The sequence below is a fragment of the Microbacterium sp. CFH 31415 genome, assembly GCF_022538185.1.
Lineage (GTDB): Bacteria > Actinomycetota > Actinomycetes > Actinomycetales > Microbacteriaceae > Microbacterium.
On record NZ_JAKYXC010000010.1, the window covers coordinates 226,797 to 267,507 of the forward strand.

39 protein-coding genes and 1 riboswitch (1 of these 40 running past the window's edge) are annotated in these 40,711 nt (G+C 71.9%); of the genes, 16 read left to right on the forward strand and 23 right to left on the reverse strand.

What is annotated here, in order from left to right:
• Positions 1–4,554, forward strand: the 3' portion of a protein-coding gene (locus tag MK786_RS13010) for a hypothetical protein (RefSeq protein WP_241112669.1). Its footprint begins 2,169 nt before the window's first position; only the last 4,554 of its 6,723 coding nucleotides appear in the window; the start codon falls outside the window, past its left edge; its stop codon occupies positions 4,552–4,554.
• On the opposite strand, the gene rlmN is transcribed toward MK786_RS13010, so the two are convergent.
• Complete coding sequence (gene rlmN / locus MK786_RS13015; RefSeq protein ID WP_241112670.1) at positions 4,535–5,779, reverse strand: 23S rRNA (adenine(2503)-C(2))-methyltransferase RlmN; 1,245 nt, start codon at positions 5,777–5,779, stop codon at positions 4,535–4,537. The two genes, MK786_RS13010 and rlmN, sit on opposite strands and share 20 nt — an antisense overlap.
• A 58-nt stretch (positions 5,780–5,837) precedes the next feature.
• Here rlmN and MK786_RS13020 point away from each other — a divergent pair, with 58 nt between their 5' ends.
• Both MK786_RS13020 and MK786_RS13025 read left to right on the forward strand, forming a co-directional pair.
• On the forward strand, positions 5,838–6,743 hold the full coding sequence (locus MK786_RS13020; RefSeq protein ID WP_241112671.1) for a hypothetical protein: 906 nt from the start codon (positions 5,838–5,840) through the stop codon (positions 6,741–6,743).
• Between the two features lie 16 nt (positions 6,744–6,759).
• Entirely contained in the window at positions 6,760–7,398 is a 639-nt protein-coding gene (locus tag MK786_RS13025; RefSeq protein ID WP_241112672.1) for a LysE family translocator, read from the forward strand.
• Between the two features lie 40 nt (positions 7,399–7,438).
• On the opposite strand, the gene MK786_RS13030 is transcribed toward MK786_RS13025, so the two are convergent.
• From MK786_RS13030 to MK786_RS13045, 4 genes are read right to left on the reverse strand one after another with little or no spacing between them, the layout of a single operon-like run.
• Positions 7,439–7,822: a glyoxalase/bleomycin resistance/extradiol dioxygenase family protein gene (locus MK786_RS13030; protein WP_241112673.1), complete on the reverse strand. Its 384-nt coding sequence runs from the start codon at positions 7,820–7,822 to the stop codon at positions 7,439–7,441.
• 22 nt (positions 7,823–7,844) lie between these two features.
• The gene (locus tag MK786_RS13035) at positions 7,845–8,699 is read right to left on the reverse strand and encodes an NAD(P)-dependent oxidoreductase (protein WP_308220043.1); all 855 of its coding nucleotides are present in this window, start codon (positions 8,697–8,699) and stop codon (positions 7,845–7,847) included.
• Entirely contained in the window at positions 8,696–9,481 is a 786-nt protein-coding gene (locus MK786_RS13040) for an enoyl-CoA hydratase/isomerase family protein (protein ID WP_241112674.1), read from the reverse strand. Before MK786_RS13040 ends, MK786_RS13035 begins: the two co-directional genes overlap by 4 nt.
• Positions 9,482–9,494: 13 nt before the next feature.
• A complete protein-coding gene (locus MK786_RS13045) occupies positions 9,495–10,256 on the reverse strand; it encodes an SDR family NAD(P)-dependent oxidoreductase (protein ID WP_241112675.1) in 762 nt (253 codons plus the stop codon).
• A 109-nt stretch (positions 10,257–10,365) separates the two neighbouring features.
• Here MK786_RS13045 and MK786_RS13050 point away from each other — a divergent pair, with 109 nt between their 5' ends.
• Positions 10,366–10,716 carry a DUF488 domain-containing protein gene (locus MK786_RS13050; protein ID WP_241112676.1) on the forward strand — a complete coding sequence of 117 codons (351 nt, stop codon included), beginning with the start codon at positions 10,366–10,368 and terminating at the stop codon, positions 10,714–10,716.
• A 78-nt stretch (positions 10,717–10,794) separates the two neighbouring features.
• On the forward strand, positions 10,795–11,325 hold the full coding sequence (locus MK786_RS13055; RefSeq protein WP_241112677.1) for an SRPBCC domain-containing protein: 531 nt from the start codon (positions 10,795–10,797) through the stop codon (positions 11,323–11,325).
• A 9-nt stretch (positions 11,326–11,334) separates the two neighbouring features.
• Here MK786_RS13055 and MK786_RS13060 read toward each other — a convergent pair whose 3' ends face one another.
• The 3 genes from MK786_RS13060 to MK786_RS13070 form a co-directional block, all read right to left on the reverse strand.
• A complete protein-coding gene (locus MK786_RS13060) occupies positions 11,335–12,141 on the reverse strand; it encodes an energy-coupling factor transporter transmembrane protein EcfT (RefSeq protein WP_241112678.1) in 807 nt (268 codons plus the stop codon).
• Positions 12,138–13,604 (reverse strand): ABC transporter ATP-binding protein, encoded by a 1,467-nt coding sequence (locus MK786_RS13065; RefSeq protein WP_241112679.1) that lies wholly within the window; start codon positions 13,602–13,604, stop codon positions 12,138–12,140. Before MK786_RS13065 ends, MK786_RS13060 begins: the two co-directional genes overlap by 4 nt.
• Positions 13,605–13,606: 2 nt before the next feature.
• On the reverse strand, positions 13,607–14,251 hold the full coding sequence (locus MK786_RS13070) for an ECF transporter S component (protein WP_241112680.1): 645 nt from the start codon (positions 14,249–14,251) through the stop codon (positions 13,607–13,609).
• Positions 14,244–14,353, reverse strand: a riboswitch (TPP riboswitch). Its footprint overlaps the gene before it by 8 nt.
• Before the next feature lie 37 nt (positions 14,354–14,390).
• Here MK786_RS13070 and MK786_RS13075 point away from each other — a divergent pair.
• Positions 14,391–16,004, forward strand: coding sequence for a D-alanyl-D-alanine carboxypeptidase family protein (locus MK786_RS13075; protein WP_241112681.1), 1,614 nt, complete (start codon positions 14,391–14,393; stop codon positions 16,002–16,004).
• A 31-nt stretch (positions 16,005–16,035) separates the two neighbouring features.
• Here the strand turns inward: MK786_RS13075 and MK786_RS13080 are convergent, their stop codons facing one another.
• The 4 genes from MK786_RS13080 to MK786_RS13095 form a co-directional block, all read right to left on the reverse strand.
• Entirely contained in the window at positions 16,036–16,962 is a 927-nt protein-coding gene (locus MK786_RS13080; RefSeq protein WP_241112682.1) for a DnaJ domain-containing protein, read from the reverse strand.
• A gap of 77 nt (positions 16,963–17,039) precedes the next feature.
• Positions 17,040–17,579, reverse strand: a complete 540-nt coding sequence (locus MK786_RS13085; RefSeq protein ID WP_241112683.1) for a hypothetical protein — start codon at positions 17,577–17,579, stop codon at positions 17,040–17,042.
• Complete coding sequence (locus MK786_RS13090) at positions 17,576–18,394, reverse strand: LssY C-terminal domain-containing protein (protein WP_241112684.1); 819 nt, start codon at positions 18,392–18,394, stop codon at positions 17,576–17,578. The genes MK786_RS13085 and MK786_RS13090 overlap by 4 nt, the downstream gene beginning before the upstream one ends.
• A 1-nt stretch (position 18,395) precedes the next feature.
• Complete coding sequence (locus MK786_RS13095; RefSeq protein WP_241112685.1) at positions 18,396–19,472, reverse strand: enoyl-CoA hydratase/isomerase family protein; 1,077 nt, start codon at positions 19,470–19,472, stop codon at positions 18,396–18,398.
• Between the two features lie 162 nt (positions 19,473–19,634).
• Between MK786_RS13095 and MK786_RS13100 the strand changes: the two genes are divergently transcribed.
• Both MK786_RS13100 and MK786_RS13105 read left to right on the forward strand, forming a co-directional pair.
• Positions 19,635–21,455 (forward strand): ABC transporter ATP-binding protein, encoded by a 1,821-nt coding sequence (locus MK786_RS13100; RefSeq protein ID WP_241112686.1) that lies wholly within the window; start codon positions 19,635–19,637, stop codon positions 21,453–21,455.
• On the forward strand, positions 21,452–22,270 hold the full coding sequence (locus MK786_RS13105) for an ABC transporter permease subunit (RefSeq protein ID WP_241112687.1): 819 nt from the start codon (positions 21,452–21,454) through the stop codon (positions 22,268–22,270). Before MK786_RS13100 ends, MK786_RS13105 begins: the two co-directional genes overlap by 4 nt.
• A 29-nt stretch (positions 22,271–22,299) precedes the next feature.
• On the opposite strand, the gene MK786_RS13110 is transcribed toward MK786_RS13105, so the two are convergent.
• Positions 22,300–22,761, reverse strand: coding sequence for a hypothetical protein (locus MK786_RS13110; protein WP_241112688.1), 462 nt, complete (start codon positions 22,759–22,761; stop codon positions 22,300–22,302).
• 103 nt (positions 22,762–22,864) lie between these two features.
• Here MK786_RS13110 and cofG point away from each other — a divergent pair, with 103 nt between their 5' ends.
• The 4 genes from cofG (at position 22,865) to cofC (ending at position 28,681) form a co-directional block, all read left to right on the forward strand.
• Complete coding sequence (gene cofG / locus MK786_RS13115) at positions 22,865–25,252, forward strand: 7,8-didemethyl-8-hydroxy-5-deazariboflavin synthase CofG (RefSeq protein WP_241112689.1); 2,388 nt, start codon at positions 22,865–22,867, stop codon at positions 25,250–25,252.
• Positions 25,249–26,778 (forward strand): NAD(P)/FAD-dependent oxidoreductase, encoded by a 1,530-nt coding sequence (locus tag MK786_RS13120; protein ID WP_241112690.1) that lies wholly within the window; start codon positions 25,249–25,251, stop codon positions 26,776–26,778. Before cofG ends, MK786_RS13120 begins: the two co-directional genes overlap by 4 nt.
• On the forward strand, positions 26,775–27,788 hold the full coding sequence (fgd, locus tag MK786_RS13125; protein ID WP_241112691.1) for a glucose-6-phosphate dehydrogenase (coenzyme-F420): 1,014 nt from the start codon (positions 26,775–26,777) through the stop codon (positions 27,786–27,788). The genes MK786_RS13120 and fgd overlap by 4 nt, the downstream gene beginning before the upstream one ends.
• Before the next feature lie 62 nt (positions 27,789–27,850).
• A complete protein-coding gene (gene cofC, locus MK786_RS13130; RefSeq protein WP_241112692.1) occupies positions 27,851–28,681 on the forward strand; it encodes a 2-phospho-L-lactate guanylyltransferase in 831 nt (276 codons plus the stop codon).
• Between the two features lie 19 nt (positions 28,682–28,700).
• On the opposite strand, the gene MK786_RS13135 is transcribed toward cofC, so the two are convergent.
• From MK786_RS13135 to MK786_RS13180, 10 genes are all read right to left on the reverse strand, one after another.
• Positions 28,701–29,186: a GNAT family N-acetyltransferase gene (locus MK786_RS13135; protein ID WP_241112693.1), complete on the reverse strand. Its 486-nt coding sequence runs from the start codon at positions 29,184–29,186 to the stop codon at positions 28,701–28,703.
• Between the two features lie 228 nt (positions 29,187–29,414).
• Complete coding sequence (locus MK786_RS13140) at positions 29,415–29,795, reverse strand: RidA family protein (protein WP_241112694.1); 381 nt, start codon at positions 29,793–29,795, stop codon at positions 29,415–29,417.
• A gap of 54 nt (positions 29,796–29,849) precedes the next feature.
• Positions 29,850–31,328, reverse strand: coding sequence for an HNH endonuclease signature motif containing protein (locus MK786_RS13145; protein WP_241112695.1), 1,479 nt, complete (start codon positions 31,326–31,328; stop codon positions 29,850–29,852).
• Positions 31,329–31,518: 190 nt separating this feature from the next.
• Positions 31,519–32,262 carry a sulfite exporter TauE/SafE family protein gene (locus tag MK786_RS13150; protein ID WP_241112696.1) on the reverse strand — a complete coding sequence of 248 codons (744 nt, stop codon included), beginning with the start codon at positions 32,260–32,262 and terminating at the stop codon, positions 31,519–31,521.
• Between the two features lie 2 nt (positions 32,263–32,264).
• Positions 32,265–33,248, reverse strand: coding sequence for a 2-phospho-L-lactate transferase (cofD, locus tag MK786_RS13155; RefSeq protein ID WP_241112697.1), 984 nt, complete (start codon positions 33,246–33,248; stop codon positions 32,265–32,267).
• A 7-nt stretch (positions 33,249–33,255) separates the two neighbouring features.
• On the reverse strand, positions 33,256–34,095 hold the full coding sequence (locus MK786_RS13160) for a uroporphyrinogen-III synthase (protein ID WP_241112698.1): 840 nt from the start codon (positions 34,093–34,095) through the stop codon (positions 33,256–33,258).
• Between the two features lie 174 nt (positions 34,096–34,269).
• The gene (locus MK786_RS13165) at positions 34,270–34,548 is read right to left on the reverse strand and encodes a hypothetical protein (RefSeq protein ID WP_241112699.1); all 279 of its coding nucleotides are present in this window, start codon (positions 34,546–34,548) and stop codon (positions 34,270–34,272) included.
• Positions 34,538–34,939 carry a phage holin family protein gene (locus tag MK786_RS13170; RefSeq protein WP_241112700.1) on the reverse strand — a complete coding sequence of 134 codons (402 nt, stop codon included), beginning with the start codon at positions 34,937–34,939 and terminating at the stop codon, positions 34,538–34,540. Before MK786_RS13170 ends, MK786_RS13165 begins: the two co-directional genes overlap by 11 nt.
• 1 nt (position 34,940) lies before the next feature.
• A complete protein-coding gene (locus MK786_RS13175) occupies positions 34,941–35,342 on the reverse strand; it encodes a hypothetical protein (RefSeq protein ID WP_241112701.1) in 402 nt (133 codons plus the stop codon).
• Between the two features lie 100 nt (positions 35,343–35,442).
• Positions 35,443–36,951: an NAD(P)/FAD-dependent oxidoreductase gene (locus MK786_RS13180; RefSeq protein ID WP_241112702.1), complete on the reverse strand. Its 1,509-nt coding sequence runs from the start codon at positions 36,949–36,951 to the stop codon at positions 35,443–35,445.
• A gap of 72 nt (positions 36,952–37,023) precedes the next feature.
• On the opposite strand from MK786_RS13180, the gene MK786_RS13185 reads away from it, so the two are divergent.
• The 4 genes from MK786_RS13185 to MK786_RS13200 all read left to right on the forward strand — a co-directional run bounded on the left by MK786_RS13185 (position 37,024) and on the right by MK786_RS13200 (position 40,307).
• Positions 37,024–37,605: an HhH-GPD-type base excision DNA repair protein gene (locus MK786_RS13185; protein ID WP_241112703.1), complete on the forward strand. Its 582-nt coding sequence runs from the start codon at positions 37,024–37,026 to the stop codon at positions 37,603–37,605.
• On the forward strand, positions 37,605–38,027 hold the full coding sequence (locus MK786_RS13190; protein ID WP_241112704.1) for a DUF1801 domain-containing protein: 423 nt from the start codon (positions 37,605–37,607) through the stop codon (positions 38,025–38,027). The genes MK786_RS13185 and MK786_RS13190 overlap by 1 nt, the downstream gene beginning before the upstream one ends.
• A gap of 280 nt (positions 38,028–38,307) precedes the next feature.
• Positions 38,308–38,778: an NfeD family protein gene (locus MK786_RS13195; protein ID WP_241112705.1), complete on the forward strand. Its 471-nt coding sequence runs from the start codon at positions 38,308–38,310 to the stop codon at positions 38,776–38,778.
• Positions 38,779–38,804: 26 nt separating this feature from the next.
• Positions 38,805–40,307 (forward strand): flotillin family protein, encoded by a 1,503-nt coding sequence (locus tag MK786_RS13200; protein WP_241112706.1) that lies wholly within the window; start codon positions 38,805–38,807, stop codon positions 40,305–40,307.
• Positions 40,308–40,711 lie beyond the last annotated feature (404 nt).

Consider the following 40,711-nt stretch of genomic DNA (forward strand, 5'->3'; position numbering starts at 1 on the left):
ACAGCCGCGCAGACGGTGCTGTTCGGCGGAAGCCGGTCGGGGACGCTCGCCGAAAACGCCGGCGCCCTGCGCCCCTCGGCGACGCTCGCCGACCTGGCGGCGGGTGCGCCCGACTCTGTCACCGTCGGCACGGCGCTGTTCTCGCTCATCGACCGTGCCGCCTATCCGTGGGAGCAGATCGACCCGACGGTCATCCCTGCCGGCGCGGCGGTCCAGCAGACCGCCGATCAGGACTGCGACGAAGGCGGCCGGTGCGGACGCGTCGCACAGTTCCAGTTCACGTTCGATCCCGGTCCGGGGGAGGCAACCCTCTTCCCCGCGCCCACCGCATCGGTCACGTTGCCGGCGTCGTCGCGCCTCTCGCTCGTGCGGGCGACCGGCTCGGGCCCCCGCTTCACGCCGGACGGCGACCAGGTCTACGACGGTCCGGTGCAGGCCGAGGGATCGCTGGTGCGGTTCCCGCTGCCCGACACGGCGGGCGGCACCGTGCGGTCGCTGTCGCTCGAGTACACGGCGAGCCGGCAGCCCGGTGCGTGGAGCTCCCGCGCCGAACTGACCAGCGCCGACCTGCGCGCGGACGACGAGATCCTCCTCACCGCCGCGCCGGAGTACTACGACGTCGCCGACCACAACCGCACGCCGGACGGCCAGTGGCAGGCCATCCCGCAGACGCTGGCCGAGGGGGTTCTCCGCTACGAGTGGATCTCGCCCGCGTCGATCGAGTCCGACGACGAGGGGCGACAGCTTACCGCCCCGGCCGACGACGAGGACTGGTTCTCCGTCGAGCCGCCGAAGCCGGGGCAGCGCCTCGTGGTGTCGTCGCACGCCGCAGACGGTGGGATCTCGCTCGCGCTCCTCAAGCCCGCGCAGACGCTGTCGCCGCTCGGCCTGCCCAGCCTGGGCGTCGCGCCCGGCACCGCCGTCACCGAGCAGGAGGAGAGGGATGCCGCGGCCCCCGCCGAGTCGGGAGCGGACACCGGTACGGCCGTACCCGGCCACGTGCTCCTCGACCAGGCGACGGTCGGCGGAGACGGCACGGTGACGGTTCAGGCATCCTCCGCCTTCACCGAGGGCGAGGCGGACTGGCTCGTGCGGGTGACGAGCGGGAACGGACTCGCCGGCTCGCAGCTCTACTCCCTCCGCGCGACCTACCTCCCGGAGCCGCCGGAGCAGCGCTGCGCGCCCTGGCTGGCGCCCCTCGACGTCGAGCCTCAGAACCCCGACGACCCGTGGCCGTTCGTCGTCAGCGACCCGGTCGGCGCGGCCACGAACACGCTCTACCTCATCGACACGACGCGCTTCCGGCTGACCCACGGCCTGCAGGCGACCGACGAGGTCATCGCGGCGATCCGGGCCCTCGACGGCACGGGCACGGTGGGCGACGCCACGATCTCCGGTGCGATCCTCTCGATCGACACCGATCCCGCCGTCGTGGCTGCCCGCGCGGCACTCGACCAGGAGCCGTGCTCGCTGAGCGCCCGGCGCTCCCTGACCGCCGCGATCACCGCGTTCGTCACCGCGGCGGTCGGCCCCGCCGCCGAGCAGATCGAGTCGATCGTCATCGTGGGCGGCGACGACATCGTGCCCTTCGCGCCCGTCCCCCAGCATGCCGCGCAGTTCACCGAGGCGAGCCACGCCGCCGAGCTCAGGCTCCCCGCGCAGCCGGACGGCACCCCCTGCCCTGCCGGGCTCCGGCCGGGCGAGGTCGACCCGTGCGCCACGCCGCTGTCCGCCGCGGCCGCGGCGGGCGTGATCCTCACCGACGACCCGTACGGCCTCGCCGATGCCTACCCGTCCTTCGGCGGCCATCTCTACGTGCCGACCGTCGCCGTCGGCCGTCTGGTCGACACTGCCGACCAGATCCGCGGCCAGCTCGACCGATTCCGCTATGCCGATGGGGTCCTCGCGGGCGACTCGGCTCTCACCGGCGCCTACGGCGCGTGGGCGGAGCTTCCGCAGCTGGTCAGCGAGAAGCTCGCCTGGCGGCTCGGCGGCGACGAGTCGCTGGAGCAGCCGTGGTCCAGGCAGGACGCCGAGTCCCGTCTCTTCCCCCGCGGCGCGGACGCGCCGCGGATCGTGTCGCTCAACGCGCATTCCGACGAGCGGCGCCTGGTGGCCGGCGTCGAGGACGCCGCGACCGGGGCGGTCGACGACTCCGCCGTCATCGACGCCGGCGATCACGCTCCTCCGGCCGTCCCGCGCGCGGAGGAGGTCTTCGATCCGCGCGCGCCGACGAGCCCGCTCGACGGCGCGGTCGTCTTCATGATCGGCGGACACGCGGGCAACAACCTCCCGGCCGCCTACTACGGCGACGTCACCGACTGGGCGGACGTGTTCTCGCCGGCGGGCGGCTTCGTCGGCAACACCGGATTCGGCCTCGCGAACGGCGCTGCGACCGCGTTCAGCGAGCGTCTGCTCGGCCTCTACGCCGACTGGATCGGCGTGCAGAGCGCCCGGGGGCCGGTCTCGTCCGGCGGTGCGCTCGCCTACGCCAAGCAGGCGTACGCCGGTGCGCTGGGCCTGTACTCCGGGTACGACGAGAAGGTCCTGATGCAGGCCGTGTACTACGGCATGCCGATGTACACCTTCGAGGATTCGACGAAGGAAGCACCCCTCCCCGCGGCGCCCGAGCTCCGGATCGCCGACGGGCGGTCCGGGCTCTCGTCGGCCCCGCTGACGCTGACGCCGTCCTTCGCCACCGTGACCAGGGAGGACCTCACCGGCGCACAGCTCACCTACGTCACCGTGGGCGACGAGCAGCCGATCGCCGTTCCCGGCCAGCCGCTGCTGCCGAGACTCGTCACGCAGATCCCGTCATCCGACGAGGCAGGCAGGATCCCGCGCGGCGCCCTGATCACGAGCCTCACCTCCTCGTGGACCGGCACGGTGCGCCCCGCGATCGGCGACCCCGGCATCGGGATCGAGCGGGCGCCGGTCGTGAAGGACGGTCTCGCCTTCCCCTCCTCCTTCACCTCGATCTCGCGGCAGGAGACGCCGAGCGGCCCCGTCAGCCTTCTGGTCACGGCACCCGCCAACGTCCAGTCGGCCACGGGCGGTCTCGGCCGGATCGAGACCTTCCCGTCGATGGGTCTCGAGATCCTCTACGGTCCCGACGACGGCGACGTCGTGCCGCCCATGATCCGCTGGACGCAGCACCGCGACGGCGAGGTCGCCATCGCCGCGCAGGACGCGGGCGGCGAAGTGGCCCGCGTGGTGCTCCTCGTGCAGGAGGCCGACGCCCCGGCGGACGACGCCACGCGCGACTGGGAGGCCGTCGAGCTCGAGCTCGACACCGACGGCATCTGGCGCGGCGACATCCCCGTCTCGGTCTCGGGCCCCTACCGCTGGATCGCGCAGGCCGTTGACGCCTCCGGCAACGTCGCGACCGACAGTGCGCGCGGGCGCATCCAGGTCGCCGGCGCCGCCGGGCCCGTGCTCGGCGCGCCCGGCGGTCCGCTGACCGTGAACGCCGGAGACCGCGTGGTGCGCAGCATCCCCATCACGGAGGCCGCACCCGGAGCCGTCGTCACCGGGTCGTATCTCCTCCTCGACGCCGGCGGACGGGAGCTCGCGGCGGGTCCCGTGACCGTCGCGACGGCTGCCGACGGCGCGATGCACGCCGTCGTCGACCTCATCGCCGACACCCCGGGCACGTTCCAGGTCTCGGTGACGGCCTGCAGCGGCGGCCAGGACTGCGGCGAGCCCGCCGGTTTCGCCCTGACGGTGCAGTCGCGCAACTCGGCTCCGACGGCATCGGTCTCCCTCGATCGCGAGGGCATCACACCAGGCAGCCTGCTGACGGCGGAGGCGGCCGGCGCCGATCCCGACGGCGGCGACGTCGTCACCCTGTCGTACCGCTGGCTGCGCAACGGTGTGCTGCTCGACGGCGCTGAGGTCGCGATGCTCTCGCTCGACGGAGTCACGCGCCCGGGCGACGTGATCCGCGTCGAAGTCGTCCCGAACGACGGCGAGACGGACGGACACGCCGCATCCGCCGAGATCGTCGTCGGAGACGAGCTCGCGCTTCCGACGATCGCCGCCTGGGCGACATCGGCGGGCGACATCTACGACGACGGATCGTGGGCATCGGACGACGTCGTCGTGTCGTTCACGTGCACGGGCACGGGCGTGTCGTGTCCGGTGCCGTTCACCGTCTCCGCCGACACCGACAGCACGCGGGTCGAGCGCACCATCAGCGATGTCCAGGGGCGCCAGGCGACCGCGGGCATCACGGTGCGGCGCGATGCGACGGCCCCGTCGCTCTCGCCGTCCGTCACTCCTGATCCCGTCGCCGTCGGCGGCACCGCGACGGCCGTGCCGGCAGCGATCGACACCGGTTCGGGCATCGCCGTGCAGTCGTGCGATCAGCCGGTCACGGCCACCGAGGGCGTGAAGAGACTGACCTGCCGTGCCACCGATGTCGCCGGCAACAGCGCGGTGACCACCGTCGCGTACACCGTGATCGGGCCGGCGGGATCGATCGGGGCACCGGCGCCGGGCGGCGGCGGCCGGCCGCCCGCCGTGGGCGTCGGTCCTAGTCCTCGAGCGGAGTGACGGCGGCGACCGCCTGGTCGTCCTCGGTCGCGACCAGCTGGCCGCACGCGCCGTCGATCTCCTTACCGCGGGTGTCGCGGAGCGTGGTGGGGATGCCGGCGTCGTTGAGGCGGCGCACGAACTCGTTCTGCACTGGGATCTCGGAGGCCGTCCAGATGGAGCCGGGCGTCGGGTTCAGCGGGATCGGGTTCACGTGCACCCAGCCCCGGCCGCGCGCGTTGAGCTTCTCGGCGAGGAGGTCGGCGCGCCAGGCGTGATCGTTCATGTCCTTGATGAGCGCGTACTCGATCGAGACGCGGCGCCCGGTCCTGTCGAAGTACGCCCGTGCGGCGTCGAGCGCCTCGTCGACCTTCCACCGCGAGTTCACCGGGATGAGCTCATCGCGCAGCTTGTCGTCCGGCGCGTGGAGCGACAGCGCGAACGTCACGGGGATGTCCTCGTTCGCGAGCTTCGTGATCGCCGGCACCAGGCCGACGGTCGAGACCGTCACGCCACGGGCACTCATCCCCAGCCCGTGGGCCTTGTCGGTCATCACGCGCACCGCCTGCATCACGCGGGCGTAGTTGGCCAGGGGCTCGCCCATGCCCATGAAGACGATGTTCGACACTCGCTCGGCGGAGTGGTCGTCGCGCTTCTTCCCGCCCAGCTGCCCGTCGGCGATCACGCGGTTCGCGCGAACGATCTGCTCGACGATCTCGGCAGCCGACATGTTGCGCGTGAGACCCGCCTGCCCGGTGGCGCAGAAGGGGCAGTTCATGCCGCAGCCTGCCTGGGATGAGACGCACAGCGTGATGCGGCCGGGATAGCGCATGAGCACCGACTCGACGAGGGCACCGTCGTGCAGCTTCCACAGGAACTTGATCGTGTCGCCGCGGTCGGTCTCGAGCCGGCGCACCTCGGTGAGCAGCGGCGGGAGCATGCCGTGCACGAACTCCTCGCGCCCCTCCGCCGGGAGGTCGGTCATGTCGGCGGGGTCGTGGGTGAAGTGCGTGAAGTAGTGCTTCTCGAGCTGCTTCGCGCGGAAGCCCGGCATCCCGAGCTCCTTCACCTTCTCGACGCGCTGCTCGGGGGTCAGGTCGGCGAGGTGGACGGGGGGCTTGCCGCGCTTCGGGCTCGCGAACTGCAGGAGCGGCCGCCCTTCGGCGTCCTTCTTCTGCGACCAGCCCTCCGTGGCAGGACGCACCTGACGGGGCTTCGTGGTGCGCACGGGAGGCTCAGTGGTCATGATCCGAGGGTAGGGGACGCACCTGAACGCACGCCCGAATCAGGGCTACCGTTGAAGAGTGGACGCCGCGACCCGCGTCGAGCTCGCCGGTCTGCGTCGCCGCGCCTACGGCCCCGAGGCCGACATCGACGGCGACGCGGAGGCCCTGCTGCGCCTCGTCGAACTCGAGGACCTCGTGCGGCGCGAACACCTCGCTCCGGCCGCTCCGGCCGCAGCGCCCGCAGCGGCGGCGGCGGCGAAGGCCGCCCGCACCGCTCCTTCCTCGCGCCGCTCGTCACCCGCGATGCCCACGGCAGCGCATCCCGCGACGACGGCCTCCACCGCGAGCGCTCCCGCGCCGCGCGCCGCACGCCGCACGGCATCGCGCCCTCCCGAGCCCCGCCTGCCACGCCGGCTCGGACTCACCCTCGCGCTGGTCGGCGGAGCGCTCGCGGTGGCGGTCGCCGCGGTGATCGGCATCCGGCTGCTGACCGCTCCGGACGAGACGCCCGACACCCGCTCGACGCTCTCGCCCGCGTTCCAGGCCTCGCGCGCGGCCTACTCGTTCGCGCGCGACACACACGCCGTGACGCTGCTCAACATCCCGCTGGACGGCTCATTCGGCGGGTTCATCGACCTTCCCTCGGACGGGCACGTGCCCGAGTTCCCGACCACCGGCGAGGTCGAGTGGGCGGTGCACCTGGGCGAGTACTTCGGGTGGGATGCCTGGATCGCCGGCGCCATGGTGGACACCGCGGGCTTCCGTCGCGACCACTGCGTGCTGGTCGAACGCGGCGACGTCACCCGCGGACGCTGCGTGCCGGCGTCGATCCGCTCGCAGAGCGCGCTGCTCGTGGACGTGCCGTACACGTTCATGCCCGCCGAGGATCGCCCGATCGGGATGCAGGAGGACCAGCGGCTCGGGTTCTGGTGGCGTCGCGACCAGGCGGTCACGGTGCTGCTCGGCGACGACCCGCTGCGGTGACGACTATCGTTTCCTCGTGGTCCCTCCCGAGAACCTCCTCGCCTTCACCCTCGCCGCGATCGTCCTCATCGTCATCCCCGGCCCGAGCGTGCTCTTCACGATCGGTCGGGCGCTGGCGCTCGGCCGGATGGGCGGCCTGCTCAGCGTGCTCGGCAACGCGCTCGGCCTGCTTCCCGTGGTCGGCCTCGTCGCCCTGGGCGTCGGCGGCATCGTGGCGCAGTCGGTCGTGCTCTTCACGATCGTCAAGGTCGTCGGCGCCGGGTACCTGATCTATCTCGGCATCCAGGCGATCCGGCACCGCTACCGCGCGGCCGACCAGGCGAACGGCGCGATCGCGCCCCGTTCGGCCTGGCGCCAGCTCGGCGAGGGGTTCCTCGTCGGCATCACCAACCCGAAGACCATCGCGTTCTTCGTCGCGGTGCTCCCGCAGTTCGTCGATCTGAGCGCCGGCGCCGTGCCCCTGCAGATGATCCAGCTCGGCCTGGTGTTCTTCGCCATCGCGCTCGTCTCGGACGGCATCTGGGCGCTCGTCGCCGCATCCGCGCGCTCGTGGTTCGGCAGGTCGCCGAAGCGCATCGCCCGGCTGTCGGCGACCGGCGGGGGGCTGATGATCGGCCTGGGCGGGCTCCTCCTCTTCACCGGCGGAGACCACTGACCCGCAGCATCCGCTGAGATGATCCGGCAGTTCGCGCGGATCAATCGGTCGAATCGGATGCCGCGAGCCCGAGGTTGACGAGATTTCCGTCGGGGTCGCGCACCTGCGCCACCCGCTCACCCCACGGCATGTCGGCGGGCTCCGCCACCGCGTCGCCGCCGGCGGACCGCCACCGCGCGAAGGCGTCGTCGACATCGTCGACGTAGAACCACAGGGCGATGCGGTCCCCGGTGCCGTGCCCGGGCGTCGCGGGATCGCGGCCTATGCCGAGCGACGCCTCACCGATCGTGAGCGACACGTAGTCGTCCTCGTCGGCGCTGCCGAAGCGGTAGCTCACCTGCCCGTGGAGCGCATGCTCGTAGAAGCTGACCAGCCGCGGCAGGTCACGCGTGAGCAGGATCGGGAACAGGCTCCGCACGCCCATGTCCCCACCTTACGCGTGGCGGTCAGTCCAGGAAGATGTCCGGGAAGAGCTGGTCGTCGGGGGTGCCCGGCACGGCGGCGTAGCCCGAGAAGTCGGTGACGCCCGCCTCACGCAGCACGTCCTCGACGATGAGCGTCTGCCCCGTGTACTCGGCCGCGGGCTTGAGGAACACCTCGTAGGCGGCGTCGGCGTACACCTCGGGGGTGCGGCTCACCTTCATCATCGCGTCGCCGCCGAGGGCGAACTGCACTGCAGCCGTCGCGATGGTCGTCGCCGGCCACAGGGTGTTCGCGGCGATGCCCGCCTTCGCGAACTCCGCCGCGAAGCCGAGGGTCGTCATCGTCATGCCGTACTTGGCGAGCGTGTAGCCGGTGTGCGCGCCGAGCCACTTCGGAGACAGGTTGAGAGGCGGCGACAGAGACAGGATGTGCGGGTTCTCGGCATCCTTCAGGATCGGCACGGCCGCGCGGCTGAGCATGAAGGTGCCTCGCACGTTGACGTCCTGCATGAGGTCGTACTTCTTCGCGGCGAGGTCGAGCGAACGGGAGAGGTCGATGACGCTGGCGTTGTTCACCACGATGTCGATCCCGCCGAACTCTCCCTGCGTCTTGAGCACGGCCTCGGTCACGTCGTCGTCGTCGCGGACGTCGCCGACGATCGGCAGCGCCTGGCCGCCGGCCTCGCGGATCTGCTCGGCCGCGGAGTGCACCGTGCCCTCGAGCTTCGGGTGCGGGGTGTCGGTCTTCGCGAGCAGCGCGATGTTCGCGCCATCACGGGCGGCGCGCAGCGCGATCGCGAGGCCGATGCCGCGGCTGCCGCCCGACATCAGGATGGTCTTGCCGGCGAGGGTCGGGGCCGAACCGGTCGAAGGGCTCACGCGTTCTCCTTGGTTGAAGCCTTGCGCGATGCGGCGGCGAAGGCGGCCACGCGCATCTGCGACTCGGGGGTGTCGAAGCGGGCGCCGATCGTGGCCGCTTCGTCGTCGAGGTTCTCGGCGAACGGCCGGTCGGCGCCCGTGCGCACGAGTCGCTTGGCGTGACCGAACGCCGCTGTCGCATTCGCGAGCCAGAAGCCCGCGATCTCCTCCACGCGACCCGCGACCGCTGCGGCGGGGACGACTTCCGCCACCAGCCCCCACTCCAGCGCCTCTTCGGCGTTCAGGGTGCGGTCCTGCAGCAGGAGCTGCAGCGCGCGTCGCTGACCGACCGCCGCCGGGAGCAGCGTCGAGACGCCGAGGTCGGGCGTCAGCCCGATGTTGGCGTACTTGCTGACGAACTTCGCCGATTCGGCCGCGACGATGTAGTCGGCGGTCAGCATCAGGCCGATGCCGCCGCCCGCGACGGCGCCCTGCACCGCGGCGACGATCGGCTTGTCCGACAGAGCGAGCGTGCGGATGCCCTCGTGGATGACGTGGGCCATCCGGGTCACGTCCGCACCTCCGGCGCCCCGCGCCATCGCCACCACGTCACCGCCCGCGCAGAAGGCCGGCCCGGCGGCATCCAGGATCACCGCGCCGACCGAGGGGTCGGAGGTCACCGCGTGGGCGACGTCGCGCCAGCGGCCGCCCATCTCGAAGTCCATCGCGTTCAGCGATGCCGGCCGGTTGAACGTCACGCGGGCGAGGCCGCCCTCGACGTGGAGGAGGATCGAATCGCTCATCAGAGTCCTGGTTCTACTTGGGTGCCATGCGGATGGCGCCGTCGAGGCGGATGGTCTCGCCGTTCAGGTAGCCGTTGTCGACGATCGACTCGACGAGTCGCGCGTACTCGTCGGGCCTGCCGAGGCGCTGGGGGTACGGCACCTGCTGGCCGAGGGAGTCCTGGGCGGCCTGCGGCAGGCCCATCAGCATCGGCGTCTCCATGATCCCGGGGGCGATCGTCATGACGCGGATGCCGTATCGCGCCAGCTCGCGGGCGATGGGCAGCGTCATCGCATGCACGCCGCCCTTGCTCGCGGCGTACGCGGGCTGACCGATCTGGCCGTCGAACGCCGCGACACTCGCGGTGTTGACGATGACGCCGCGGCCCCCATCGGAGTCGGGCTCGGTGCGGGCCATCGCCGCGGATGCCTGGGCCACGACGTTGTACGTCCCGATGAGGTTCACGCGGATGATGCGCTCGAAGCCGTCCAGGGGTGTCGGCGCGCCCTCACGATCGAGGATCTTCGCGGGCGGGGCGATTCCGGCGCAGTTCACGACCACGCGCAGCGGTCCGGCCGTGGACGCGGTCTCGACGGCGGCGGCGACCTGCTCGGGGTCAGTCACATCGGCCGGGGCGAACGAGCCGCCCAGTTCTGCGGCGATGTCGGCGCCGGCGGAGCGTGGCAGGTCGACGATCGTGACAGCGGCGCCGGCTGCGGCGAGCCGGCGTGCGGTGGCAAGCCCGAGTCCACTCGCACCGCCGGTGACGAGGGCGGAGGCACCCGTGAGATCCATGCGTTCTCCTTCGAACAGCCAAGACATTGCATCCCACCTTACGCGGGACTGAGTCTCAGATCAGACGGGATGCCATGTCCAGGCTACTGGGCGGAGCATGATGGGTGGCATGCCGGTGAAGCTGAAGCGGGTGTACGACGTCCCCTCGCCCGACGACGGGCATCGCGTGCTCGTCGACCGGCTGTGGCCGCGCGGTCTCACCAAGGATCGCGCCGCCGTGGACAGCTGGGCGAAGGACGCCGCGCCCTCCGCCGAGCTGCGTCGCGCGTTCCATCGGGGCGACCTCGCCTGGGAGGAGTTCGAGGCGGCCTACCGCCTCGAACTGACAGGCAACCCGGCGGTCGGCGCGCTGCGGACGGAGCTCGCCGCGCATCCCACGTCGACGCTCCTGTTCAGCGTGAACGACCTGGTGCGCAATCACGCCGTGATCCTGCTCGACGTGCTGGGGAGTGGCTCGTGACCCGAGCGACCCCCTGGGGAGGGCTGCCGACCGTGGTTCTGGCGCCCCCGGCCGGCGAGTGCCAGCATGGAACGCGAAATGACCGACAGCACTGAGAAGAACGACCGCGCCGCGATCACGGGCACCGTCACCGATATCGACGGTCACCCCAACCTCGTGCTCACGCGGGCCTTCCCGATGCCCGCGGCCGAGCTGTGGCGGGAGCTTACCGACTCGGCCCGCCTCGAGCGGTGGATCGGCCGATGGGAGGGCGACCCGAAGACCGGTCGCGTCGCGTTCTTCATGACCGCCGAGGGCGAGGATGTCCCGCCCGAGGAATACACGATCCTCGAGTGCGATCCGCCGCGCCGGTTCGCCGGCGACACCTCCGCCGCGACCGGCTCGTGGCACCTGTGGTTCGAGCTCGTCGCGAAGGGCGAGGCGACGCTCCTGGTGTTCGGCCAGCGGCTCAACCCCGGCGAGGACGTCGGCTCGATCGGCCCTGGCTGGGAGTACTACCTCGACCGGCTGGTGGCGGTGACGAAGGGGCGGGATGCCTCGACCATCGCGTGGGACGCCTACTTCCCCGCCATGCAGCCGGCGTATCAGACGCTCGTCGCCGCCGGCTGACCGAGGGCGTCAGGACCACACGAAGCGGAAGCTGCCGAACGCGACGGCTGCCGTGATGGCGAGTGCCATGATGACGATGCCGCCGAGCAGCGCGACCGCGTCACGCGCGTGCAGCCGTGACGGTCTCGACCAGGTGCGGGGGATGCCCGACCCGAATCCGCGCGCCTCCATGGCGGTCGCGAGCTTCTCGCCTCGGCGCACGGCGAACACGAGCAGCACGAACGCCATCGAGAAGAACCTGCGCACCGCGCCGGTGTCGCCGACCCCCCGGGAGCGGCGGGCGAGCTGCATGCTGCGCCAGTCGTCGAGGAACAGCCCGAGCGTGCGCGTGCCGGCGAGCACCCCGAGGACGAAGCGTGACGGCAGCTTCGCGACCTGGGCGAGGGCGTCGGCGAGTTCGGTGGGGTCGGTGCGGCCGAACAGCAGGATGGTCGGCAGACCCAGGGCGACGACTCGCACACTCACCGCGATCGCCAGGGCGATGGAGTCGTCGCTGATCGTGGCGTACCAGAACGTTCCGTACACCTGCCCGCCGGGCTCCGCGTAGAGGAGCATGCTCACTCCCGCGACGGGGGCGAACAGCGCGATCGGCAGCAGCCGCTTGGCGACCGTCGCGATCGGCAGGCCGGTGAGCGGCACGCAGGCGAACTGCAGCGCGATGGCGGCGAGCGCGCTCACGACGTCGATCGACGCGAACAGCGGCACCGAGAGCAGCAGTGCGAGCACCACCTTGGTCACGGGATTGACGCCGTCGAGCCAGGCCGCCTTCTCTTCGCGGGTGATCGCGGCGGTCGCACCGGTGTCGAGGGCCGTCATCGCAGCACCCCTGCCGGTGCGGCGAGCTCGATGCGGTGGCCACCGAGGTGATGCGCGACCTCAGCGTCGTGGGTGACCGCGACCACCGTCGTGCCCGCGGAGATCTCGGACTGCAGCAGCCGGACGAGTTCGATCCAGCCGCGGCGGTCCTGACCGAAGGTCGGCTCGTCGAGCACGATCACGGGCGGCGCATCGGCGAGCACCGTGGCGACGGAGAGACGCCTCTTCTGTCCGCCCGACAGGGTGAACGGGTTCGCCTCGGCGAGCGCTGCGAGGTGCAGTCTCTCGAGGAGTTCCTCGACGATGAGATCGACGTCGGCGCGTTCGACCCCGCGGGCACGCGGTCCGATCGCGAGCTCGTCACGGACGGTCGAGGCGAGGAACTGATGCTCGGGCTCCTGGAACACCGTGCCGATCCGGGTGAGCAGTTCGCGCGACTTCCACGCCGACGGGCGGCGGCCCGATCTCGCCGCGAGCTCGGGCGCGGCCCGCACGGTGCCGTCGAACTCGGGCAGAAGACCGGCCAGTGTGAGCGCGAGCGTCGACTTGCCGACCCCGTTCGGCCCGGTGACGATGGTCGCTCGTCGCTGGGGAACCCGCAGGTCCAGCCCCGCGCGCACGAGTGTGCGCCCGTCCCGGGAGATCGCGAGCCCGTCGGCTTCGAGCGCCGCCGGGCCATCCGCACGGCGGTCGAGGGCAGGAAGGTCGATCGGGTGACCCGGCACCCACACGCCCGCGGCGGCGAGCTCGTCGCCGAGCCGCGAGAACACGACGTCGGGCGAGCCGTCGGCGAGCAGGCCGCCGTCGGCTCCCACGACGATCACGCGTGTCATCAGATCCGCCCAGACCGCGGTGCGGTGCTCGATGACGACGAGCGTCGCACCGGTCTGCGCCACCGCGCGCTCGACACTGTCGCGCACCTCGCGCACCCCCTCGGGATCGAGGTTCGCGGTCGGCTCATCCAGCAGCAGCACCCCGGGGCGCATGGCGAGCGCACCGGCCAGGGCGAGCCGCTGCTTCTGCCCTCCCGAGAGCGCCTTGGTCGGACGGCCGAGCGGCACGTCGAGTCCGACGTCCGCCAGCGCCGCGGCGACGCGGCCGGGAATCTCAGCGGCGGGGATGCCCAGGTTCTCGCAGCCGAACGCCACGTCGTCGCCGACCTTCGACAGCACGATGCCCGCGTCCGGATCCTGCTGCACCAGGCCGACGCGACCGCGATGGGCCTCGGGCTGCGCGCCGTCGATCAGCAGCCGTCCCGAGACGTGACCCTCATCGGCGCCGCCGAGCAGACCGGCGATGCCTGCGAGCAGCGTCGACTTCCCGGCGCCCGACGCTCCGAGCAGCAGCACGCGCTCGCCGGGCTCGATCGTGAACGACACGTCGCGCACCGCCGGCGCGCGCCTGCCCGCATAGCGCCAGCCCCAGCCGGCCGCGGTGATTCGACCAGGACGGACCGGAGGCACGATCAGACCTCGCGCCGGCGTTCCCTGCCCGCCGCGAAACGGTTCAGGGCGCCGGTGGCGGCCAGCGCGCGAACTGCCAGCCAGCCGAGCAGACCGGCCAGCACGGCACCGGAGACGACGAGCGCGATCAGATAGATCGTGTTGAACTCCGCCGTCTTGAGGATGTTCGGCGAGCTGCCGTAGAACAGCTCGAAGACCCACGCACCCACGGCAGCGCCCACGCCGGAGAGCATCGCCACGGGGAGGGTGAACCGAGCGTAGAGGAACAGCGCGAAGACCAGCTCGGCGCCGAGCCCCTGCACCACGCCCGACAGAAGCGTCGACACGCCCCACACATTGCCGATCAGCATCGACACGACGGCCGCGATCACCTCGACGAGCAGCGCCGCGCCGGGCTTGCGGATCACGAGACCGCCGATCACGCCGCCGATCAGCCAGATGCCGACGGCCAGTCCGCCCAGGCCAGGGGTGAGCGCATCCATGCTGACGAACCAGGCGTATCCGACGGTGTTCCACCCCCAGAAGACCAGGCCGAGGGCGACACCGAGAACGGCGGCTACGACGATGTCGACCACTCGCCAGCGGAATCGGTGGGGGGCGGCAGCGGTGCCCTGCGACGAAGTGGTCTCGAACGTGGACGCGTGCATTTGTTCTCCTCCCTGCGCCGGCATGATCCGGATCAGGTTCGACGGTCGAAGCGTGGATCGCTTCCTCTCAGCCCGGCTCACCGGACTCCCGTGGTTGTGGCACGAGTATACGCCCGCCGGGGCGACGTATTCTGAGCGGGTGACACCCCACGACGTCCCTGCTGCGCCGCGCCGTGCGCGCGCGCGGACAGGCGCGTTCGCGGTCACCCCCCGGGGGACGGATGCCGCGGAGGGCACGCTCACCCTCGACGAGACGTCCGTGGACCGGGCGTCGACGCCGGCGAGCTCGATCGCCGCGCCGGCCGGTGCCGCCACCGAACCGGCCACCGCGACGCCCCTCGGCGAGCTCGGATCGACGGCAGCCGCCGGCACGGCGACGACGGACCCCGCCCACGCGTCGGAGGCGCCGTCCTCGGGCCGGGTGGCGCTCACCTGGGTCGACGAGCGGGACGTCGCTTCCCCTCCCGCGCCGGCCGATCTCTCCGCGGCGTCGACCTCGTACATCCCGGTCGAGAACGACCTGCTCGCGCACCTCCCGCGCCGCTCGCCGCTGCGAGCCGGGGTGATGGTTCCCGCGGCGATCATCGCGAGCCTCGCCGGCGCGTACGCCGCCACCACGCTGCTGTGGCCGCTGCACGCGGTCGAGCCGACCGTCGCGGCGGTGCAGCTGCAGTCGGTGCCGGCCCCCGGGACCGAGCTGCCCTGGCCGGCAGAGGGCAGCGCGGCCGTCTCGATCGGCGGCATCGCGGGGAACGCGGCATCCGGTTCCGATCGTGAATCGATCGCCAGCATCACGAAGGTCGTCACCGCCCTCGTCGTCCTCGACCAGATGCCCCTCGCCGTCGGCGAGGGCGGTCCGGATTACCGGTTCGGCTACGGCGACATGCTCGCGTACTGGGACTACCGAGCCCGTGGCGAGTCGGCCCTCGACGTCCCCGTGGACGGCACGCTCACCGAGTACCAGCTGCTCCAGGGCATGCTCATCGGATCCGCGAACAACTACGCCGACCGTCTCGCCTCCCGCCTCTTCCCCTCCGACGCGGTGTTCGCCGACGCCGCGATGACGTGGCTCGAGACGCACGGGGTGCCGGGCGTGCGGATCGTCGAGCCGACCGGGATCGACTCGCGCAACACGGCCACGCCCGAAGCGCTGCTCGTCCTGGCACAGAAGGCGCTGGCGAACCCGGTGATCGCCGAGATCGTCGCGCAGAAGTCGGTGGACCTGCCCGGCGCCGGCACCGTGGAGAACACGAACGCGCTCCTCGCCGACCCCGGGGTGGTCGGGATCAAGACCGGAACGCTCGACACCTGGAACCTGCTCTCGGCGAAGGATGTGACGATCGGCGGCACGCCGGTGCGGATGTTCGCGTCGGTGCTCGGCCAGCCCGACGACGACACCCGCACCGCCGCGACGCGCGCACTCTTCGACCGGCTGGAGGACGAACTGGCGCTCGACCCCTCGGTTCCCGCAGGCACGCTCGCCGGCACGGTCGACACGGCGTGGGGAGACACCGCCCGCATCGTGGTGGCGGACGACGCGTCGGTCGTGCTCTGGAACGGCGGCTCGGGCGTCGTGACTCCCACCTATTCACTGGGCGATGCCCGTGAGGACGGCGACACCGTCGGATCGATCACCGTGGACGGACCTCTGGACGCCGTGACCGTCGACCTGCGACTCGACGGCGACATCGAGGATCCGAGCCCCTGGTGGCGGCTCACCCACCCGCTCGAGCTCTTCGGCCTGACCGACTGACGCGCAGGCTGACGGGGCGACAGCCCGGCACTCAGGCGAACCGCACCGCCTGCTGGAGCCGCGTGCGCACGTCGAAGACCTCGTTGCCGCCGATCGCCCGCACGCCGGTGATCCCCCTGCGGAGCACCGTCGACAGCGCGCCGCGCGCGACGATCGCGACGGGCGTGCCCTTCACCTTGCCGATCTCGTCGATGACCTGCAGCACGTCGTCATCGGGCAGCACGACGATCGCGCCGCTGAACCGCACGCCCGCGGCTCGCGCGAGTCCGCGCATGCGCGCGACGAGGGTGGCGATCGGGGCGCCGTCGACGCCGTCGCCGATGAGCTCGCCGCGGCGCAGGCGGACGGGGCCGCCGAAGTCCTCCGACAGGATGCCGTAGAGCCCGCTGGGGCCGAGCACGATGTGGTCGATCTTGGCGTCGGGGTCGGCGCCCCGCACCGACGGCGCGACGTCGTGCCAGACCGTGTAGCCCATGCCCAGCTCGGCGACGATGCGCGCGGTCGCCTCCTCGGCGAGCGCGTCGGCCAGCAGCCTGCGCACGTGCTGCGGCGCGGAGCGCACGAGCGCCGGGTCGTAGGGATCCTCGAGCGTGACGCCGCGGCCCGCCCACTCGCGGATGAGCGTCAGGTACCGCTCGCGACGCCAGCCGCCGGGGTGTCCGTACGAGCGGGCGCGCGGGCGGGTGTCGGTCCGGGCAGCGGGCGCGCGCCAGCCCGACCACTCCGGCGCCGGTGCGTCGCCGAACCCATGGCCGCGATCGTACGCGGCCCGCGCTTCCGCTGTGCCGACGAGCTCCCAGGCGCGCTGCACCTGGATGAACACGGCGGCGTCGCCCCCGGTGTCGGGGTGCGTCTGACGCAGCCGCAGGCGGTACGCCTTGCGCAGCGACTCCTCGTCGGCCGTGGGGTCCACCCCCAGCACGTCGTAGGCCGACGCGGACAGCGGGCTGTCGAACACGCATCCTCCTGATCCCGGCCGCCGCAGCGGCGGATCTCAGGCTAGACCACGCGTCGCGGGGCGGGCTCCGGCGCGAATCAGGGGCGCTCCCTGCGTCGTGCGTACGCGGCGGCGCTCCGGCTCGACAGTGCGAGGAGCAGCAGGATGTCGATCGCGAGCGACACGAAGCTGCCTTCGAGCGTGATCTCCTGCCCCTGCACCCACCACGCACCGAACACCGTGCTGATCGACAGCACCGAGATGCACATCACGATGACCCTCGCCCAGTTCCGGCCGAGGAACACGAGCACCGCGAGCAGCAGGTCGACCAGCAGCACAGCGGCGCCGACGGCGAGTACCACCCGCAGGGCTGCGTTCCAGCCCTCGGGGGTCGGGTCGAAGCCCTCCAGCGCCGCCCCCGCCTGGGTGCGGAGGTCGTCCCACCCCGCCGCGAGACTCACCAGCACGACGACGCCGGCGATGACCCGCAGCAGGACGAGCGCGGCCCCGGCTGTCACTGAGGCCGGCCTGCGCATGTGCGGGTCCCGCGCGACCGGTCGCAGCAGCCGCGCGGGCGGCTCGAACGCCGGACGCTTCTCTGGGCGGATCGGCACCGGCGAGGGCTCGGGAGTCGTCACCGCATCACCTCCGCGAGGGCGCGCACATCGATGATCGGCAGGTCTCCGTCGGTGCGGATCGTGTCGCCGCCGCCGTTGCGCGCGTGGTACCCGGAGGCGAAGTCGGCGATCACGTCCACGGCGACGCGGGAATCGGCATCCGTCACCGTCGTGACGATGTGGTCGCGCTCGACATCGGTGTCGGCGTCGATGCGGTGCGTGACCTGCAGCGTGAACAGCGACAGCCCGACGCTCGTGTCGAAGGTGCCGGCGGCGAGCCAGTCCACGCGTCGCCCGCCCGGCAGCTGCCAGTCGTCGGGACATCGCCAGAACCGCACGTGGTGGCGCTGGGCCGGGTTGCCGTCGACTTCCTGCTGGTAGGCGAAGTCCTGCTGGCGGCCGAACAGGAAGAGCGGGCTCACCGGCGCCTCGTGGTAGCTGCGGCGCCCCAGGGTGGACGTGATGATGCGCCACGACGACGCCAGCGTGACCGGGTCGGCCTTCGTCCACCCCGCCGCCCGCATCGCCATCTCGATCTGCGCCCCGGTCCCCAGGAACGCGAGGTTGACGGGATCGCCGAGCAGGCCGTCGCTCGTGCGCGTGCGCCCGATGAAGTAGTCGGGCACGTAGATCGTCGTGAGGATTCGGTGCAGCCGCGGCAGCACGAGATATGCCAGCAGCACCCAGAACGCGGCGAAGAACAGGATGCCCCACCAGCCGACCTTGAACGACTCGGTGAAGCTGAGGTACGCCAGCCAGATGGCGGCGAGGCCGGCGAAGACGAAGAAGAACCAGTCGATCGCGATCCCGATCGAGTAGCTCCGCTTCCCGGCCATGTCAGTCCCCGGTGGGACTTGCCCAGAGCGGCACGTCGGGACGGTGCGCGAGCGCCGCCGACGCGAGGTCGGGCGGCAGGGCGGCGATGGTCGCCGGCTGCCACTTCGGGGACCTGTCCTTGTCGATGACCTGCGCGCGGATGCCTTCCGGCAGGTCGGGCTGCGTCGAGGCGAACCACATCACGAGGCCGTACTCCTGCTCCAGAGCGGCGCGCAGCCCGGGCAGGTCACGCGACCGGCGGACGGAGGCGAGCGTCACGGCGAGACCGGTCGGCGAGAGTTCGCCGAGGAGGTCGGCGGTGGCGGATGCCTCGGGCTCGGGGCGCACCCGCAGGCGCTCGACGATGTCGGCGACGGTGTCACCCGCGAACGCGTCGTCGATCCACGCGCGCGCACGCTCGAGTCTCGACGGCGGCGGAGTCTCGTCGAAGAGCAGCACCAGCTCGGTCGGGCTGGACGGGTCGGCGCGCGTCTCGAGTGCGTCGCGCAGCCCGTCGAGGTGGGCGGACGGAACGAAGTGATCGGCGAATCCGGCGTACAGCGCGTCCGAGGCATCCATCACCGCACCGGTCAGACCGAGGTATTCGCCGAGGCGGCCCGGCGCGTGGGCGAGCAGCCACGTGCCGCCCACGTCAGGTGTGAAGCCGATGCGGGTCTCGGGCATCGCGAGCTGCGAGCGCTCGGTCACGATCCGGATGGCGGCGTGCCCCGCCACTCCGATGCCGCCGCCCATCGTGATGCCGTCGGCGAGCGCGACGAAGGGCTTCGGATACTCCGCGATCCGCGCGTTGAGCGCGTACTCGTCGCGGAAGAACAGGGCAGAGTCCTCGGAGCGACCGCTCATGACCCGCTCGGCGAGGCCCCGCACGTCGCCGCCGGCGCACAGTCCGCGCTCGCCTGCGCCGTCGAGCAGCACGACGTCGACCTCGGTGTCGTGCTCCCACGCGTCGAGTGCGGCGTGCAGCTGGTGGATCATGTCGAGATCGAGGGCGTTGATCGCGCGCGGGCGGTTGAGGGTGAGCCGTCCCAGTCCGCCGCGGGCGCGGACGAGGACGGTGGGCTCGGCGGCATCGGTCACGGTCGCAACGTTACCGGGGCGACCCCCGCGGGCCGAGACGCGCAGCGACGCGGACAGCGCCGGGACGCCGCGCCACGATGCGAACCGGCCGCTGATTTCCCACGGCGACGGGCAGTTTCCGACAGGATAGGGGAAGTGCTCCCGAGGACGAGAGGGTTCGGCATGCCGGAAGGACAGGTGCTGGAGTTCTCCGGCGTGACCAAGCGCTTCGGCGCAGTCACCGCAGTCTCGGACTTCACCGCACGTGTCCAACCTGGGCTGGTCACCGGCTTCCTCGGCCCCAACGGCGCCGGCAAGACGACGTCGCTCCGCATGCTGCTCGGGCTCGTGCGGCCCACCGCCGGGCACGCCACGATCGGCGGGGCGAAGTACGCCAAGCTCGCCCACCCGCTGCAGACCGTCGGCGCCGTGCTCGAGGCATCCAGCTTCCACCCCGGCCGCACCGGTGCCGCACACCTCACGGTGTACGCGCACGCGGCGAAGATCCCGAAGGCGCGGGTCGACGAGGTGCTCGGCCTGGTCGGACTGGCGGATGCCGCGGGCCGCAAGGTCGGGGGCTACTCGCTGGGCATGCGGCAGCGCCTCGGCCTCGCGTATGCGCTCCTCGGCGACCCGGGCGTGCTGGTGCTCGACGAGCCGACGAACGGCCTCGACCCCGAGGGCATCAAGTGGATCCGCGGGTTCCTCCGCCGGCTCGCCCGTGAAGGCCGCACCGTGCTCGTCTCGTCGCACCTCCTCACCGAGGTGCAGCAGACCGTCGACGCGCTGCTGATCATCTCGCAGGGCCGTCTCGTGTTCGAGGGCGGCATGGATCAGCTGGTCGACCCGTCCGAGCAGGCCACCGTCGTCGACTCGGAAGACCGGGCGGCGCTGGCCGAGGCGCTGCGCGCCGCGGGCGTGCCGTTCGAGGTGCTGCGGTCGGGACTCACAGTGCGGGGCATCGAGCCGGCCGCCGTCGGCCTGGCCGCGGCCGCCGCGGGCGTGCCGCTCTCGACGCTGCACAAGCGCGGCCCCGCGCTGGAAGAGGTCTTCCTCGACCTGGTCAACGGCACGCGCGTGCATGCGAGCGCCTCCGGTCGACGGGACGACGTCATTCCCGCCCTCGAGTCGGGCCCGACCGGCGCCGTGCCCGTGCAGGAGTCGGTTCCGGATGCCGCGGCCGACGTCCCGCCGACGGACGGCGACGCGGTTCCCCCCGAAGCGGACGCCGTCCCCGCCGAGCCCGACGCTGTTCCCGCCGAGCCCGACGCTGTTCCCGCCGAGCCGGAGGACGGCGACACCGCGGGGATCGCCGCCGAACTCGACGCGGAGTGGTCGGGCGGCGCCATGGCCGGCGCAGCCGCCGTCGGCGCGGCCGAAGCCGCGCGTGAGGCCGAGGAGCGCCGCGCGGATGACGAGGCGGAAGAGGAAGCCGGCGCTGAAGCGGAGACCGCGGCCGACGAGGTCGCGCCGAGCACCGAAGCCGACGCCGCGCCTGAGGCTGAGCAGGACGCCGAAGCCGTTCCCGAGGTCGAGCCCGAGGCCGCGCCTGAGCCGGAGCCGGAGCCTCACACCGCGTCCTTCGCCGTCGCCAGCACCGGAGTGATCGACATCATCCCGGGCGACGAGCCCACGGCAGACGAGGTGTCCCCGGCCGAGGACGAACCGTCCGACGACGAGCCCTCCGACGAGTCCGACGACGAGCCGCCGTTCGTCGCCGAGGACGACGACCGCTCGTGGGAGGACTACGTCAAGACCGACGCCGACCTCGAAGCCGACCGCTTCTTCGCCGCCTTCGACGCCGAGGCCGAGTCCAGGGCGGCGGCCGAGGCCGCCGCGGAAGCAGAGGCATCAGATGTCGAGCCCGAAGCCCCGGCCGAAGAAGTCGGCGGGGCCGAGGCATCCGAACCCGAGTCATCGTCCGAACAGGAGCCGGAACCCGACCCCGAGCAAGAGCCCGACCCCGATCACGCACCCGAGTCCGAAGGGGGTGAGCAGCGATGAGCCTGGCCGCAGCGACCCGCTCCGAGACGACCAAGCAGTTCTCCACCGCGATGTGGTGGGTGCTCGCGATCGTGCTCGCCGGCTACGTGGGCTTCACGGCCGCAGCGCTCGGCTTCGTCTTCGCCGCCGCAGCGACCGGTTCGCTCCCCGGCGACGCGCCCCCGCTCCCCGAGGACGGCCTCGCCGGCCTGCTGTACAGCACGGCGACGGCCGTGGGCTACGTCTTTCCGCTGCTCATCGGCACGCTCATGGTCACCGCCGAGTTCCGGCACAAGACCCTCACGCCGACCTTCCTCGCAACGCCCCGGCGCGGCCGCGTGCTGTGGGCGAAGCTCTTCGCCGGTGTGGTGCTCGGCGTGCTCTACGGCGTGATCGGCATCGCCGCCGCGGTCGGCCCCTCGGTCGGGTTCCTCGCCGGGTACGGCATCGACACCATGCTCGCCTCGATCGACACGTGGGCTCAGTTCGGACGGATGCTGCTCGCCTACGTGCTGTGGGTGCTCATCGGCATCGGCGTCGGTGCGCTCGTGCGCAACCAGGTCGGCGCGATCGTCGGCGTGCTCGTCTTCACGCAGTTCATCGAGCCGATCGCCCGCCTCGCCGCCACGTTCATCGAGCAGATCGGCGACTACACGCAGTACCTGCCGGGTGCCGCGAGCGATGCCCTCGTCGGATCCAGCATCTTCGCGATGAGCATGCAGGGCGGGTCGGTCGACCAGCTCGAGTGGTGGGTGGGCGGCCTCGTGCTCGCCGGCTACGCCGTGGTCTTCCTCGTCCTCGGATACCTCACCAGCTGGCGCCGCGACGTCAGCTGACGGGCCCGCTCGGACGGGAGGGACCGCTGTCAGACGGCGGGTGCCGCAGCGGTCTTGCGCGACCGCGGCTTGCGCGCCGGAACGGTCGGGATGGTTCCGGTCTCGGCAGCGATGTCGACGACGTCGCTCGCCTCGTCGGCGAGGTCGAGTCGCAGTGCCTGCACGAGCTCGAGACCGTGGCGCGTGGTCAGGATGATCCGCTGGAACTCGGGGTGCCCCTCGAGGTCGATCACGACGCTCGGGCGATGACGGCGGATGATGGCGAAGTCGTCGCCACCGGCGGATTTCCACGTGCCCATCGCGACCACACCGCGCAGGTGGGTGCCGGGGCTCGGAACGCCGCGCAGCCACGTCCAGGCATCGTCGGTGAGCTGCACCTTGGTGATGGTCGAGCGCTCGATCACGACATTCCCCTTGCGGAATGCCATGGCGCGCTCGGCCCCGGACAGCACCACTTCGAGCTGCGTCGAGTCGAGCAGCATGGTCACCATGCCTCTAGTCTGCCAGCGGCCACCCCCAGTGCCAGGGTCATTTGCTTACAGGAGGGCAACGATCGACCGCGCCGAGGTCCGCGTCCGGTGCGAGACTGGACCGGTGACCTTCGCGGCATCCTCCCTCACCTCGCCCCCGGAGACGGCGCGCGCGCTCGATCTCGCGGCCGCCTGCGGGCGCCTCGAGGTCGATGACGCGGCCGCACTCCTCGCCGCGGGCGGGCCCGACCTCGACCAACTGCTCGAGCTCGCCGGCGCGATGCGCGACGCCGGGCTCGAGGCATCCGGTCGTCCTCGCGTGATCACGTACTCGCGCAAGGTGTTCGTCCCGCTCACCACGCTCTGTCGCGATCGGTGCCACTACTGCGTCTTCGTCGACACTCCGGGGCAGCTGCTCAAGAAGCACAAGCCCGCCTTCATGTCGCCCGGGCAGGTGCTCGCTGTCGTACGGCAGGGGCAGGCGATGGGCTGCAAGGAGGTGCTGCTGACCCTCGGCGACCGACCCGAAGACCGCTGGCCGGAGGCCCGCGCGTGGCTCGACGACCACGGCTTCGCCTCCACGCTCGACTACGTAGGGCACATCGCCCGCCTGGTGACGGCGGAGACCGGGCTGCTCGCGCACCTCAATCCGGGCGTCATGAGTGCAGGAGAGCTGCGGATGCTGCGCCCCACCGCTCCCTCGATGGGGATGATGCTCGAGACGACATCGCGTCGCCTCTTCGAGGAGCCGGGGCAGGTGCACTTCGGGTCGCCCGACAAGGATCCCGCCCTGCGACTGTCGGTGATCGACGCCGCCGGGCAGGAGCGCATCCCGTTCACGACCGGCATCCTCGTGGGGATCGGCGAGACGATCCGCGATCGCGCCGAGTCGCTCGTCGAGCTGCGCGACGCGAACGAGCGCCACCGGATCGACGGCCAGGGCCACATCCAGGAGGTCATCGTCCAGAACTTCCGCGCCAAGCCGCGGACCGCGATGCAGGGCGCTCCCGACGCGGAGCTGCTCGAGTACGTCGCCGCCGTCGCAGTCGCGCGCCTCGTGATGGGGCCGAGAATGCGGATCCAAGTGCCGCCGAACCTCTCCGACCCCGCCGAGTTCGATCTGCTCGTGCGCGCCGGCGCCGACGACTGGGGCGGCGTCTCGCCGCTCACCGCGGACCATGTGAACCCCGAGCGTCCGTGGCCGCACCTCGAGGACCTGGCGCTGCGCACCGCGGAGCTCGGGTTCGAACTGCGCGAGCGACTGACCGCGCAGCCCGAGTTCGTCCTCGGCGCCGGAACATGGATCGACCCCGGTCTGCGGCCCGCCGTGGAGCGGCTGGCCGACCCTGCGACGGGCCTGGCACGGGTGACGCCGGCCGCGTCGTCGCAGGTGCAGTCGTCAGGCGACACGCCGGCCACGCCGGCCGCGCCGGCCGCGCGACGCACGGGCATCCGCCGGCTCGCCGAGACCGCGGCATCCGATCCCCTCGCTCTCGACGATGCCGAATGGGCCCGTCTCCTCGAGGCGACCGGCACCGATCTCGACTCCCTGACCGAGACGGCCGACGATGTGCGCCGGTACACGGTCGGTGAGGCCGTGAGCCTCGTCGTCAACCGCAACCTGACGTCGTCGGGGCTGCGACCCGTGGCAACCGACGATCCGGTGACCTTCTCCCTCGACGACGTCGGCGCGATCGCTGCGGACGCCTGGGACCTGGGAGCCACCGAACTGTGCGTGCAGGGGCTTCTGCCGGGCGACGTCGATGCCCAGGGCTATCTCGACATCGTGCGCGCAGCGAAGGCGGCGGCCCCGGGCATCCACCTCCACGCCTATCGCCCGCAGGACGTGCGCGACCTCGCCGAGCGCGGCGGCCTCGGGCTGGACGGCGCGCTCGCGGCGATGCGCGACGCCGGGGTCGACACCGTTCCCGGCACCGGGGTCAAGGTGCTGAGCGAGCGCGTGCGGGCGCTCGTCGCCCCCGCCGACCTCGCGATCGAGCCGTGGGTCGAGGGGATCACCGCCGCCCATCGCGCCGGCTTCCGCTCGACGAGCGTGATCTTCTACGGCCACGTCGAGACGGCGGCCGAGCGCATCGCGCACCTGCGCAGGCTGCGGGCGATCCAGGACGAGACGCGCGGCTTCACCGAGTTCGTCCCCATCCCTCTCCCCGGACCTGCGGGCGACGTGCCGCTCGTCGCCGGCCGCGCACCGATCGACGAGCACCGGGCGATGGTGGCCGTGTCGCGCCTGCTGCTGTCGGGCAGCATCCCGCATGTGCAGATCCCGTGGACGCGCGTCGGGCGCGAGGCATCCGCTGTCCTCCTCCAGTCCGGTGGCGACGACCTGGGCGGCACCCTGCTCGACGGCCGGGTGAAGCCCGAAACGGGCATCGAGTGCGGTCTCGAACTGCCGGTGGCGGATGCGTCGGCCATCGCCGCGCGCCTGTTCCGGCCGTTCCGCCTGCGCACCACCGACTACCGCGAGCCCCGATCGCGGGAGGCCGACCGATGAACCCGTCCGCCACACGCGTGGAGGTCGCGATCGTCGGAGCCGGGTTCGCGGGTCTCGGCATGGCGATCGCGCTGCGCCGCGCCGGACGCGAGAACTTCGTCGTGCTCGAACGCGCGGCTTCGCTCGGCGGCACCTGGCGCGACAACACGTATCCGGGCGTGGCCTGCGATGTGCCGTCGCACCTCTACGGCTTCGCCACCCACCCGAACCCGGACTGGTCGGGAACGTATGCGCGCGGCGCCGAGATCCACGCGTACCTCGAGGGCGTGGCGGCGGCCGAGGGGCTCGGCGACCGGCTGCGCCTGCGGTCGCCGATGCACCGGGCCGAGTGGGATGCCGACCGCGGCGTGTGGCGGCTCGCGGTCGGCCTCCCCGGCAGCGCGGACCGCGAGGCATCGGAGGGCGTCGCCATCGTCGAGGCCGACGTGCTCGTACTCGCGTGCGGCCGACTCACCGAGCCGGCGATCCCGCGCACCCCCGGCCTCGAGCAGTTCCCCGGGCCGGTGTTCCACTCCGCGCGGTGGGATCACTCGGCCCCGCTGGCCGGCGCTCGGGTCGGTGTCGTGGGAACGGGCGCCAGCGCCGTGCAGATCGTCCCCGCACTGGCGCGCACGGCTTCGCACGTCACGCTGCTGCAGCGCTCGGCACCGTGGATCGTGCCCCGCGGCGGAGGCGCGTACTCCGATGCCGACCGGGCGCGCTTCGTCGCCGATCCGACCGCGCTGGAGACCCTCCGTGCTGACCTCTACGCCGAGGGCGAGGCGCGGTTCGCGTCGCGTTCGGGCGACTCTGCGGCCGCTGCCGAGGCCGAGGCCGTCGCTCGCACGCACCTCGCGCGCCAGGTGACCGATCCGGTGCTGCGCGCGGCCCTCACGCCCGACTACGCGTTCGGATGCAAGCGCGTGCTGCTCTCGGATGACTTCTATCCCGCCGTCGCCTCCGATGCGGTGACGCTCGTTCCCGCGGCACTCGCCGCTGTCGACGGCTCGACGCTCGTAGCCGCGGACGGCACCCGCCACGACGTCGACGCGCTGGTGCTCGCGACCGGCTTCGCGTCGTCCCGGCAGCCGTACGCCGAGCTCGTCCGCGGTGAGGGGGACCAGACCCTCGCGGAGCATTGGTCCGCGGGCATGACGTCCTTCGGGTCGACGGTCGTCGCCGGGTTCCCGAACCTCTTCGTGCTCAACGGCCCGAACGCGTCGCTCGGGCACTCGTCATCGGTGCTCATGATCGAGGAGCAGGCGGCCTACGTCTGCCGGGTCCTCGGCTACCGGGGACGTGGAGTGCTCCGCGTCGACCCCGCCGCCGAGAGCGCGTACACCGACGAGATCGGGCGGGCCGCGGCATCCACTCGCTGGATGACCGGAGGCTGCCGCAACTGGTACGTCGACGAGCGCTCGGGCCGGCTGACGCTCCTCTGGCCAGGTACCGTCGACGCCTTCCGCGCGCGGCTCGCCCGAGCCGACGGCTCCGAGTTCCTTCCCACGCCCGACCGCGAACCCGCTCTCGAAGGGAGCTCCGCATGACCATCCCGCTGCGCTTCGGATACAAGGCCTCTGCCGAGCAGTTCGGGCCGACCGAGCTCCTCGACTACGCCGTGCTCGCGGAAGAGGTCGGGTTCGACTCGGTCTTCATCTCCGACCACCTGCAGCCGTGGCTGCACGAGGGCGGTCACGCTCCGGCATCCGTCCCGTGGCTCGGCGCGCTCGGCGCCCGCACCTCGAAGGTGCTGATCGGCACATCGGTGCTGACGCCGACGTTCCGGTACAACCCGACGGTGGTGGCGCAGGACTTCGCGACGCTCGGCGTGATGTACCCGGGACGCGTGATCCTCGGCGTCGGCACCGGGGAGGCGCTCAACGAGGCGAACCTCGGCATCGAGTGGCCCGATCCGCCCGAGCGGTTCCAGCGCCTGAAGGAGGCGATCGGCCTCATCCGCCGGCTGTGGTCGGAGGATCGTGTGACGTTCGACGGCACGTACTACCACGCCAAGAACATCACGATCTACGACAAGCTGCCGCAGCCGGTGCCGATCTACATCGGCGCCGCTGGACCCGCCGCGACACGTCTCGCCGGCCGGATCGCCGACGGCTTCATCACCACCTCGGGCAAGAAGCGCGAGCTCTACACCGAGACGCTGCTGCCCGCGCTCGAGGAGGGCCTGTCGAAGGCCGGACGCGAGGCCGGCGCGATCGACACGCTCATGGAGATCAAGGTCTCGCTCGACACGACACTCGACGCGGCGCGCGAGAAGACGCGGTTCTGGGCCCCGCTCGCCCTCACCCCCGAGGAGAAGATGGGGATCGACGACCCGATCGAGATGCAGCGCCTCGGTGAGGAGCTGCCGATCGAGCGCGCCGCGTCGCGGTTCATCGTGTCGGACGACCCCGACGAGCACGTCGAGAAGATCGGCTGGTACATCGGCCTCGGGTTCCGCCACCTCGTGTTCCACGACCCCGGGCATGACCAGGCGGCCTTCCTGCGTCGCTACGGCGAGGAGATCCTGCCGCGCCTGCGCGCGAAGTACGGCGCGTGACGCCCTGGTTCCGACGGCGGTCCAGGGGCGGGACCGGGCGTGACAGCGGTGCCGAGCGTGCCGTGGGCAAGTCGGCGCGCGAGCGCGACGGGCACGAGGCTGCGCGCGGACGCGACGAGCGCGACCGGCACGAGGCTGCGCGCGGACGCGACGAGCGCGGGCGTGCCGTGACTCCACCCGACCCCGGTGCCGCCGCGGCGGGAGTCGGCGCGTCGGCGGGTGTCGCTGCCGGAGGCTCGCCCGCCCAGGCGGAGTTGCGGCACGCTGACCGCTGGGTCGTCGTGGTTCCGGTCAAGCCGTCGGCGCGCGCGAAGTCCCGGCTCGAGGTCGACGGCGTCGATCGTGCCGGGCTCGCGCGGGCGATCGCGCTCGACACCCTCGCCGCTGTGTCGGCGTGCGAGCTGGTGGTGCAGGTGGTCGTCGTCACGGAAGACGCCGCGCTCGCCCGGGAGGCCGCCGTGATCCCCGCGCTGCGGTTCGTGCCGGAGGGCGAGGCCCGCGGGCTGGACGCGGCGGTCGCCACCGGGATGGCGGCGGTCGACCCGAACGGACGCCTGCCGCGCGCCGCCCTCCTCGGTGACCTTCCGGCCCTGCGGCCCGCGGACCTGGCCGAGGCGCTGCGGGCCGCGGCATCCGTCGACCGCGCCGTCGTCGCCGACGCCGAGGGAACCGGCTCGACCCTCGTAACGTCCCGGGCGGAGGTGCCCTGGTCGTCGTCCTTCGGCGACGGCTCCTTCGCACGTCACACGGCCGCCGGGTGCACGCCGTTGGAGATTCCGGATGCCTCGACCCTGCGTCGTGACGTCGACACCGCCGAGCAGCTCGACGCCGCGGTGCGGCTGGGGGTCGGCCCGTGGACGACGGGGGTGCTCGCCTCCGTGCCCGGCCGTTGAGCAGGGGACGGCTCGCGGGCTAGGGCGAGCTGCGACCGGCCGACGGCGGGCGTCGTCGTTCCAGAAGGTACTCGTCGGAGCGGAACCCGAGCTGCGCGTACAGCGGCGCAGCCGCGTGGTTCGCACTCACTGTGACGCGTTGGATCCCTTGCGCGTCGGCCGCTTCGAGCAGCGAGGCGACGAGTGCGCGCCCGACTCCCGCTCCTCGGAAGGCCGGCGCCACGTAGACGCTCTGGATGTCTCCCGTCAGACGCACGGCGCGGTCGATGTTCGGGACTCGCTCGAACGCCACGAGCCAGGCCATGCCGACGAGCTCACCTCGATGGTCCGCCACGCGCGCGATGAGCGACGCTCCCTTCCGCTCGATCCACCTCGCGAGGGTCTCGGCGAACTGTCGGCGCTGCTCCGGCGAAACGGGTTCCGGCAGCGCCGCCCACTGCTCCTTGAGCTCTGCCACCGCCCCGATGTCGGCCTGGGCGATCGGTCGCACCCGGACGTCAGCCATTCAGTGAGCCTGACGCCATCCGGCGACGGCCGCAAGCGCCGTGCGGGCGTCTCCCGCGCCGACGTCGTCACGCCGGTCGCGCTCTCCCAGGTAGGCCGGGGTTTCGCGTCGTGCCGAGAGGTATGCTGGCAGGGATAGGCGAACTCTCATTCGTCTCGCCCCGGCCGCGTGGTAACGGTCGGGGCTTCTTCTTTCCCCGCGCGGCCGTGCCGTTCCGGAGGTCGCCTCTCAGTCCGGGACGTGGGCGGTGACCATGATCGACACCCGGATGCCCGGGAGTTCGGGGCCCAGCCTCGCGACCGCCCGAGCGGGTGGGTCCTCGGCGAAGACCGCAGCGTACGCCTTGTTCATTCCCGCGAAGTCGTCGGGCTGCGCGAGCAGCACGGTGACCAGAGCGACATCGTCGAGTGTGCACCCTGCGGCCCGGAGAACGGCCTCGCAGTTGCGCAGCGCCTGACGGGTCTGACCTTCGATGGATTCGGCCAGCGTGCCGATCTTCGAGTCGACGCCGACCATGCCGGAGACGTAGACAGCGGACCCTGCGCGGACTCCTTGGCTGAACATCGGCGATTCGGGCGCGTCCGGTGTCACAACGATGTGCCTCGACATGCACGGGAGCATAGCCCTCATCACTTGCGATGGCGCCCCTGCCACCGCTCCGGCTCACTCCCGTGCGACGAACCGCAGCCCCGGCGGCGGGCGATCGAGGTAGCGCCGGCCGAGGGGGCTCGTCCATTCGAGCACTCCCCCTGCGTGCTGCTCGACCTGCCACGGAGTGTGATGCTTCAGCGTGTGGTGTCGGCGGCACAGGTGCGCGAGGTTCGTGTGTCCGGTCGGGCCGCCGTGCTGGTGGTCGACCGTGTGATCGATCTCGGCGCGCCACACCGGCATGCGGCATCCGGGGAACCGGCAATGCTCGTCGCGCGCCCGGAGATGACGGCGTTGAGCCTCGGTCGGGAACCTCCGGTCGACCGCGATCACGTCGCCCGACACCGGATCGGTGAGCACGCGATTCCACAGGGTCGCCGCGCCCAGCAGGCGCCGCGCCGACTCGGGGTCGACTGGCGCGCGCCCGGTGAGCATCGGCGCGGGACCATCGCCGCCGATCAGGGTCTGGAACGGGACGGTGATCTGCACGATCGCGCGAATGGCGTCGATACCGGCCCCGCCGTCCTGGTCGATCGCCTGGACCGTCGGGTGGCCCGTGAGCGCAAGGTCGCACAGGGCGTCGGCCCGCAGCTGATCCATCGTGCGCGCGTCGTGCGTCGCTGAGCCAGCGGACGCGGCTGCGCCCAGACCATCGGCCGCATCCGCGCCGCCGGCCGCGTCGGCCAGCTCGCCACCGGGGGCGGCACCGCCTGCATCACCACCACGAGCCGCGGCATCCTTCACAGACCGCGCCATCTGGGTGATGCGGTCGTGGATGCCGTGCGCCAGCACCGACGGAAGCAGCGCCCACAATTCGGACATGCCGTCCTCCACGTCGTGCACGGTCACGCGTCGGGCTTCCCGCGCATCGGCATGCCGTTCAGCGATCGTCGTGGGCATCAGCGCTTCCGCGATCGACGCGGCCGTGACCCGCAGGCGCCCGGTCGTGAGCCCGGCGGAGCGCTCGAGTACGAGCGCCTCGTACTGTGCCCGCGCCCCGTCGTCAGCGAGCCGGACGCCGGCATCGACCACGACCCGGGCGTGCGGCAGCGAGAGGCGGCCCGATTCGAGCGCAGCCATCGTCTGCGGAAAGCGGTCGCGCATCACGAGCGCGTCGTCCATGCGCTGCTCGATCGTGCGGTCGGCCATGCCGACGGCGCAGGCGAGCTCGGCGGCGAAGTCGCGCACCGACAGCGGCGCATCGTCGCGCATCGTGCCGTCTTCGAGAGCGAGGTCCATGGCCTCGGCGAGCAGCCCCACCTGCACACCCTGCCACCGGGCGATCTGCTCGCTCGCTCTCTCCCACTCGTAGAGGAGCTCTTCGCGGCGCGTCGCCGCGACGTCCCACCGGTGCCGGGCCACGATGCGCGGGCCGGTCTCGAGCGGACCGTCGTAGGGCTCTTCCCACGCCTCGGCGGCACGCTCACGCTCGCGCTCGCGCCAGAGCATCGCTTCGATCTCGTTGTCGAGAGTCGGCGGCGCCGGGTGGTTCATGGCGCAATTGTGGCACCGACCTCCGACATTCTGTTCGAGTCCACAGGACTATCCACATGTGGAAAATCGAAGATAGAAGCGGGGCTGATCACCTCACGGCGCCCCACCTCGCCGCACACGCGGAGCAGGCGACCGCCGACTGACCACGCGACACATCGGAGGACCGATCCACCGCGCCGGCACCCCACCCTCACGACATGAGCAAGTACGAAGCCCCCACCACCGTGAACCCGATCACCAGCCGCTCGAACATCTTCTGATCGATCCGGTCGGCGATCCACCGGCCGGCCAGCGCCGCAGCGATCACGACCGGCACGAGCACCGCATCGAGCAGCAGGCCCGGCACCGTGATGATCCCGAGGCCGATCGAGAACGGCACCTTGAAGAGGTTGACGATCGCGAACAGCCACGCCGCCGTGCCGAGGAACTCCTTCACCGGGAACCGCGCCGCCAGGAAGTACATCGACATGACCGGTCCGGCCGCGTTGGCGACCATCGTCGTGAACCCGCCGAGCGTGCCGTAGGTCGCGGCCGCCACCCGGTGCGGGCGTTCCAGGTCGACGCCCGATGCGAACCGCCGCCGCAGCAGCGTGATCGCGATCACGGCGAACAGGACCACCCCGATCGTGCGCTTGACCCACACATCGTCGGCGAACCACAGGAACACGACGCCGACCAGCACGCCGGCGACCACTGCCGGGGCCAGACGCGCCAGCTCACGCCAGTTCGCATGACGCCGGTACATCGTGACGGCGAACAGGTCGGCCACGATGAGCAGGAGCAGCAGCGTGCCCGTCGACTGCTTCGCCGGCAGCACGGCGGCGAAGATCGCGACGGCGACCGTGCCCGCGCCCGGCACCGCCGTCTTCGAGAGGCCGACGATCGCGGCGGCCGCGGCGAGCAGCAGCCATGACCACCACGCGAGCTCGGGCACGCTCAGAGCCCGGCTGCGCCGAGCGCTGCTTCGGCGAGGGCGGCCGAGCGCGCAGCATCCGTCATCCACAGCGGAGTGACGAGCGAGCGGATGCCTCTCCCGGCGACCTCGGCCGACAGGGCCTCGTCCTCCTCGGCGATCAGCCAGGCGTCGAGCAGGCCGTGGCGCGAGCGCGCGCCGTAGTGGGCGGCCACCGCCGCGGCGGAGGTCTCGACCCCGATCGCGGTGAGGCACACGTCGGCCATGCCGCGCACGACCTTGCCTCCGATGATCGGCGAGACGCCGACGATGGCCGCGCTCGCGTCTCGCAGCGCCGCGCGCATGCCGGGCACTGCGAGGATGGGCCCGATCGACACGACCGGGTTCGACGGCGCGAGCAGCACGACATCGGCATCGGCGATCGCCTCGGTCACGCCCGGCGCCGGGCGCGCGTGCTCGATGCCCGGATTCTCGAAGCGCGCGGGGGCGAGCGTCGCACGATGGCGCGTCCACCACTCCTGGAAGTGCATGCGGGTGCCGTCGGCGAGCACCACGACCGTGTCGACCTCGGCGTCGGTCATGGGCAGCAGGCGTGCTCCGAGGGGCCAGCGGTGCGACATGCGCTCGAGCACCCGCGTGGGCGTGAGACCCTCGCGCAGCCAGCCGGTGCGCGCGAGGTGTGTGCCGAGGTCGAGGTCGCCGAGGGTGAACCAGGGCCACCCGGCATCCCATTCCTGCAGTTCGCGGTTCACCCGCTCGGTGTCGCCGACGCGACCCCACCCGCGCTCGCTGTCGTTCACCCCCGCGAGGGCGTAGGTGATCGAGTCGACGTCGGGCTGCAGGCGCACGCCCGACAGCCACAGGTCGTCGCCGGTGTTGACCACGACCGTGAGGACCGCCGCGGTGTCGTCGATGCCACGGGCGCGCAGGGCGCCGCGGACCCCGAGCACGAAGCGCGAGCCGCCCACGCCTCCCGCGAGCACGACGATGCGGGGCGTGCTGGTCACGTGCCGATCAGCCCCGGTCGGACCGCAGCTGCGGGATCACGCCGGTCTTCGGCGCGAACTCATCGGCGGCGTGCGGAAGCGAGAAGCGAGCCACCGCGTCGATCAGCGCGTCGACGGTCTGCGCGTCGGCGATGACGTCGACGTTGAGGCCGGCACGGCGCGCATCCTTCGCGGTGCGCGGGCCGATCGCGGCGATGAGCGTGGTCGACGGCAGGTCGGGGAACTGCTGGTGCACCTGCTCGGCGACCGAGCCGCTCGTCACGAGGACGGCGTTGATGCGGCCGGAGCGGACGTCTTCGGCGATGCGGTCGGTGACCGGAACCCCGACGGTGCGGTACGCGACGACACTGCGCACACGGTGGCCGGCCGCGGAGAGCATGCGCGTGAGGACCGGCTTGGCGATCTCGCTGCGGAGCGTGAGGATGTCGCGCGCCTGCGGCTCGAGCGCGATCAGCTGCTCGGCCATGCCGGCGGCGGAGTTGTCGTCGTCGGGAACCAGGTCGACGCGGTACCCGACGGCGAGCAGGGCGGCAGCCGTGGTCTCGCCCACCGCGGCGACCTTGGTCGTCGGCGGCACGACCGCGCGGTACGCGTACAGCACGTCGACGGTCGTGGCGCTCGTTACCGTCAGCCAGTCGAACGTGCCGGCGGCGAGATCGGCGAGCGACTGCTCGAGCGTGGCCTGGTCATTCGTGGGAGCGAAGTTGATGAGGGGGGCGATCACCGGGGTGGCGCCCTGGCGGCGCAGTGTGGCAGCGACTCCATCGCCCCACGGGCCTCCTCGTGGCACGAGCACACGCCAGCCCGCGAGGGGCTTGGCGGGTACGTGCTGTGGGGCTGTGTTCATGGGGGTCGACTCTCGTGGCGCTCGGTCGGCCGCCCCAGACGTTCGAGCAGCCGATGCGCGAACGAATCGGGTTCGCGCGCTCGGCAGCATTCGCACCATTGCACTGCCTCACCCCGAGCATACCCCCACGCTCCGGGGGTATGTCTGGTCGAGGTCCCGACTCGGCGGAAGGCGTCAGCGCGAGTAGGAACGCACGAACGCCCAGACGGCGGCACCCACCGCTGCTGCGGCCAGGATCACGGCGCCCGCCGCGAGCGCAGGGCTGCGGCGCTGAAAGTCGCGCGCCTTGTCGATCGCTTCGTCGATCTTCACCGACAGGCGGCGCGGCACGTTGGCCTTGACCTCGATCGCCGCCAGCGTCGCCTTGAGCTCGGCGCGCGCCTTCTCGACGGGGTCGGTGATGCCGAGCGGCACGGCGGTGCGGGGCAGCGGCACGGGCGCGTCAGAGCTCATCGCGCACCTCCTTGACGTCCTGGGCGATGGATTGCACGGGGTTCTGGCTCTTGCCGATCTTGCGGAACCGGAACACGCCCAGCAGGGCGAGCAGCACCGCGACGATGACCATGCCGAAGAAGACGACGAGCGCCGACAGCCACACCGGCCACCACGACGACAGCCCCGCGATCAAATAGGTGCCGAACACCGGCACCGACCAGAACAGCACGAACAGGGCGGCGAACATCCACAGCGCGCCCCATCCGCCGTCCTTCGCGGTGCGTGCGACCCATTTCTTCGCCGACTCGATCTCGGCGACGACCAGGTTGCGGATCAGCTCCGGGATCTCGCCGACCAGCGTCAGCAGACTGTCGTCGGCGCGGTCCTTGAATCCACGCGGCGTGGTCACGTCACGCTCCGCCGCGGCCGGGTGCGGGAGCGTCGTCGGTGGCTTCCTCGACGAGGTCCTCGACGGCGTCCTTCGCGGCCTTGGCGGTGGTCTTGGCGGCGCGACCCACGTCGTCGGCCTGGTCCTTGCTCACCTTGAGCGCGGCGTCGAGCTTCTGCCCGACGGTGTCCTTGCCCGAGGCGGCCTTCGTGACCTTGACGGCGGAGTCCCACAGGGTGCTGGGGAGCGCCATCGCACTGGTCTTGGCGAACTCCTTGACCTTGCCGACCTGCTCCTGGACCGGATCGAGGTTCCAGACCTTCAGCCACTGCGTCTTGATCTGCTCGTAGCGCTCACGGCCCGCTCGCGTGCCGAGCACGTATCCGACGGCGAGTCCGACGACGAGTCCTGCTTTGCCCCTCATGGGGTCTCCTCACGCTCGGTGGTGCGCTGATGAACCATCCCAGGTTAGTCCTGTATGCCGATTCCGGCATCCACCCTTGACAACACCGCTCGCGGCAGACTCACGACCCCGGAGCGGACCCCCACAGCACGATCCGGCGCACGCGTTCGGCCTCCGCCTGCGCATCCGCGACCACCTGCGCGAGGCCGCTTCCGGCCAGCCATGACCCGACGGCGGCGAGGCTCCGCGCAGCGGCGGTCGCACGGCGCACCGCTTCTGTCGCCTCGCTGTGCCCGATCGCCGAGGCCGGATGCGCGAGCGTGAAGACGGCCCGGTGCGCGCCGCGCACCGCAGCCTCGTCGATGTCGATGCCGAGGAGAGCGGATGCCTCGCCCCGCGCGAGCTCGGCCACGGCGGCGTCATCCAGCCCGGCATTCGGCACGGCATCCGGCCCGGCATCCGCGCCGGGGGCGCTTGCGGCGTCGAAGGCGACGCTCAGCACGTGCCGGCCAGGACCGGCGGCCCGGGCGAGCCACGCCCACCGGGCCGTCTGGTGCACGAGCCCCGAGGCGCGGCGCGTGCCCGGCACGGCGTAGACTTCCGCCCCGCGCGGCGCCGCGTCGAGGGCGGGCGCGTCGACCACCAGCGTCACGATCTCCCGCAGGGGCGCGGCATCCGTCATCGATTCGTCCAGGGAAGGGGCCAGGTGCGCCGGCAGGAGGCGCCGGGCGTCGGCCTGTCCCGTCGCGACGAAGAGCACGTCCGCCGGCTCCACAACGATCGGCTCACCCGCCGGGTCCGAGGCGCTGACGGCCCAGCGGGCGTCGGCGTCGCGCTCCACAGCCGTCACCCGGGCCCCCGTGACGACCTCGGCGCCGAGCGTGGTCAGCTTCTCGACGAGGGCGTCGACGAGCCGCAGCATCCCACCCTCGAGGCTCTTCAGCCGAGGGCCGGACGCACGATCGACGAGCAGGTCGGCGACCGCGCCGCCGAGCGATCCGGTGCGGGTCAGCGCCGAGCTCAGGCCGGGCGCCGCTGCGGCGACGTCGACACGCGACGGCGTGATGCCGAAGCGCCCGACGCTCAGCGGCGCGACCATGCGGTCGACCACCGCGTCGCCCATGCGGGTGCGCACCAGGCGGTCGAGGTTGCGCTCCTTGCCGATCGTGAGCGGCGGCCGCAGGCGATCGAGGTACGCGCGCCAGGCGCCGTTGAGCCCGATGAACGGCCGCACCTCCTCGGACCACGGATTGGCCGGGATGCCGAGCACCGACTCCGCGGGCAACGAGGCGGCGGCGGCGCCCGAGCGCCCGAGCCCCGCGATCCACGTCGTGGTCTCAGCGGGCTCGACCACGCGCGATGAGAGGCCGAGTTCGTCCACGAGGGCGTCGACCGCACCGTTGGCGGTGGACCAGGATGAGGCGCCGAGGTCGACCCGCAGGCCGCCCACCTCGGCTTCGGCGATCGTTCCGCCCGCGCGGCCTGCTGCCTCGAGGACGGTCACCGGCATCCCGACCTTCGCGCACTCGAGCGCGGCGACGAGACCGGCGATGCCCGCACCCACCACGACGACCCTCGTGTCGTGCGCATGGGTGACCAGCTCGTCGAGGGGCTCGGGCGTCTCGGACATGGGCTCCATCCTCCCATCCGGGCGCGCGATCCCCCGGTCGCCGACCGCACGCTCGAGTGCGAGACTGGCGACATGAGCCTCCACATCACCGGCGATGAGATCGCCGACCGCCTGCTCACGGACGACCCGCTCGCCCTGCTCATCGGCATGCTGCTGGACCAGCAGGTGGCGATGGAGACCGCATTCGCAGGTCCGCTGAAGATCGCGGAGAGGGCGGGGACCCTGGATGCCGCGGCGATCGCCACGTTCGACCCCGAGGCGTTCGCCGAGCTGTTCGCGGCGACCCCCGCGGTTCACCGCTTCCCGGGATCGATGGCGGCCCGCGTGCAGTCGCTGTGCGCGGCGGTTCAGGACGACTGGGGCGGCGACGCCTCGGCGATCTGGCGCGACGGCGACCCCGACGGCACCACCGTGCTGAAGCGGCTCAAGGCGCTCCCCGGCTTCGGCGAGCAGAAGGCGAAGATCTTCCTGGCGCTGCTCGGCAAGCAGTACGGCTACGACGGCGCGGGCTGGCGCGAGGCAACCGCTCCCTATGGTGAGGACGGGAGCTTCCGCAGCGTCGCCGACATCGTGTCGCCGGACTCGCTCGCGAAGGTGCGCGAGTTCAAGCGCGCAGCCAAGGCCGCCGCCAAGTCGGGGGGAGGAGGCGTCTGATGAAGAAGACGGGTGAGAGCGTCGCCGCGTTCATCGCGGGGGTCACGCCCGCGAAGAGGCAGCGGGATGCCGCGACCATGGTCTCGCTGATGCGCGAGATCACCGGACGCGAGCCCGAGATGTGGGGCACGATCGTCGGGTTCGGCGCGTGCCACTACCGCTACCCCACCGGCACCGAGGGCGACATGCCCGTCGCCGCGTTCGCCCCGCGCAAGCAGGCGACGACCGTCTACCTCATGGACACCGGCGCGCACGGCGACGAACTGGCGAAGCTCGGGCCGCACGACACCGGTGTCGGGTGCCTGTACATCAAGGACCTCGAGGCGGTCGACGCCGGCGCGCTGCGCGACATCATCGCCACGGACTACCGCCGCGTGCTCGACGGCGACACGGGCTCGGTCGAGATCACGCTCCTCGACTGACGTGGGGCTTTCGGGCCCGCGAGCTCGCCTGGCGCTGTCCATCCCTGCAGTCGCGCCTGCGGAGGCGCCCCGACGCTTCGCGCTGCAGAAACCTGCAGTCGCGCCCGCGCAGATGGGCCGCGACTGCAGGAAACGACCGCGCGAGCACCGCACGGGCCGTATCCAGGGCCGCGACCACCGCGACGGCGGCTGTGGACAGTCCCGCGGCCGGGCACGCGCACCCCCTAGGCTGTGACGAACCGCCCGCATCCAGCCCGCCCTGAGTCGAGGAAGGTCGCCCGTGCTCCTGCCGTTCCTGATCGTCGGAGGCGTCGGCCTCGTCATCCTTCTCATCTCGCTGCTCCTCGGCGACATCTTCGATCACTTCGAGATCGGCGACGGCGCGATCTCCGGCACGGCACTCGGCATCGCCGCCGTCGTGTTCGGGGCCGCCGGCGTGCTGACCTCGACCGCGGGTCTCGACCTCGTGTGGGCTTACGTGCTCGCCATCGCGTTCGCGCTCGTGGCCTACCTGCTCGCCGTCGTGTTCGTACGCCGCCTGACGAAGAGCTCCGACGGAGTCCCGCTCTCGGCGCTCGGATTGACCGGCGTGACCCGCTCGACCGTGTCGGCCTCGGGCGGCGAGGTGAGCCTCGACGGGCCGGGCGAGGTCGAGCGCCGGCTCGCGTACGCCGACGAGACGATCGCCGAAGGCGTGCGCATCCGCGTCGTCGAGCACTCCGGCACCCGCGTCAAAGTCATCGCGGACTGAATTCCCTCCCCCACCGAAAGGCACTCATGCTCGATCCCCTTCTCGTCCAGGTGATCGCCGTCATCGCACTCGTCATCGCGGTGCTCGGCCTCCTGGTCTTCATCGCGCGCCGCATCCGGCGCGTCCCGCCGAACGAGGCGCTCGTCATCGTCGGCCGCGGCGCCGGCCGGCCGGCAGCCGACGAGACCGGCGTCGGCCAGCGCGTCGTGATCGGCGGGCGCACCTTCGTGTGGCCGATCCTGCAGCAGGGCTTCGCCATCTCGCTCGAGCAGCGCCAGATCGGCATCACCGTCGAGGGCGTCGACAAGAACCGCATCAAGATCGCGATCAAGGCGTCCATCAACTTCAAGGTCTCTGGCAGCGAGGACGGCGTACGCCGAGCAGCCCAGCGCTTCCTCTCGCAGCAGGATCTGCTCACCGAGATCATCAAGGAGTCCCTCGAGGGCTCGCTGCGCTCGATCGTCGGCGACATGACGATCGAGCAGATCATCTCCGATCGCAAGAGCCTGTCCGATCGCGTCGTCGCCGAGACCAAGGCCGACCTGGTCGAGCAGGGTCTGCAGGTCGACCTGCTCAACATCAGCGATATCTCCACGCCCGGCAGCGACTACCTCGCGAACCTCGGTCGCGCCGAGGCCGCCCGCGCCCGTCAGGTCGCAGAGATCAGCGAGGCCGAGGCGTCGCGGGCCAGCGAATTCGCGCGCATCGAGGCGGCGGAGCAGATCGCCGAGCGCCAGAAGGCTCTCGCGCTGCGCCAGGCGACGATCAAGGCCGAGACCGACCGGGCCAACGCCGAGGCGCAGGCATCCGGCCAGCTCGCCACCGCCGAGCAGGACAAGCTCGTCGCCGTGCAGGAACGCGAGGCGCTCACCGAGCAGGCGCTCGTGACGCAGGAGCGGCTCGACATCGAGATCCGCAAGCCGGCCGAGGCCCAGGCGTACGCCGAGGTGCAGCGCGCCAACGCCCTGCGCGATGCCGCGAACGCCGCGACCGAGGCCGATGCATACAAGCGCACGAAGATCGCCGAGGCGAACAAGGTCGCCGCAGTGCAGGATGCCGAGGCCTCTGCCACGGCCGTCCGCTTCTCGGGTGAGGCCGAGCGCGACAAGCAGGTCGCCCTGGCTGCGGGCATCAAGGCCGAGGGTGAGGCGCGCGCCGCCGCCATCCAGGCCGAGGGTCTCGCCGAGGCCGCCTCGACCGACGCGAAGGCGCTCGCGCTGCAGAAGTACGGTGAGGCCGCGCTCGCCCAGGAGATCATCTCGCGCCTGCCCGACATCGTGCGCGCGGCGGCCGAGCCGATCGCGTCGATCGACAAGCTCACGGTCGTCTCCACCGACGGCGCGTCCGAGATGACGAAGACCGTCGGGAAGGTCTTGGGCGAGGGCACGGAGGTCGTCAAGAACCTCACCGGCCTCGACCTCCAGACCCTGCTGTCGGCCTATGCCATCAAGGCGACCGGCGCCGAGGCGGCGATCGACGGTGCGAAGACCGCCGGCGACGGCGCCAAGGCTGCGGCCGGCGGGAAGTAGCCCACCCGCCGTTCGCAGACGCCCGGTCCTCAGGGGCCGGGCGTTTGCGCTGCGCGAGCTGCGCGGTCGGTCCCATGGCCGGGGAAGTACGGGCCGCGGGTGCTGCGGTCCTCCGGGCGCGCGAGCTCCGGGGCGCGTGGGGCCGCAGCATCCCCCAGCTCAGGTGATCTGGCGAGAACAGGACGATTCGCGCCGAAACCTCCTGCCTCGGCCAGATCACCTGATCTCGGCAACACCGGAGGACCCGCAGCGCCATCGTCGCGCACTACCGCGGGGCCGCGGCATCCCCCCAGAACAGGAGATCTGGCGACGACAGGACGATCCCGTCAAGAACTTCCTGTGCTCGCCAGATCACCTGATCCGAGCAACAGAACCGAGCGCGGGACGCAAGAAGAGCGGATGCT

Bases quoted from the DNA above. Each gene is read 5' to 3' on its own strand.
- rlmN (WP_241112670.1), bottom strand. From the start codon at position 5,779: ATGACCACTGAGCCTCCCGTGCGCACCACGAAGCCCCGTCAGGTGCGT.
- MK786_RS13030 (WP_241112673.1), bottom strand. From the start codon at position 7,822: ATGGGCGTGCGGAGCCTGTTCCCGATCCTGCTCACGCGTGACCTGCCG.
- MK786_RS13040 (WP_241112674.1), bottom strand. From the start codon at position 9,481: ATGAGCGATTCGATCCTCCTCCACGTCGAGGGCGGCCTCGCCCGCGTG.
- MK786_RS13045 (WP_241112675.1), bottom strand. From the start codon at position 10,256: ATGGATCTCACGGGTGCCTCCGCCCTCGTCACCGGCGGTGCGAGTGGA.
- MK786_RS13050 (WP_241112676.1), top strand. From the start codon at position 10,366: ATGCCGGTGAAGCTGAAGCGGGTGTACGACGTCCCCTCGCCCGACGAC.
- MK786_RS13055 (WP_241112677.1), top strand. From the start codon at position 10,795: ATGACCGACAGCACTGAGAAGAACGACCGCGCCGCGATCACGGGCACC.
- MK786_RS13060 (WP_241112678.1), bottom strand. From the start codon at position 12,141: ATGACGGCCCTCGACACCGGTGCGACCGCCGCGATCACCCGCGAAGAG.
- MK786_RS13070 (WP_241112680.1), bottom strand. From the start codon at position 14,251: ATGCACGCGTCCACGTTCGAGACCACTTCGTCGCAGGGCACCGCTGCC.
- MK786_RS13090 (WP_241112684.1), bottom strand. From the start codon at position 18,394: ATGGCCGGGAAGCGGAGCTACTCGATCGGGATCGCGATCGACTGGTTC.
- MK786_RS13100 (WP_241112686.1), top strand. From the start codon at position 19,635: ATGCCGGAAGGACAGGTGCTGGAGTTCTCCGGCGTGACCAAGCGCTTC.
- MK786_RS13105 (WP_241112687.1), top strand. From the start codon at position 21,452: ATGAGCCTGGCCGCAGCGACCCGCTCCGAGACGACCAAGCAGTTCTCC.
- MK786_RS13110 (WP_241112688.1), bottom strand. From the start codon at position 22,761: ATGGTGACCATGCTGCTCGACTCGACGCAGCTCGAAGTGGTGCTGTCC.
- MK786_RS13120 (WP_241112690.1), top strand. From the start codon at position 25,249: ATGAACCCGTCCGCCACACGCGTGGAGGTCGCGATCGTCGGAGCCGGG.
- fgd (WP_241112691.1), top strand. From the start codon at position 26,775: ATGACCATCCCGCTGCGCTTCGGATACAAGGCCTCTGCCGAGCAGTTC.
- MK786_RS13135 (WP_241112693.1), bottom strand. From the start codon at position 29,186: ATGGCTGACGTCCGGGTGCGACCGATCGCCCAGGCCGACATCGGGGCG.
- MK786_RS13140 (WP_241112694.1), bottom strand. From the start codon at position 29,795: ATGTCGAGGCACATCGTTGTGACACCGGACGCGCCCGAATCGCCGATG.
- MK786_RS13145 (WP_241112695.1), bottom strand. From the start codon at position 31,328: ATGAACCACCCGGCGCCGCCGACTCTCGACAACGAGATCGAAGCGATG.
- MK786_RS13160 (WP_241112698.1), bottom strand. From the start codon at position 34,095: ATGAACACAGCCCCACAGCACGTACCCGCCAAGCCCCTCGCGGGCTGG.
- MK786_RS13165 (WP_241112699.1), bottom strand. From the start codon at position 34,548: ATGAGCTCTGACGCGCCCGTGCCGCTGCCCCGCACCGCCGTGCCGCTC.
- MK786_RS13175 (WP_241112701.1), bottom strand. From the start codon at position 35,342: ATGAGGGGCAAAGCAGGACTCGTCGTCGGACTCGCCGTCGGATACGTG.
- MK786_RS13180 (WP_241112702.1), bottom strand. From the start codon at position 36,951: ATGTCCGAGACGCCCGAGCCCCTCGACGAGCTGGTCACCCATGCGCAC.
- MK786_RS13185 (WP_241112703.1), top strand. From the start codon at position 37,024: ATGAGCCTCCACATCACCGGCGATGAGATCGCCGACCGCCTGCTCACG.
- MK786_RS13190 (WP_241112704.1), top strand. From the start codon at position 37,605: ATGAAGAAGACGGGTGAGAGCGTCGCCGCGTTCATCGCGGGGGTCACG.
- MK786_RS13200 (WP_241112706.1), top strand. From the start codon at position 38,805: ATGCTCGATCCCCTTCTCGTCCAGGTGATCGCCGTCATCGCACTCGTC.